General features: G+C 59.9%; 48 protein-coding genes, 1 other RNA gene and 1 pseudogene (1 of these 50 cut by a window edge). 28 read left to right on the forward strand and 22 right to left on the reverse strand.

Going from position 1 to position 57475, the window contains the following annotated elements; translation table 11 throughout:
• Positions 1-120 precede the first annotated feature (120 nt).
• Positions 121-1749, reverse strand: coding sequence for an SIR2 family protein (locus QLQ16_RS14705; RefSeq protein ID WP_283225425.1), 1629 nt, complete (start codon positions 1747-1749; stop codon positions 121-123).
• A gap of 244 nt (positions 1750-1993) precedes the next feature.
• Positions 1994-4753: a DNA methyltransferase gene (locus QLQ16_RS14710; RefSeq protein WP_283225426.1), complete on the reverse strand. Its 2760-nt coding sequence runs from the start codon at positions 4751-4753 to the stop codon at positions 1994-1996.
• 268 nt (positions 4754-5021) lie between these two features.
• Here QLQ16_RS14710 and QLQ16_RS14715 point away from each other — a divergent pair, with 268 nt between their 5' ends.
• The 3 genes from QLQ16_RS14715 to QLQ16_RS14725 all read left to right on the forward strand — a co-directional run bounded on the left by QLQ16_RS14715 (position 5022) and on the right by QLQ16_RS14725 (position 7896).
• Positions 5022-5828, forward strand: a complete 807-nt coding sequence (locus QLQ16_RS14715) for a molybdate ABC transporter substrate-binding protein (protein WP_283225427.1) — start codon at positions 5022-5024, stop codon at positions 5826-5828.
• A gap of 274 nt (positions 5829-6102) precedes the next feature.
• The gene (locus QLQ16_RS14720) at positions 6103-7008 is read left to right on the forward strand and encodes a dienelactone hydrolase family protein (protein ID WP_283225428.1); all 906 of its coding nucleotides are present in this window, start codon (positions 6103-6105) and stop codon (positions 7006-7008) included.
• 69 nt (positions 7009-7077) lie between these two features.
• Entirely contained in the window at positions 7078-7896 is an 819-nt protein-coding gene (locus tag QLQ16_RS14725; protein ID WP_283225429.1) for a ZIP family metal transporter, read from the forward strand.
• On the opposite strand, the gene QLQ16_RS14730 is transcribed toward QLQ16_RS14725, so the two are convergent.
• The 3 genes from QLQ16_RS14730 to QLQ16_RS14740 are packed head-to-tail and all read right to left on the reverse strand — an operon-like array spanning position 7897 to position 10796.
• On the reverse strand, positions 7897-8754 hold the full coding sequence (locus QLQ16_RS14730; RefSeq protein WP_283225430.1) for a sulfurtransferase: 858 nt from the start codon (positions 8752-8754) through the stop codon (positions 7897-7899).
• Between the two features lie 13 nt (positions 8755-8767).
• On the reverse strand, positions 8768-9655 hold the full coding sequence (locus tag QLQ16_RS14735; protein ID WP_283225431.1) for a DMT family transporter: 888 nt from the start codon (positions 9653-9655) through the stop codon (positions 8768-8770).
• 13 nt (positions 9656-9668) lie between these two features.
• On the reverse strand, positions 9669-10796 hold the full coding sequence (locus tag QLQ16_RS14740; RefSeq protein ID WP_283225432.1) for an aromatic ring-hydroxylating oxygenase subunit alpha: 1128 nt from the start codon (positions 10794-10796) through the stop codon (positions 9669-9671).
• A 244-nt stretch (positions 10797-11040) separates the two neighbouring features.
• Between QLQ16_RS14740 and QLQ16_RS14745 the strand changes: the two genes are divergently transcribed.
• From QLQ16_RS14745 to QLQ16_RS14770, 6 genes are all read left to right on the forward strand, one after another.
• On the forward strand, positions 11041-11292 hold the full coding sequence (locus tag QLQ16_RS14745; RefSeq protein ID WP_283225433.1) for an exodeoxyribonuclease VII small subunit: 252 nt from the start codon (positions 11041-11043) through the stop codon (positions 11290-11292).
• Complete coding sequence (locus QLQ16_RS14750; protein WP_283225434.1) at positions 11289-12191, forward strand: polyprenyl synthetase family protein; 903 nt, start codon at positions 11289-11291, stop codon at positions 12189-12191. The genes QLQ16_RS14745 and QLQ16_RS14750 overlap by 4 nt, the downstream gene beginning before the upstream one ends.
• Before the next feature lie 4 nt (positions 12192-12195).
• A complete protein-coding gene (gene dxs, locus QLQ16_RS14755; RefSeq protein WP_283225435.1) occupies positions 12196-14043 on the forward strand; it encodes a 1-deoxy-D-xylulose-5-phosphate synthase in 1848 nt (615 codons plus the stop codon).
• 185 nt (positions 14044-14228) lie between these two features.
• The gene (locus QLQ16_RS14760) at positions 14229-15311 is read left to right on the forward strand and encodes a TRAP transporter substrate-binding protein (protein WP_283225436.1); all 1083 of its coding nucleotides are present in this window, start codon (positions 14229-14231) and stop codon (positions 15309-15311) included.
• A gap of 196 nt (positions 15312-15507) precedes the next feature.
• On the forward strand, positions 15508-16104 hold the full coding sequence (locus tag QLQ16_RS14765; protein WP_283225437.1) for a TRAP transporter small permease subunit: 597 nt from the start codon (positions 15508-15510) through the stop codon (positions 16102-16104).
• Positions 16104-17903, forward strand: a complete 1800-nt coding sequence (locus tag QLQ16_RS14770; protein ID WP_283225438.1) for a TRAP transporter large permease — start codon at positions 16104-16106, stop codon at positions 17901-17903. The genes QLQ16_RS14765 and QLQ16_RS14770 overlap by 1 nt, the downstream gene beginning before the upstream one ends.
• A 67-nt stretch (positions 17904-17970) precedes the next feature.
• Here the strand turns inward: QLQ16_RS14770 and QLQ16_RS14775 are convergent, their stop codons facing one another.
• The gene (locus tag QLQ16_RS14775) at positions 17971-19083 is read right to left on the reverse strand and encodes a substrate-binding domain-containing protein (RefSeq protein WP_283225439.1); all 1113 of its coding nucleotides are present in this window, start codon (positions 19081-19083) and stop codon (positions 17971-17973) included.
• 136 nt (positions 19084-19219) lie between these two features.
• On the opposite strand from QLQ16_RS14775, the gene QLQ16_RS14780 reads away from it, so the two are divergent.
• The 3 genes from QLQ16_RS14780 to QLQ16_RS14790 are packed head-to-tail and all read left to right on the forward strand — an operon-like array spanning position 19220 to position 21482.
• A complete protein-coding gene (locus QLQ16_RS14780) occupies positions 19220-19957 on the forward strand; it encodes an ABC transporter permease (RefSeq protein ID WP_283225440.1) in 738 nt (245 codons plus the stop codon).
• Complete coding sequence (locus QLQ16_RS14785) at positions 19954-20673, forward strand: ATP-binding cassette domain-containing protein (RefSeq protein WP_283225441.1); 720 nt, start codon at positions 19954-19956, stop codon at positions 20671-20673. Before QLQ16_RS14780 ends, QLQ16_RS14785 begins: the two co-directional genes overlap by 4 nt.
• Positions 20670-21482 carry an ABC transporter substrate-binding protein gene (locus QLQ16_RS14790; protein WP_283225442.1) on the forward strand — a complete coding sequence of 271 codons (813 nt, stop codon included), beginning with the start codon at positions 20670-20672 and terminating at the stop codon, positions 21480-21482. Before QLQ16_RS14785 ends, QLQ16_RS14790 begins: the two co-directional genes overlap by 4 nt.
• 20 nt (positions 21483-21502) lie before the next feature.
• Here the strand turns inward: QLQ16_RS14790 and QLQ16_RS14795 are convergent, their stop codons facing one another.
• Entirely contained in the window at positions 21503-22615 is a 1113-nt protein-coding gene (locus QLQ16_RS14795) for a helix-turn-helix domain-containing protein (RefSeq protein ID WP_283225443.1), read from the reverse strand.
• 157 nt (positions 22616-22772) lie between these two features.
• Here QLQ16_RS14795 and QLQ16_RS14800 point away from each other — a divergent pair, with 157 nt between their 5' ends.
• The 5 genes from QLQ16_RS14800 to QLQ16_RS14820 all read left to right on the forward strand — a co-directional run bounded on the left by QLQ16_RS14800 (position 22773) and on the right by QLQ16_RS14820 (position 27167).
• A complete protein-coding gene (locus QLQ16_RS14800) occupies positions 22773-23249 on the forward strand; it encodes a 4Fe-4S dicluster domain-containing protein (protein WP_108311570.1) in 477 nt (158 codons plus the stop codon).
• A gap of 25 nt (positions 23250-23274) precedes the next feature.
• Positions 23275-25122 carry an aldehyde ferredoxin oxidoreductase family protein gene (locus tag QLQ16_RS14805; RefSeq protein WP_283225444.1) on the forward strand — a complete coding sequence of 616 codons (1848 nt, stop codon included), beginning with the start codon at positions 23275-23277 and terminating at the stop codon, positions 25120-25122.
• A gap of 113 nt (positions 25123-25235) precedes the next feature.
• Positions 25236-26576, forward strand: a complete 1341-nt coding sequence (locus QLQ16_RS14810; protein WP_283225445.1) for an NAD(P)/FAD-dependent oxidoreductase — start codon at positions 25236-25238, stop codon at positions 26574-26576.
• Positions 26577-26591: 15 nt separating this feature from the next.
• Positions 26592-26846, forward strand: a complete 255-nt coding sequence (gene thiS / locus QLQ16_RS14815) for a sulfur carrier protein ThiS (RefSeq protein ID WP_283225446.1) — start codon at positions 26592-26594, stop codon at positions 26844-26846.
• Positions 26847-26867: 21 nt separating this feature from the next.
• Positions 26868-27167 (forward strand): hypothetical protein, encoded by a 300-nt coding sequence (locus tag QLQ16_RS14820; RefSeq protein WP_283225447.1) that lies wholly within the window; start codon positions 26868-26870, stop codon positions 27165-27167.
• Between the two features lie 4 nt (positions 27168-27171).
• On the opposite strand, the gene crcB is transcribed toward QLQ16_RS14820, so the two are convergent.
• From crcB to QLQ16_RS14845, 5 genes are read right to left on the reverse strand one after another with little or no spacing between them, the layout of a single operon-like run.
• On the reverse strand, positions 27172-27561 hold the full coding sequence (gene crcB, locus QLQ16_RS14825) for a fluoride efflux transporter CrcB (RefSeq protein WP_283225448.1): 390 nt from the start codon (positions 27559-27561) through the stop codon (positions 27172-27174).
• Positions 27562-27579: 18 nt separating this feature from the next.
• Positions 27580-28557, reverse strand: coding sequence for a recombination-associated protein RdgC (locus tag QLQ16_RS14830; protein ID WP_283225449.1), 978 nt, complete (start codon positions 28555-28557; stop codon positions 27580-27582).
• A gap of 60 nt (positions 28558-28617) precedes the next feature.
• A complete protein-coding gene (locus QLQ16_RS14835) occupies positions 28618-29928 on the reverse strand; it encodes a TRAP transporter large permease (protein ID WP_283225450.1) in 1311 nt (436 codons plus the stop codon).
• Positions 29928-30494, reverse strand: coding sequence for a TRAP transporter small permease (locus QLQ16_RS14840; RefSeq protein WP_283225451.1), 567 nt, complete (start codon positions 30492-30494; stop codon positions 29928-29930). The genes QLQ16_RS14835 and QLQ16_RS14840 overlap by 1 nt, the downstream gene beginning before the upstream one ends.
• A 6-nt stretch (positions 30495-30500) precedes the next feature.
• The gene (locus QLQ16_RS14845) at positions 30501-31478 is read right to left on the reverse strand and encodes a TRAP transporter substrate-binding protein (protein WP_283225452.1); all 978 of its coding nucleotides are present in this window, start codon (positions 31476-31478) and stop codon (positions 30501-30503) included.
• A 209-nt stretch (positions 31479-31687) separates the two neighbouring features.
• Here QLQ16_RS14845 and QLQ16_RS14850 point away from each other — a divergent pair, with 209 nt between their 5' ends.
• Complete coding sequence (locus QLQ16_RS14850) at positions 31688-32221, forward strand: winged helix DNA-binding protein (RefSeq protein ID WP_283225453.1); 534 nt, start codon at positions 31688-31690, stop codon at positions 32219-32221.
• Positions 32222-32235: 14 nt separating this feature from the next.
• Positions 32236-35898 carry a hydantoinase B/oxoprolinase family protein gene (locus QLQ16_RS14855; protein ID WP_283225454.1) on the forward strand — a complete coding sequence of 1221 codons (3663 nt, stop codon included), beginning with the start codon at positions 32236-32238 and terminating at the stop codon, positions 35896-35898.
• A 17-nt stretch (positions 35899-35915) separates the two neighbouring features.
• Here the strand turns inward: QLQ16_RS14855 and QLQ16_RS14860 are convergent, their stop codons facing one another.
• The 10 genes from QLQ16_RS14860 to gyrA all read right to left on the reverse strand — a co-directional run bounded on the left by QLQ16_RS14860 (position 35916) and on the right by gyrA (position 47897).
• Complete coding sequence (locus tag QLQ16_RS14860) at positions 35916-36227, reverse strand: ComEA family DNA-binding protein (protein WP_283225455.1); 312 nt, start codon at positions 36225-36227, stop codon at positions 35916-35918.
• Between the two features lie 123 nt (positions 36228-36350).
• On the reverse strand, positions 36351-37505 hold the full coding sequence (gene lapB / locus QLQ16_RS14865; protein ID WP_283225456.1) for a lipopolysaccharide assembly protein LapB: 1155 nt from the start codon (positions 37503-37505) through the stop codon (positions 36351-36353).
• Positions 37495-37782, reverse strand: coding sequence for a lipopolysaccharide assembly protein LapA domain-containing protein (locus QLQ16_RS14870; protein ID WP_283225457.1), 288 nt, complete (start codon positions 37780-37782; stop codon positions 37495-37497). Before QLQ16_RS14870 ends, lapB begins: the two co-directional genes overlap by 11 nt.
• A 76-nt stretch (positions 37783-37858) precedes the next feature.
• Positions 37859-38164, reverse strand: coding sequence for an integration host factor subunit beta (locus QLQ16_RS14875; protein WP_283225458.1), 306 nt, complete (start codon positions 38162-38164; stop codon positions 37859-37861).
• Positions 38165-38270: 106 nt separating this feature from the next.
• Positions 38271-39950 (reverse strand): 30S ribosomal protein S1, encoded by a 1680-nt coding sequence (gene rpsA / locus QLQ16_RS14880; RefSeq protein ID WP_283225459.1) that lies wholly within the window; start codon positions 39948-39950, stop codon positions 38271-38273.
• Between the two features lie 198 nt (positions 39951-40148).
• The gene (locus QLQ16_RS14885; RefSeq protein WP_283225460.1) at positions 40149-42143 is read right to left on the reverse strand and encodes a bifunctional 3-phosphoshikimate 1-carboxyvinyltransferase/cytidylate kinase; all 1995 of its coding nucleotides are present in this window, start codon (positions 42141-42143) and stop codon (positions 40149-40151) included.
• 3 nt (positions 42144-42146) lie between these two features.
• Positions 42147-43043 carry a prephenate dehydrogenase gene (locus QLQ16_RS14890; protein WP_283225461.1) on the reverse strand — a complete coding sequence of 299 codons (897 nt, stop codon included), beginning with the start codon at positions 43041-43043 and terminating at the stop codon, positions 42147-42149.
• Complete coding sequence (gene pheA, locus QLQ16_RS14895; protein WP_283225462.1) at positions 43040-44140, reverse strand: prephenate dehydratase; 1101 nt, start codon at positions 44138-44140, stop codon at positions 43040-43042. The genes QLQ16_RS14890 and pheA overlap by 4 nt, the downstream gene beginning before the upstream one ends.
• A gap of 13 nt (positions 44141-44153) precedes the next feature.
• A complete protein-coding gene (gene serC, locus QLQ16_RS14900; RefSeq protein ID WP_283225463.1) occupies positions 44154-45245 on the reverse strand; it encodes a 3-phosphoserine/phosphohydroxythreonine transaminase in 1092 nt (363 codons plus the stop codon).
• Positions 45246-45248: 3 nt separating this feature from the next.
• Positions 45249-47897 (reverse strand): DNA gyrase subunit A, encoded by a 2649-nt coding sequence (gene gyrA / locus QLQ16_RS14905; protein ID WP_283225464.1) that lies wholly within the window; start codon positions 47895-47897, stop codon positions 45249-45251.
• Positions 47898-48132: 235 nt separating this feature from the next.
• Between gyrA and ompA the strand changes: the two genes are divergently transcribed.
• The 9 genes and pseudogenes from ompA to QLQ16_RS14950 form a co-directional block, all read left to right on the forward strand.
• A complete protein-coding gene (ompA, locus tag QLQ16_RS14910) occupies positions 48133-48777 on the forward strand; it encodes an outer membrane protein OmpA (protein ID WP_283225465.1) in 645 nt (214 codons plus the stop codon).
• Between the two features lie 94 nt (positions 48778-48871).
• A complete protein-coding gene (ubiG, locus tag QLQ16_RS14915) occupies positions 48872-49582 on the forward strand; it encodes a bifunctional 2-polyprenyl-6-hydroxyphenol methylase/3-demethylubiquinol 3-O-methyltransferase UbiG (protein ID WP_283225466.1) in 711 nt (236 codons plus the stop codon).
• A gap of 2 nt (positions 49583-49584) precedes the next feature.
• On the forward strand, positions 49585-50250 hold the full coding sequence (locus tag QLQ16_RS14920) for an HAD-IA family hydrolase (protein WP_283225467.1): 666 nt from the start codon (positions 49585-49587) through the stop codon (positions 50248-50250).
• A 13-nt stretch (positions 50251-50263) separates the two neighbouring features.
• Positions 50264-50638: a transfer-messenger RNA gene (gene ssrA, locus QLQ16_RS14925) on the forward strand.
• Positions 50639-51248: 610 nt separating this feature from the next.
• Positions 51249-51667, forward strand: a pseudogene (locus QLQ16_RS14930) (transposase); the annotation flags it as partial.
• Between the two features lie 147 nt (positions 51668-51814).
• Positions 51815-52168, forward strand: a complete 354-nt coding sequence (locus QLQ16_RS14935) for a hypothetical protein (RefSeq protein WP_283225468.1) — start codon at positions 51815-51817, stop codon at positions 52166-52168.
• A gap of 168 nt (positions 52169-52336) precedes the next feature.
• On the forward strand, positions 52337-53698 hold the full coding sequence (locus tag QLQ16_RS14940) for a TolC family protein (protein WP_283225469.1): 1362 nt from the start codon (positions 52337-52339) through the stop codon (positions 53696-53698).
• Between the two features lie 2 nt (positions 53699-53700).
• Positions 53701-55239, forward strand: a complete 1539-nt coding sequence (locus QLQ16_RS14945; RefSeq protein WP_283225470.1) for an efflux RND transporter periplasmic adaptor subunit — start codon at positions 53701-53703, stop codon at positions 55237-55239.
• Between the two features lie 16 nt (positions 55240-55255).
• Positions 55256-57475: the 5' portion of a CusA/CzcA family heavy metal efflux RND transporter gene (locus QLQ16_RS14950; protein ID WP_283225471.1), read on the forward strand. 975 nt of this gene lie beyond the right edge of the window; 2220 of the gene's 3195 nt are visible here — the first part of the coding sequence; the start codon lies at positions 55256-55258; its stop codon lies beyond the right edge, outside the window.

A 57475-nucleotide genomic window follows, 5' to 3' on the forward strand; every position in this document is an offset into this window, starting at 1 on the left:
CAGCTTGCTTGAGGAATCCGATGATCTGCTCGTCGGTAAATCGTGTGGTCTTCATATCCGCCATTCTCCAAAATTAGCGGACTCAGTTCCATCGGTTTGGTATGGCTCAGAGGGGGCAGGTCAAGGGTGTCCTTCAACAAACGCTGGCATTAAAAGGTTTGCGTCGAAGTAGAGCTTTTGGGGCAATGTTGCTTTGTGCAGCAAGGTCGTTCGCGGTGCTTGAAACGCTAGTTCAACCGCGAAGCTAATTCGCCCCAATTCGCCAAGCAAAGCCGCTTCTTGCACTGTAGGCCGTTGGAACAGGCTTTCGAGGGTACGTTCAACTCTTTCTCTGTCAAACGCCGTAAGCTTGCTGCCCACCTCCATAAGCACGGGACGGAAGGCTAAGTTATCAGGCGCTTTACCAGCGGCGAAGGCGGCACCTAGGTCCCATCCGCGTCGGTGAATCACCTCGCGAAGAAACATCCCGATTACATCGGCCACGTGCGCGGTAGGTTTCCAGCCCTCTTGCACGTGTGCGCGATTACAGACACTTGTCTTCAGCGTCTCGATTGCATCGTTTAGCGTCGAGGCAACCTCTGGCTCCCCAATCCAACCGAAGCGAGCACCCTTGACTTCTTGGTTTTTGTTCTTCCTGACCAGATCTGCGCTGATAAGCGCCTTCAGCGCTCTATCGACAAGCTGGTTGACTTCCTTTCCCCTAACACCGAGAGCTTTCCTGACTTGCTCGTGGAGGTCAGCTAGGCCAAGTGACTTCGGATGACTCTCTTGCAAGGAGGCGGAGAGCACCCCTTCTATGACAATCTCTCGAAGTGGCGTGTGCTCCGACGCCACGCTCACTCGCGCATAGCAGGCGGCCAGATACTGTTTCGTTGCTGCGTATGGATGCGCTGCTGCAACTACGGTTCTGGCGGGTGTCTTGGTTAGGGATTTCGCGTAGGTCGCAACTCCATCCCAGAGCGCACGATGGTTATCAGCAGTGTCGTATTTCACAACCGTGATGTTGAGGCGATGTGCTTTTTGAATTAGCTCGGACGCGTTTGTCTCGGGAAGGATGGCTAAATGTCGCCCGGGTGCACCTGGGCCGAATCGTTTATCAATTTGTTCAAGTACGTACTTAATCGCAGGGTCGTAAAAGGAAAACCCAAGAAAAAGAACTTGCTTATGAAGGAAGATTTGGGTTAACAGTTCAATGTATGGCGTGCTCTCGAGCAATTGGTTGAACTGGCTTTCTGAGAGCACCATCGACTTCGGGGCCTCAATGCAGCCGTGAATTCTCGCAACGTACAACTCAGTTTCCCAGACCGCAGCCGAAAAGGTCGTGTCACCAAGCTTGTAGTCTCTCGGTGGCTGCTTCTTCGCGTTCACGATGGCCTCGAGTATGGAGCGGTCAAAGTTGGTCGTGAGCGCGCCCTTGAACGGTAACGAAGCGAGCGGCACGAGCGGCTTGCTGTCGTAAGTGCCGAGCAACTTCTTGAGAGTTACATTCTTATTCCCCTCAAGCACTTCACCGGTCAGCCAAAAATAGTCTGCGGCTTTGGTTAGGTCGCCTTTGGCAATGTATTGCAGCATCTGGTTTGCTGTTAGTGCGTCAGTTGCTCGGATCGACTCAGCCATCTGCGATAGGAGCCCCTTCCAATCTGGTAGACCGGCGAGCATCGAAACCCCAGCGCCAGTGAACAGTATTGGCTCACTCGACGCCTCGAAAAATGCCTCTAGTGCATCCGCTATAGGTTCTAATGGTTTCATCATAGGTCTACGCATTTTTTTGACTTCGTGCTACCTGATGCATGCACTTTTTGCGCATTAACTTTGACCAGTCGGAACCAGGGCTTCTTAGGTCGGGAGCGGACTCTGAATCGATCTTTGCTTAACTGCAAAAAATGTTGTGAATACAGCATTCGATTACATGTCCTGATTTTTAGCGAAGGGGTAACTTCCGGTAAAAGGACATTTTGATGACGATACGGAATTAATTTGCTGGGCATCGCTGTCAACTTTCTGCAGATTTAGGTTTTTGTTTTTTCTTGGAGGCCAGCGCAGGCAGCAAGCTGGTGATGCGCTGGTACAGATCGAACAGGAAGGCCACGCGTTCGGCGTCGGAGGCGTAGTTCTTTTTGCCGCCGCTGGGTTGGTAGGCGGCGTCTACGGCGGTGTCTAGTTTTTGGTGGGCCTTGAGCAGGGCCGGAGGCATGGTCAGCGGGTCGTAGAGGTCGGCCAGTGACGAGCTTGCAAATTGGGCGCGGGCGTCGAGGACGCATTGGGCGGCTTGTTCGATGGCGGTGCGGTGTTTGTCGCTGAGTGGCTCGCCAGAGAAGCCGGGCCAGGGGTAGTTGTTGTAGACGATGGTATTGGAGTAGCGGTATCGACTTTCAAGGCGTCCGCATGTGAAACGCATGAAAGCGTTGTGCATGGCGCTGGTCATGACGCCAAAATGGAAAAGTCCCGCATTTGGAATCATTGCATTGGCATTGCCGCAAACAATTGAGGCATCACAAAATCCAATGGGTACGTATGTTCGAGCTTCAGAGCTATGAAGCGGGATCAACAAATAATTACCCTCCGCCGGTTGTCTAATTTCTCCAAAAATTGCAGGTGTTTCACTCAACTCGATGGTTGCCAATTTCGTGCTGGACTTCCGCATTGCTTTTACGGCTTGGATGCGTTTCATTACCTCTGGCATGCTGCGCAGTTCGTTGGGTGGGCAGTCCACTAGCCACAGGCACCAGCGTTGGATGTTGTTGATGAACTCGTCTGCACCCAAAAAAGGGCGAATCCATTTGTCGGCTTGAGGCTCCACCACCAACAGCTCTGTTTTTTCTGCATCTTCCAACAGCAAATTCCCGCCATCGGTGGGTTGGCTGCCTTTCGTCATTTGTGGAACATTGCAAATAGGTTCTCTGCGCTTGGGTAGAAAAACGGTGGGTGCGTCTATCAGGTACGGATTGATGTTTTTTACCGGGACGGCAAGCGGAAGTCCCTTGATGTCTTCGTATTCGTAAATGGTTTTGACGACTTGGTTTTCGTGACCGAAACCCACAATCACGCAATGCACAGCAGCGTTGCCTTTTGCCTCATTGCTCCACTGAAACGTGCGGTGGGCAAAGTGGATATGCATGCCCAGGCGTTGCATCTCGCCCCAAAGCACGGCCACGTGTTCGCCTTGAGTGATGCTGTTGGTCGAGACAAATGCAGCATGCGTTTGATTCCCTTGGCAATACCTTCCTGCCAAGATGTACCAGCCACATACAAAGTCCAAAACACCCGCGCCGTGGATGCCTTGCATCACGGCTGCGAGGTCTGCTTTTTGGTCTTTGCTTTGGTAGCTGTATCCCAAAAACGGCGGATTGCCCAACACATAACTGCACCGCTCCGCTGGCAGCACATCGTTCCAGTCCAGCTGCAGCGCGTTGGCGTGGCGTATTTGTGGTGTGCTTTTGAGCGGGATGCGGGCAAAGTACAGGCCAAACTCCACGCTCACGCGCAGGTTCATTTGGTGGTCCACCAGCCACAGGGCCACTTGGGCAATTTGTGCCGGAAACTCTTCGATCTCGATGCCAAAGAATTGGTCCACGTTCACGCCAATCAGGCCATGCACGTCCACCGTCAGCTGGCCTTTGTGGGCGCTCAGTTCGTGGTCGGCCCGCAGCACTTTCAGCTCCAGCTCGCGCAGTTCGCGGTAGCTGATCACCAAGAAGTTGCCGCACCCACAGGCTGGGTCAAAAAACGTCAGTTGTCGCAGCTTTTTGTGAAACTCAAACAGCTTGTTGCGGTGGCCCTTCACGCGTTCAAATTCGGCGTGCAGTTCGTCCAGAAACAGCGGCTTGATGAGCTTGAGGATGTTGGCCTCAGACGTGTAGTGCGCACCCAGGTTGCGGCGGGCCTTCTCGTCCATGATGCTTTGGAACAGGCTGCCAAAAATCGCCGGGCTGATGGCCGACCAGTCGAGCGCGCAGGCGTCCAGCAGGGCTTCGCGCATGGCGGTGCTGAAGTCGGCCATGGGCAGGGTTTCTTCAAACAGGCGGCCGTTGATGTACGCAAACTGGCCCAGCTGTTCGTCGATGTTTTTGCTGCGCTGGCTCTCGTGCGTGTTGAGCACCTGAAACAGTTGCCCCAGGCGCGGCCCCAGGTCCGAGCCGTCGGGCGCGGTGCGTTCTTCCACAAAGTCTCTGAACGATTGCGCGGGCTGAAAGATGCCGGTGTCGTCGGCAAACAAACAAAACAGCAGGCGCACCAGCAGCACCTCGAGCGCGTGGCCGCTGTAGCCACTGGCTTTCAGGGCGTCGTGCAGGCGGCCCATGCGTTCGGCGGCCTTGATGTTGACCGGGTCTTCCGAACGAATGTCTTGCACCTTGTAGCCCGCCAGCAGGCCAAAGAGCTTGACGTGTTTGTGCAGGTGCTTGAGTTCAAACTCCACCGTCTCGCCGGTGGCCAGGCGCCGCACCCGAAAGCGGGCAAAGTCGCACACCACCACCAGCTGGGGCAGGTCGCGCTCGGGCAGGTTGTGCAGGTAGCCAATGGCTTGGTCCACCGCGTCGTCCAGGCTTTTGCCGCGCGACTTGTGCTCCACCAACAGCACACCGGGCCAAAACAGGTCCACAAAGCCTTGCGCGCCGCCGAGCTTTTTGACGTTCAGCTCAAAGGTGGCGACGCGTTTGTTGGTGATGCCAAAGATTTCAAAGAAATCGATCCAAAAGGGCTTGGCTTGGCTGTCCTCGTTGCAGGCGTCGGCCCAGGTTTTGCTGAAAAGCAATGCCCTGGATTTGATTCCGTTCCAATTAAGACCCATTTGGTACTCACAAAATGAGCTGGGATCGTAACTGAAAGTATTCGGTTTTCTGGCGGGATGAGTGCTGGAGGTGTAACGGTATGGGGTGTGGCCTGGCTCATACAGGCCCCAAGGGTGCAGCAGCTGCCTCTATGCAAAGCATTTCCTACCGTGTCTTCACGTATGGCACAGGCCCCGGGGCTGGGTAGCATCGGTTTTATCCTTTTGACCTTTTTGAGCCTGCGAGATCACCATGCGATTGACCACCACTGCTTTGCTGACGACCAGTTTGCTCACCGCCTGCGCCATGCCCCAAACACCTTTGAGCCCCGAACCCATCGCCGTGGTGGCGGCGGGCAGCTTGCGCGAGGCGATGACTGAAATTGCCAGCGCGCACGAGGCCCGCACCGGGCAAAAACTGGCCTTGTCTTTTGCGGCCTCTGGCCTGCTGCGCGAGCGCATCGAAAAGGGCGAGGCGGCCCAAGTGTTCGCCTCGGCCGACATGGGGCATCCGCAAAAGCTGGCTGACGCCGGCAGCTGGAGCCCGCCCCGCGTGTTTGTGCGCAATCAGCTGTGCGCGCTCACCCAAGCCAACCTCAACTTGACGCCCGAGCGTTTGCTGGGCGCTTTGCTCGATCCGGCCGTGCGTGTGGGCGCCAGCACCCCCAAGGCCGACCCGGCCGGTGACTATGCTTGGGCGTTGTTTCGCCGGGCCGATGCATTGAGCGCGGGCGCTTACGCCGCGCTGGACCGCAAGGCATTGCAGTTGACCGGTGGCCCCACATCGCCCAAACCACCCGCTGGTCGCGGCACTTATGCGTGGGTCATGGACCAGGGGCAGGCCGATGTCTTTCTGACCTATTGCACCAATGCCGTGGCGGCACAACAAGAGGTGCCGCGCTTGAAGATCGTGTCGGTGCCAACCCATTTGCAGGTGTCTGCAGACTACGGCCTCACCGTGCGCCGTGGCGCCCACCCGGCGGCACAAGCCTTCGCCGACGCTTTGCTTGCGCCAAGCGCTCAGGCGGTGTTTGCACGGTATGGGTTTGGGAGTCCTTGAATTTGAGCCCTGATATGGTGGGTTGTGATCTGTTTGTAAGATCGATGAAATGCCATGTATAGAATTTGCACCAAGGCATAGCCTACGAGGTTACCCAATTTGGTAGCCGACAATAGCCCGCGAAAGCGGGCTTTTGCTTTTCTTGAACCTGGAGTTTTGCTTTCCCAGCAAGCCATTTCCCTAGGGCCGGCAGGCATCAAGCATCAGCGACTTGCACTTCAAGTGACCATTTGTGCAAAGATCGCCGTTTCAAAAACACCTCAAGGAGACCTTTGTGAACCACGATCTGATTGAAGATGCCCAGGCTTTGCTGGGCAAGAACGCGTTCGAGGGCAGCACGCGCCGTCAGGCTTTGCAGCTGGCGCTGGGGGCCGGAGTGGGTGTGGGTTACGCCGCTGCGGCGGGCACGGTGATGGCGCAAACCGCGATCAAGACGCCTTCGACCGGCCTGGTCTCGGGCGAGGTGACCATCGATGTGAATGGCTTCAAGATGCCCGCTTACCGCAGTGCGCCTGCGGGCAAGACCAACTTGCCGGTGGTGTTGGTGATCTCCGAAATCTTTGGCGTGCACGAGTACATCGCCGATGTCACGCGCCGCTTGGCGCAGGCCGGTTACATGGCCATTGCCCCCGAGCTGTTTGTGCGCCAGGGCGACCCGAGCGAATACGGCGAGATCGCCAAGTTGCAGTCCGAAATCATTGCCAAGGTGCCCGACGCGCAGGTGATGGGCGACCTGGACGCCACCGTGGCCTGGGCCGCTGCCAACGGTGGCAACACCGACAAGCTGGCGATCACCGGTTTTTGCTGGGGTGGCCGCATCACTTGGCTGTATGCCGCGCACCAGCCCAAGCTCAAGGCGGGCGTGGCCTGGTATGGCCGCTTGGTGGGCGCTGCCACACCCCAGACGCCACAGCACCCTGTGGCGCTGGCCGCGCAAATCAAGGCGCCGGTGCTGGGCCTGTATGGCGCGGCCGACACGGGCATCCCCCTTGACAGTGTTGATAAGATGAAAGCCGAACTGGCCAAGAGCTCAGCGGCTGGCAAGGCAAGCGAGTTTGTGGTTTATCCTGAGGCCCCGCACGCTTTTCATGCCGACTACCGGCCCAGCTTCCGCCAGGCGGCGGCCGAGGACGGTTGGCAGCGCTTGCTGGCCTGGCTCAAGCGTCAAGGCGTGGCCTGATGAACACATGAAAAACCGCCCTTCGGGGCGGTTTGTTTTGGCGGTGGTGCAAACACCGCGGATGGAAAAATGACTCTTTTGGCAATTTTGATCGGGACCCTGGTGGCGGGTATTGGCAGCGTCTGGCTGGCCGCGTGGCTGAGCTTTGGCGTGATCAGCCGCTACACCCAGCACATGCTCAGCCTGGCGGCGGGCGCTTTGCTGGCCACCGCGTTCTTGCATCTCTTGCCCGAGGCCTTCGAGGCGGGCGTGCCCCCACAGGCTTTGTTTTTGACTTTGCTTTTGGGCTTGGTTTTTTTCTTTTTGCTCGACAAGGCCGAGCTGTGGCACCACGGGCATGAGCATCACCATGGGCACCACGATCATGGCCATGCGGGTGCGGACCATGCAGGTCACGACCACCATGCGCACCATCACCACGCGCATGGCGAGCGCACCGCTGGGCATTGGGCGGTGTTGGCCGGTGACAGCGTGCATTGCTTTGGCGACGGCATCTTGATCGCCTCGGCCTTCATGGCCGACTTGCAGCTGGGCGTGATTGCCTCACTGGCCGTGCTGGCGCACGAGGTGCCGCACCACATGGGCGACTTGGTCGTCTTGCGTCAGGGCAGCAGCAACCGCCGCGCAGCGGTCGTCAAGGTGTCGATGGCGGGCGCCATCACGGCGCTGGGTGGCGCGGTGGGCTATGTGCTGGTCGACGCCTTGCACGGCGCCTTGCCCTACTTCTTGGTGGTGGCCAGCAGCAGCTTCATCTATGTGGCGCTGGCCGACTTGATCCCCCAACTCCAAAAACGCCTGAGCGCCCAAGAGACCGTGTCTCAAATCATCTGGCTCATCGGCGGCATGGCCATGGTCATGGCCGTGAGCCACCTGGCCCACACCGGTTGATCAGCCCTTGGCGCAGGGCAGGCCTGCGGTGCGGCTCCATTCGCTCCAGCTGCCGGCATACAGGGCTGTGGGGCCGTAGCCGGCCAGTTCCATGGCGATCAGGTTGGGCACGGCGCTGACGCCGCTGCCGCAGTGGTGCACCACGGTGCTGGCGCTGCGGCCTGCCAAGACTTGGTCCCACTCGGCCTTGAGGGCTTCGGGGCTTTTGAAGAAGCCTTCGGGGGTGAAGTTGTCGGTGAAGGGGCGGTTGAGTGCGCCGGGAATGTGGCCTGCAATCGGGTCCAAGGGCTCGACTTCGCCACGGTAGCGCGGTGCGCCTCGGGCATCGACCACGGTTTGCGCGGGGCGGCCCAAGTCGGCCACCACTTTGTCGGTGAAGACCAGTTCGCGCAGCGCGGGGCGCACTTCAAAGCTTGTTGCAGTGGGTTGGGCTGCGGCGCCTGACGCGACAGCGCCGCCAGCGGCTTTCCAGGCTTGCAGGCCGCCGTCGAGCACGGCCACGGCGTCGTGCCCCAGCCATTTGAGCATCCACCACAAACGGCCGCAGTAGTTGCCGGCTTGGCGGTCGTACACCACCACTTGGGTGGCGTTGCCCACGCCTTGGCTGCCCAGCCAGGCGGCCACTTTTTCGCGGGCGGGCAATGGGTGGCGGCCGCCATTGACGGCGTCTGCGTCGTGGTGGGCGCTGAGGTTGCGGTCCAGGTGCGCTTGCAGGGCGCCGGCCATGTGCTCTGTTTCAAACATGCTGTCGGCCATTTCGGGCTTCATAAGGTCCGAGCTGCAGTCGAAAACGACCACGTTTTGGCCAGACTGCTTCAAGGCTTGCAGTTGGGCGGCGGTGATGAGCAAGGGGTGCATGGTGGCTCCTGTGTCAGTGTTCTTCGGCGGGGGCTTGGGGCAGGGCGCGTTTGCGCAAGGCGGTGGCGGCGATGCCGCTGGCGATGATCAGGGCCATGCCGGCCCAGCCGATCAGCGGGATCACATCGCCAAACAAAAGCAGGCCATACAGCGCCGCAAACACGATGCCCGAGTATTGCAAATTGGCCACCAGCATGGTGGCGCCTCGGGTGTAGGCCTTGGTCATGCACAGCTGGCCCAGCGCGGCCAAGAGGCCAATGGGCAAGAGCCACAGCACTTGGGGCCAGACCCATTCGCTGGCGCCGGTGAACAGCATGGCCGTGCCACCCACAATGGTGGTGCCGATTGAGAAATAAAACACGGTGCGCGACTCGGGCTCGCCCATGCGGCCGAGGGCTGCCACTTGCATGTAGGCCAGCGCCGCGCCCAGGCCCGAGAGCAAGCCGATGACACCGGCAAACAGCTGGTTTTGCTCGATGGTGGGTCGCAAGATCATGATCACACCGGCAAAGCCCGAGAGCACCGTGAGCACCACAGGGCCTTGGCGGCTGGCGTCTTGCAAGCGGCCCATGACCAAGGTGCCGCCCACCAAAAAGGCCGCCACCCAAACGCCGCTCATGTAGTTGAGCGTCATGGCGGTGGCCAGGGGCAGGTGGGCGATGGCGTAGAACCAGGCCGACAAGGACATCACGCCAATGATGGAGCGCCAAACATGCATCAGCGGCACGGGCGTGCGGATGGACACGCCTTGTGCGCGGCACAGGCTGGCCATGATGACCATGCCGATCAGGCCCCGGTAAAAGACCAGCTCAAAGGTGTGGAAGTGGCCAGACGCGAATTTGATGCAGACACTCATGGTCGCAAAAAACAGCGACGCAAGGATCATCCAGGAAGCTTGCATCGTGGCCTTGCGCTCAGAGGGTGTTCATTTGACGGCGGTACCACTCGTGGAAGTGTTGCATGCCGTCTTCCATGGGGCTTTGGTAGGGACCCACTTCGTTGTCGCCCCGCGCCAGCAGGGCTTTGCGGCCCGCGTCCATGCGCTCGGCGATCTCGTCGTCCTCGATGCACGTTTCCATGTAGGCCGCTTGCTGGGCTTCGACGAACTCGCGCTCAAACGCGACGATTTCTTCGGGGTAGTAGAACTCGACCATGTTGAGGGTCTTGTTCGGGCTGATTGGGTGCAGGGTCGAGACCGTCAGCACATGCGGGTACCACTCGACCATGATGTGCGGGTAATAGGTCAGCCAAATCGCGCCCCGCTCGGGCAGTTGGCCGTTGCGGTATTTCAGCAGCACCTCGTGCCATGTTTTGTAGGTGTCGGAGCCGGGCTTGCCAAAGCCACCCGACACGCCCACGGTCTGCACCGAGTAGTGCTCTTTGAACTCCCAGCTCAGGTCGTCACACGTCACGAACTGGCCCAGCCCCGGGTGGAAAGGGCCGACGTGGTAGTCCTCCAGATAGACCTCGATGAAGGTCTTCCAGTTGTAGTTGCACTCGTGCAGCTCGACGCGGTCAAGCGCGTAGCCCGAAAAGTCCAGCTGGCTGCGCGGGCCCATACCGGCCAAATCGGCGGCGATGTCGCGGCCATTGTCTTCAAACAGCAGGCCGTTCCACTCTTGCAGCTTGTAGTTGTTGAGGTTCAGGCAGGGGTCGTGCGAGAAATGCGGTGCGCCCAGCAACTCGCCCTTGGGCGAGTAGGTCCAGCGGTGCAGGGGGCAGACGATGTTGCCACCGGCGCTGCCTTTTTGTTGGGTTTGCAAGTTGCCACGGCCATTGAGCATGACGGCTTGGCGGTGGCGGCAGACGTTGGAGACGAGCTCGACCCCGCCTTGGGCGTTGCGCACCAAGGCGCGGCCTTCGCCCTCGTGGGGCAGGGCGTAGTAGTCGCCCGGGTGGGGCACCGACAGCTGGTGGCCCACGTAGCGGGGGCCTTGCTGGAAGAGCGTTTTCAATTCGCGCTGGAACAGCGCCTCATCGAAATAAGTGGAAACTGGTAGTTGGCTTGCGGCCTGCTGCAGTTGAAGACTTAAATCAGACATGGGTGACCTGACCTAGAGACTCCCCCTATGAAGGGGCAGGGACAAAGCGCCAAATCCGAAGATCGGGGCGCAAAAAACGGCAGGAACAGGCCTGCCGGGGAACCGGCGATTGTACCCGCTGGGCCATGGCTTGCCCCGCAGCGGTGCATCAGCACATGCGGGGCTGATTTGTCCTTGATGCAGGCATGGCTGTCAGTTTGGCTCAGGGGAAGCGCCTAAAATCGGTCTTTTTTGCGGACACCCCATGCCCAAGGCTTCCAAACCCGAGACTTCTGACGCTGCCCAGGCCCTGCCGGCCACTTACGAGGCGGCATTGTCGGAGCTGGAGCAACTGGTGGCGCAGCTCGAGTCGGGCCAAATGCCCTTGGACCAGTTGCTCACGGGCTACCAGCGCGGGGCCAGCTTGCTGGGCTTTTGCCGCGACAAGCTGCAGGCGGTGGAAGACCAAATCAAGGTGCTGGACAACGGCCAACTCAAACCCTGGACTGGCGCATGAGCGGCTCATTTGACTTGAAAGCCTGGATGCAGCCGCATCTGGCGCGTGTGGAAGTGGCCCTGGCCGAGGGCATTGCCCAGCCTTCACCGGCCGATTTGGGCGAGGCCATGCGCTACGCCGTGCTGGACGGCGGCAAACGCCTGCGCCCCTTGCTGGTGCTGGCCACGGCCGAGGCGGTGGGCGGCGACATGGCCGCGGCCTTGCGCGCAGCCTGCGCCATCGAGCTGATCCATGCTTACTCATTGGTGCACGACGACATGCCCTGCATGGACAACGACGTGCTGCGCCGGGGCAAGCCCACGGTGCATGTGCAGTTTGGTGAGGCCCAGGCCTTGCTGGCGGGCGATGCTTTGCAGACCCTGGCGTTTGAACTTCTCACCCCACAAGACGGCAGCGTGAGCCCTCAGGTGCAAGCCGCCTGTGTGGGTTTGCTCGCCCGTGCTTCGGGCTACCAGGGCATGGCCGGCGGCCAGGCGATCGATCTGGCCAGCGTGGGCCACCGCTTGACCGAGGCGCAGCTGCGCCAGATGCACCGCCTCAAAACCGGGGCCTTGCTGCTGTGCAGCGTGCAGATGGGCGCGGCCTGCGGCGCGGCGGTGTTGGCCACGGCGCATGCAGCCTTGCAGCAGTTTGGCGAGGCCATGGGCCTGGCGTTTCAAGTGGTCGACGACATCTTGGACGTGACGGCCGACTCGGCCACCCTGGGCAAGACGGCGGGCAAAGACGCCGCTGCCGACAAACCCACTTATGTGGCGCTGATGGGCCTGGCGCCCGCACAGCGCCTGGCCGACGAGCTGGCGGCGCAAGCCGCGCAAGCTTTGCAAGACACCGATTTGCCCACTGAACGCCTGGCCGCTTTGCGCGCCCTGTGCGACATGGTGGTGCAACGCACCCATTGAAGCCATGAGCGAATTTCTCCACGCCATCCAGTCACCGGCCGATTTGCGCCAGATTCCGCGCAGCGATTTGCCCACCGTGGCCAACGAGCTGCGCGCATGCGTGCTCGACAACGTGTCCAAAACCGGCGGCCACCTGAGCTCGAACCTGGGCACGGTGGAGCTGACGCTGGCGCTGCATTACGTGTTCAACACGCCCGAAGACCGCATCGTGTGGGACGTGGGGCACCAGACCTATCCGCACAAAATTTTGACGGGCCGCCGCGAGCGCATGCCCACGCTGCGCCAGCTCAACGGTTTGTCGGGCTTTCCGCGCCGCGACGAGAGCGAATACGACACCTTTGGTGTGGGCCACTCGTCCACCAGCATTTCGGCGGCGCTGGGCATGGCGCTGGCTGCGCGGCAAAAGGGCGAGTCACGCCATTCGATCGCTGTGATTGGCGACGGCGCGATGACCGCCGGCATGGCTTTTGAAGCGCTCAACAACGCGGGCGTCGAAGAGTGCAAGCTGCTGGTGATCCTGAACGACAACGACATGTCGATCAGCCCGCCGGTGGGCGCTTTGAACCGCTACCTGGCGCAGCTGATGAGCGGCAAGTTTTATTCGGCCGCCAAAAATGTGGGCAAGAACGTGCTCAAGAACGCACCGCCCTTGTTCGAGCTGGCCAAGCGCCTCGAAGAACACGCCAAGGGCATGGTGGTGCCGGCCACCTTGTTTGAGAAATTTGGCTTCAACTACATCGGCCCCATCGATGGGCACGATCTGGAGTCGCTGATCCCGACGCTGGAAAACATCAAGCACCTGGACGGTCCGCAGTTCTTGCATGTGGTGACCAAAAAAGGCCAAGGCTACAAGCTGGCCGAGGCCGATCCGGTGGCCTACCACGGGCCCGGCAAGTTCGACCCTGCGGTGGGTCTGGTGCCATCGACCACCCCCGCCAAAACCACTTTCACGCAGGTGTTTGGCCAGTGGCTGTGCGACATGGCGCAGCAAGACCAGCGCTTGGTGGGCATCACGCCCGCCATGCGCGAGGGCTCGGGCATGGTGGAGTTCCACCGCCGCTTTCCCGATCGCTATTACGACGCGGGCATTGCCGAGCAGCATGCCGTCACGTTTGCGGCAGGCATGGCCTGCGAAGGCCTCAAGCCGGTGGTGGCGATTTACTCGACCTTCTTGCAGCGGGCCTATGACCAGCTGATCCACGATGTGGCTTTGCAAAACCTGCCGGTGGTGTTTGCCATCGACCGCGCAGGACTTGTGGGTGCCGATGGCGCCACACACGCAGGCGCCTACGACATCGCTTTCATTCGCTGCATCCCCAACATGAGCCTGGCTTGCCCCGCCGACGAGCGCGAGTGCCGCCAGCTGCTGAGCACGGCTTATGCGCAAAACCACCCGGTGGCGGTGCGTTACCCACGGGGTGCGGGCGTGGGCGCTGTGCCCGATGCCGACCTGAACCCTCTGCCTTTGGGCAAAGCCGAAATCCGCCGACAAGGCCAAGGCATCGCCATCTTGGCTTTTGGTTCTTTGCTGGCGCCTGCTTTGAAGGCCGCCGAGGCCCTGAACGCCACGGTGGTCAACATGCGTTGGGTCAAACCGCTGGACACCGAGCTGCTGGCGCAGGTGGCCCAAGACCACCCCCAACTGGTCACGCTCGAAGAAGGCAGCATCATGGGCGGCGCAGGCAGCGCCGTGACCGAGGCCTTGCAGCAGCTGGGCTTGGTGCGGCCGGTTTTGCAACTGGGCTTGCCCGATGTGTTCATCGAGCACGGCGACCACGCCCAACTGCTGGCCGCTCAGGGGCTGGACGCGGCGGGCATCGAAGCGTCCATCCGCCAGCGCTTTGCCTTGTGAAACGATTTCAAACCTTTTGAATTCGTTTCAGCTTGGGCTGCAAGCTCGCATTGATGGGGGTTTTGACAGATTCGAGAGGGTAATCCCCAACGGGTTGGCCTGTTTGGAGTTCCTACAATAGCCGCTGACTCGAAACCACCCGTGGTTTTCGGGGCTTGTTTGCAATCTTCAACAGGAGTTACTCCATGGATCGTCGTTCCATTATCAAAAACGCTGGCTTGGCCGGTGTGTTGGCTGCCGGTGCTGCACCTGCGCTTGTCCACGCTCAGGCCAACCTGCGTTGGCGCCTCACTTCTGCCTTCCCCAAGGCACTGGACACCATTTACGGTGCGGCCGAAACTTTCGCAAAGAAAGTCAAAGAACTGTCCGGTGGCAAGTTTGAAATTTCTGTGCACGCTGCAGGCGAATTGGTGCCAACACCCGGCTTGGTGGATGCTGTCAAGAACGGCACCGTGGAAATGGGCCACACAGCGCCTTACTACTACTTCGGCAAAGACGAAACTTTCGCCTTGGGTTGCGCCATTCCTTTTGGTCTGAACAGCCGCCAAATGTCTGCTTGGATGTATGACGGCAACGGCTTGAAGCTGATGCGTGAGTTCTACAAGCAGTACGACATCATGAGCTTCCCCATGGGCAACACAGGCGCCCAAATGGGTGGTTGGTTCCGCAAGGAAATCAAGACCGTCAACGATTACAAAGGCTTGAAATTCCGCGTGGGCGGTTTTGCTGGCAAAGTGATTGAGCGTTTGGGCGGTGTGCCCCAAAACATTCCTGGCGGCGAGATTTACCAAGCGCTGGAAAAAGGCACGATCGATGCCGCCGAGTGGGTGGGTCCATACGACGACCAGAAGCTGGGCTTCTTCAAAGTGGCGCCTTTCTACCACTACCCAGGCTGGTGGGAAGGTGGTCCTCAGCTGGACTTGTACATCAACCAAAAAGCTTATGACAGCCTGTCGCCCGAGTACAAAGCCATTGTGGAATGTGCAGCTGCCTACGCCCACACCGAAATGCAAGCCAAGTACGATGCCCGTAACCCTGGTGCTTTGAAGCAACTTGTGGCCAACAAAGCCAAACTGGTTGCCTTCCCCAAGCCTGTGATGGATGCGGCCTTCAAAGAGTCCATGGCGCTGTACAGCGAGTTGTCGGCCAAAAACCCCAACTGGAAAAAAGTCTACGAAGACTATTCCAAGTTCCGTGCCGAGTCCAACCTGTGGTTCCGCTTCACCGAAGCGCGTTTCGACAGCTTCATGCAAGGCGCTAAGCTGTAATCAACGACATAGGCACTGTCTTTGACAGTGCCCTCTCGATGAGACGAACCCCATCCTGTAAAAAGGTTGGGGTTTTTTGTTTTTTGAAATAGCTTCACCCCACTTGGGTAAATTTCAAGTCATCACGGTTTACCCCGCAGGGGAATTCACTTACAGCGACTTACAATCGCGCCTGATTCAAACAACGGAGATGCCAATGGGCTTCCTACAACAGTGTTCTCACTGGATTGACGCGCTCAATCTGAAGGTGGGCAAATTCACAGGCTGGCTGATCTTGGTGACCACGGCCATCAGCGCTGGCAATGCGATTGTTCGCAAAATTTTCGATACGAGTTCCAACGCCTTGTTGGAAATTCAGTGGTATTTGTTTGCGGGTGTGTTTTTGCTGGGCGCCGGTTACGGCTTGCTGCGCAATTCGCATGTGCGCATTGACTTCATTTCAAGCCGACTGACCGATCGCGCCCGCAATTGGATTGACTTTTGGGGCTTCGCCTTAGTGTTGACACCCTTTTGCTTGATCTCGATTTATCTGTCCTGGCCCTTGTTTGTTCAGGCCTTGGTGAGCGGCGAGATGTCTCAAAACGCGGGTGGCTTGGTTCGTTGGCCAGCGTACGCTTTGATTCCTCTGGGCTTTTTCCTGTTGCAGTTGCAAGGCCTGTCAGAGATGGTCAAGCGTTGGGCTTTCCTGCAGGGACAGGGCCCCGATGTGTTGTCCACAGAAGAAGCACTCTCGGACGACCAGAAGCGTGCCGCTGAACTCGAAAAAATGACCCAAGCACAGGGAGACCGTTGATGGAAGCCTCGTTCCTCGCACAACAATTTGTGCCGCTCATGTTTGTGGGCCTGTTCATTCTTTTGCTGACGGGCTTTCCCGTGGCATTTGCTTTGGCCGCTTGCGGCTTGGGTTTTGGTTTTATTGGTATGGAGGCTGGTTTGTTCCCCGCATCCATGTTCCAGGCTTTGCCCTTGCGGATCTTCGGGATCATGCAAAACGACACGCTTTTGGCGATCCCATTTTTTACCTTCATGGGCATCATTCTTGAACGCTCAGGCATGGCCGAAGATTTGCTGGAAACCGTCGGTCAGGTCTTTGGACCCGTTCGCGGTGGTGTGGCCATTGCGGTCATTTTGGTAGGTGCCTTGTTGGCAGCCACCACGGGTGTTGTCGCCGCAGCCGTCATTTCGATGGGCTTGATTTCCCTGCCCATCATGCTGCGATACGGCTACAGCCGCACCATTGCGACTGGCACCATCACGGCATCTGGCACTTTGGCGCAAGCCATTCCCCCATCTTTGGTGCTGATTGTGTTGGCTGACCAATTGGGTCGCTCGGTGGGTGACATGTATGCCGGCGCTTTGATCCCCGGTTTGTTGTTGGTTGGTTTGTACATTCTGTTCATTGTGGTGGTGGCGCTCGTCAAGCCTGACATGGTGCCGGCATTGCCACCCGAAGCACGCATTTACCGTGAAGACAATGGCGCCTCGGGTCACCGCTCCTTGCTGATCTTGTTGGCCTTGTGTGCTGTGATTGGTTATGGATGGGCTCAGGTCCACGACCAAATCATTGGTGGCATTACGGGGCGCACGCAGCCTGCTGCTGGAGATGAAATCATCATCATGTCGATGACGGTGGCCTCCTTGACGGGCTTGGCCCTGTCCATCGTCAACCGTGTCACCAAAATGGGTTTGCTTTCCAAGTTGGCAGAGCAAGTCACATTTGTGCTGATGCCTCCGCTGATCCTGATCTTCTTGGTCTTAGGAACCATTTTCTTGGGCGTGGCGACACCGACTGAAGGTGGTGCCATGGGGGCCTTGGGTGCCGTGGTGCTGGCCTTGGTCAAGCGCAAGTTTTCCATGGACCTGACGCGTCAAGCGCTCGACAGCACAGCCAAACTGGCTTCATTTGTGTTGTTCATTTTGATTGGTTCGACGGTGTTCAGTTTCACTTTCAATGCGGCCGATGGTCACATTTGGGTGGAGCACTTGTTCAAGGACATGCCTGGTGGCGCGATTGGCTTCTTGATCGTTGTCAACCTCTTGATCTTCATTTTGGGTTGCTTCATCGATTTCTTTGAAATTGCCTTCATCGTGATCCCCTTGTTGGCCCCAGTTGCTGAAAAGATTTTGCCCGGCATGGTGCCTGGCATGACACCTGATCAGGCCATGATTTGGTTTGGCGTGATCATTGCCATGAACTTGCAAACGTCCTTTTTGACGCCGCCATTTGGCTTTGCGCTGTTCTATTTGCGCAGTGTGGCGCCCAAGAACGATTACAAAGACCGCGTCACTGGGGCTTTGATTCCATCGGTCAAAACCACTGAAATCTACAAGGGCTCGATCGCTTTCATCGGTCTTCAGTTGATCATGGTGGCTGCCGTCATAATGTATCCCGGCTTGGTCACAGGCGGCATGGAAGAGGGTACCAAACTCGATGCCAGTGAGGTGATGCAGCAATTGGAAAGCTCTTCCAATGCGGGTGAGACAGGTGCCGGCGATGCGCTCAAACCCAATGATTCTGCAGAAGACGCCAACAGCCAGAAGTCGGATGACGATGCGCTCAAAGCGTTGATGGGCACAGAGCCTAAAAAGTAAGACACTTTTCTTTTCGCCACAAAAAACCGCGCCAAGGCGCGGTTTTTTGCATTTTGAACCCACTCCGTCATTCGCTGGATCGATGAGGCCACCAAGGTAGCCGCTGTTTGAGCGATTGGATGCGGCCGCAGTCGGCGGGCGTGGCGTAACCGGCCAATTGCGTGACCTGCTCTTGCCAACCTTGCGACTGCAAGATCTGGCGCAGCTGCAAGATGGCCGGGGTGTCCAGCGCACTTTTCAGGCAGACCAGCCAATAGTTTTCTGGCGCCAGGGGCACAAAGTCCAGGCCTTGGGCCTGCGCCGCCGAGGCGATGCCCAGCCCGACATCGGCCTGGCCGGCGGCAATGCTGGCGGCCACGGCAGCGTGCGAGCTTTCTTCCAGGTCGTAGCCTTGGATCGAGGCGCCAGACAGGCCCGCGCTTTGCAGCCATTGGTCCAGCAAGAGGCGGGTGCCGGTGCCCAGCGCCCGGTTGACCAAGCGCACACCGGGGCGGCTCAGGTCTTGCAAATGGAGCAAATTCAAGGGGTTGCCTGGGCGCACCATCAGGCCTTGTTCGCGGCGTGCAAAGCTGATCAGCTTGTGCTGTCCGCGTTTGAGCAGCGGTCGGTAGGTGCGGGCCACCAGCGAGTCGGCGTCGGGCTCGACCGGGGCGTGAAAGCCGGCCACCCGGCACCGGCCTTCGTTCAGGGCGCGGATCGCGTCCACGCTGCCGCAAAAGCGCATGTCCAGGTGCAGGGCTTGGCGGGCGCAGTGGTTTTGCAGTCGGACCAAAGCGTCGTCATGGCTGGCGTAGAGCGTCAGCAAATGGCTGTCCGGGTCAAAGGCCACCGCGAAGGTTTTTTCCAGCTCGGCTTGCAGGGCATTGATTTGCGGCGTCAGCCGCGCCTGGGCTTGCCGTTCGGCCCATAACAGCTTGTCGGCAAATTCGGTCAGTTGTGCGGCTTGGCCTTTTTCCCAAATGATCAAGGGCTGGCGCAGCGTTTCTTCCCAGCGCTTGAGTTCACCCCACACATGGCGATACGACAGGCCCAAGGCCTTGGCGGCAGCCGAGATCGAGCCCGCGCTGCGCACGGCTTGCAGCAGATCCATCAAGGGGTTGCGCAGCGGCGAGGTCGAATCGCTGGCTTTGGCTTGAAGGGACTCGGGGCTCCAGTGGTAGGAAAGGTCAATGTGTCGCACGGCCCTAGTGTGCATCAAGAAATGATGACCCTTGTGCATGGGTTGATCTGCGTGGCTGCGCCCTATGCACGGCGTTTCATAGCGGAGAACACGGAGGGTCAGCGGCCCTTGGCTCGGGTAGCATCCATCGCTTGTCATGAACACCCTCTACGACAGCGCCGCCACGGCGCTGAACCTCATCTTTCAAATGGACCCGGCCTTGTGGGCTGTGGTGTCACGGTCTTTGGCCGTGAGCGCCACCGCCTGCCTGCTGGCCTATGGCCTGGGCGTGGTGCTGGGGGCTTGGTTGGCGGTGGCCCGGTTTGCCGGACGGGGCGCTGTGCTGGTGGTCCTGAACACCTCGCTGGCTTTGCCTTCGGTGGTGGTGGGTTTGCTGGTGTATCTGCTGCTCTCGCGCACCGGGCCTTTGGGGTTTTTGGGTTGGCTGTTCAGCTTCAAGGCGATGGTCATCGCGCAAGTGATTTTGGTGGTGCCGGTGGTCACGGCCCTCACGCGGCAAGTGGTCGAAGATGTGGAAGTGCAGCACGGCGAGCAATGGGCCTCGCTGGGCGCGGGGCCGGTTTTGCGCGGTCTGCTCTTGGCTTGGGACGAGCGCTACGCCTTGCTCACCATTGGGGTGGCGGCTTTTGGTCGCGCCATCTCCGAGGTGGGCGCGGTGATGATCGTGGGCGGCAACATCGATGGCTTCACCCGCGTGATGACCACCGCGATTGCCTTGGAGACCAGCAAGGGCGATTTGCCTTTGGCGCTGGGCTTGGGCTTGGTGCTGTTGGCCGTGGTGCTCTTGTTGAATTTGCTGGCGGCGGTGCTGCGCTATTGGGGGCAACGCCAAACCGGGCAAGCCGTGGCCGCCACCAAAGGGTGGGTCGCATGAACAGCCGCGCTGTGGTTCAGTTGCAAAACGCTGGCGTGAAGCTGGGGTCCGCCACGGTGCTGACGGGCATCGATCTGCGCATTGCGCCGGGTGAACGGGTGGCCCTGTTGGGCTCCAACGGTTCGGGCAAGAGCACCTTGCTGCGGCTCTTGCAGGGGCTGTTGCCGCTGGCTTCTGGCCAAGTGCACAGAGACCCGAACAGCCGTTTGGCCATGCTGTTTCAAAGGCCCCATTTGTTGCGCATCTCGGCCCTCAACAATGTGACTTTGGGCATCTGGCTCGACCGCAGTTTGGGCTTGAGCTGGCGTCAAGCCCGCGAGCGCGCGGTACAGGCTTTGCAGCGCGTGGGCCTGACGGCCGTGGCTCAGCAAGGCGGCCGTCAACTCTCGGGCGGACAGCAGCAACGTTTGGCCTTGGCCAGGGCCTGGGCGCGTCAGCCCGATGTGCTCTTGCTCGACGAGCCCACCGCCAGCTTGGACCCCTATGCCAAGCGCGAGGTGGAAAACCTGATTGCTGAATTTGCGCAAGGTGAGGCATTGACCCTGATCTGGGCCAGCCACAACCTGGGCCAAGTCAAACGCTTGGCCTCTCGCGTGATTTACCTCGAGGCCGGTCGTGTCTTGGCCGACTTGCCGGTGGATGTTTTTTTCAATGCTTCGGCGTTGGCTGAGCACAGCCCCCAAGCCCATGCTTTTGTTCAAGGAGAAATCTCATGAAGATTCGTTCTGTTTTTCGCAGCGCTGTGTTGCTGGCGGCTTTGTCCTCGGTGGCCGCCTTGTCGCAGGCCCAGTCGATCGTGATGTCGTCCACCACATCGACCGAACAATCCGGTCTGTTTGCGCATCTGCTGCCCGCCTTCAAAAAGGCCAGCGGCATCGACATCAAAGTCGTGGCGTTGGGCACAGGGCAGGCGCTGGACATGGCACGTCGGGGTGACGCCGATGTGGTGTTTGTGCACGACCAGGTGGCCGAAGAAAAATTTGTGGCCGACGGCTTTGGCCTCAAGCGCCAGGCGGTCATGTACAACGACTTTGTGCTGATTGGCCCCAAGGCCGATCCGGCCGGCACCAAGGGCAAGGACATCGTGTCGGCTTTGGGCAAAGTGTCTGCCAGCAACGCGGCCTTTGTCTCGCGGGGCGACAAGAGCGGCACCCACGCGGCCGAGTTGCGTTATTGGAAACTGGCCAATCTGGACGCGGCCAAAGGCAGCGGCTACCGTGAATGCGGCTGCGGCATGGGGCCTGCGCTCAACATCGCGGCCTCACAAGGCGCGTATGTGTTGGCCGATCGCGGCACCTGGTTGAACTTCAAAAACCGCGCCGATCTGGCGGTCTTGGTGGAGGGCGATCAGCGCTTGTTCAACCAGTACGGTGTGATGGTGGTCAACCCCGCCAAGCATGCCCACGTCAAGCAAGCCGATGCGCAAAAATTTGTGGATTGGGTGACCTCGCCTGCAGGCCAAGCCAATATCGCCGACTACAAGATCGGTGGCGAGCAGCTGTTCTTCCCGAACGCTGGCAAATAAGCCCTCAAAGAGAGGGCGAGTCACTCGCCCTTGGGGTTGCCCAGTTTGCGGTAAACCGTGGCGCGGCTGATGCCCAAGACCCGGGCTGCCTCGGCCACATTGCCACGCGCTTGGGTGACGGCTTCTCGGATCATGTCGGTCTGCACATCCTTGAGCGCTTTCCCATGGCCTGGCATGGCTGTGCTGTGCGCAGCGAGGGCTTGCTTGCCGGGTCGAAAGGCCTGGGTTTGCAAGCGCAGGCCTGACCACAGCGGTAATTCTTGGGGGCTGTCTTGGCGGCTGGCGGCATCAAACAAGCCTTGCCAAGCGGTGGCAAATACATCGCTGGCGTGCAGCGCCTGACCGGCCGTCTCGGAGGGCAAAGACAGCATTTGCCGCGCCGTGGGGTTGGCGCCCAGGATGCGGCCGTCGGGGTCCAGGGTCAGCAGGCCGTCGCTGTCGTCACCGGGCTGATTGCCCGGCCAGTTCAGACGCAAGACCAGGGCGTGTGAGGAGGCCAAAAGCCAGCTGTTTTCGATGCTGCGGGCCGAGCGGCGCACCAGGTGTTTGAGCGCTGGGCGCTCCACGGTTTCGACGCCGGTCAAGTCGAGCATGCCTGCGCAAACCCCATCGGGCCCGAACACCGGCGCACCCGCGCAGCTGTAGACGCTGGTGTCTTTGAAGAAATGCTCACCCCGGTGCAGCCACACCGGCTGCAACTGCGACAGCGCCGCGCTGATGGACGTGGTGCCCACCGATTTTTCAGACAGGTCCACCCCCACACGGGCGATCACATCGGCACGGCGGTCTTGCCGGTCCACGGGGCCGTGCACATCGACCACCACGCCCTCGGCGTTGGTCAAGATCGCAAAGTAACGGATATCGGCAATGGCCCGGGCCAGTTCGGCCAGCACCGGCTGCGCAGCCTGCACCAAGGGCCAGCTGGCTTCTTGCACGCGGCGCATCTGCTGGGCCGACACCGCATCGAAACCCACCTTGTGCTCAGGCGCCAAGCCCATCGTCAGGCAGCGTTGCCAAGACTGCGTGACCCACTGAGCGACCCCAGTGCCTTGTGCGGCTTGACCATGAAACACCAGGTCCCGCGCTTGGTCGATGCGCGAGAGGCGGTCGTTGGCAGGGTGGGTCAGTGACATGTCAGGGTGTGTATCAAGTTGAGAATTGTTGATGCAGACCCTTCAGAAGCTAGGGTTTCTACCCAAGGTGTCGCGCAGAAGTCACATCAACAATGGCTATGCATTCTGATTCATAAGTGCGGCTTTGAAAAGGCTGCAACACCACCAGGAGATCCACATGCAGAAAGTCCTGCACATCAATCCGGACAAATGCACCGGCTGCTTGCAGTGCGAAATGGCCTGTTCTTTCGAGAACTACGGGACATACGCCACCTCCAAGTCGCGCATCAAGGTGTTTGATTTCCATCACACCGGCAAAAAAGTGCCCTACACCTGCACCCAGTGCGACGAAGCCTGGTGCCTGCACGCCTGCCCAGTGGAAGCCATCACCGTGGACAAGGCCACAGGCGCCAAGGTGGTCAACGAGTCCACCTGCGTGGGTTGCAAGGTTTGCACCATCGCTTGCCCGTTCGGCACCATCAACTATGTGCAGGAAACCGGCAAGGTGCAAAAGTGCGACCTGTGCGGTGGCGACCCGGCCTGTGCCGACGCCTGCCCGACCGGCGCCATCACCTTCGTCGATGCCAACTGGACAGGCATCGACAAAATGAAACAGTGGGCCGACAAGCTGGGCAATCAGCCCACAGCCGGTTAATCCCCCACCCACAAGGAGCATCAACATGTCTTGGGCTGGAAAAATCCTCCGCGTCAACCTCACGGCTGGCACCGTCACATCCGAACCGCTGAACATGGAGTGGGCCAAGGCCTACCTGGGCTCGCGCGGTCTGGGCAGCAAATACCTGATCAGCGAGATCGACCCCAAAGTCGAGGCGCTGTCGGCCGACAACAAAATCATCTGGGCCACCGGCCCACTGACCGGCACCATGGCCTCCACCGGCGGCCGTTACACCGTCATCACCAAAAGCCCTCTGACCGGCACCATCGCTTGCTCCAACTCGGGCGGCTATTGGGGCGCTGAGCTCAAGATGGCCGGCTGGGACATGGTCATTTTTGAAGGTGCATCGGCCACGCCGGTTTACCTCTACATCAACGACGATGTGGCCGAGCTGCGCGATGCTTCGCACCTGTGGGGCCAAAGCGTCTGGAAGACCGAAGAAGCCCTCAAGACCAGTTTGCAAGACCCATTGCTGCGCGTCTCGAGCATCGGCAAAGCCGGTGAAAACGGCGTGCTGTATGCCGCCGTGGTGAACGACCTGCACCGTGCGGCGGGCCGCTCGGGTGTGGGCACCGTCATGGGCAGCAAGAACCTCAAGGCCATCGCGGTGCGCGGCACCAAGGGCGTGGGCAATGTGCAAAATCCCAAGGCTTTCATGGCTGCCGCCAAGGCCGCCAAAAAGGTGCTGGCCGACAACGCCGTCACTGGCCAGGGCTTGCCCACTTACGGCACCCAGGTGCTGATGAACGTGATCAACGAGATCGGCGGCTTGCCCACACGCAACCACCGCGATGTGCAGTTTGAAAACGCCAAGGACATCTCGGCCGAAGCCATGGTCACCCCTCGCGAAACCGATGGAAAAAAGCACCTGGTGACCAACCAAGCTTGCTTTGGTTGCACCATCGCCTGCGGCCGCATCAGCAAGATCGACGAAGGGCACTTCTCGGTCAAGAACAAGCCTGAATACTGGGGTGCCAACGGTGGCCTCGAATACGAAGCCGCCTGGGCTTTGGGCGCGGCCAACGGTGTGAGCGATCTGGAAGCGCTGCAATACGCCAACCTGATTTGCAACGAAGAAGGCTTTGACCCCATCAGCTTTGGTGCCACCATCGGCGCCGTGATGGAGCTGTACGAAATGGGCGTGCTGACCAAAGAGCAGCTGGGCATTGAAGCGCCTTTCGGCTCGGCACAAGCGCTGTGCGAGTTTGCCGACATGACCGCCAAGGGCATCGGCTTTGGCAAGGAAATCGGCCAGGGCTCCAAGCGCTTGACCGCCAAGTACGGTCACCCCGACCTGTCCATGAGCGTCAAGGGCCAGGAATTCCCCGCCTACGACGGCCGTGTGATCCAGGGCATTGGCTTGGCTTACGCCACCTCCAACCGCGGTGCTTGCCACCTGCGCGGCTACACCATCGCCTCCGAAGTGTTGGGCATCCCGGTCAAGACCGAGCCCACCGAGCACGAAGGCAAGCCCGAGTTGGTCAAGGCCTTCCAAGACGCGACCGCTGCGTTTGACTCGGCCGGTATTTGCATCTTCACCAGCTTCGCCTGGACCTTGGCTGACGTGGCTCCTCAAGTGCAAGCCGCTTGCGGTGACGAGTTCTCGATGGAGCACTTGGCCCACATCGGCGAGCGCATCTGGAACATGGAGCGCGAGTTCAACAACGCCGCAGGCTTCACCAAAGCCGACGACAACCTGCCCAAGCGCCTGATGACCGAAGCCGCCAAAACCGGCCCCGGCAAAGGCATGGTCAGCAAGTTGAACGAGATGCTGCCCAAGTACTACGACGCACGCGGCTGGGACGGCGAAGGCCGCCCCACATCGGCCACCAAGGAACGCTTGGGCCTGTGACCTTGCCCCTGTAGGAGCGAGCCCCTGCTCGCGAAGCCTTCGCAGCAGGCGTGCGCTTCTACAGGAACCACAGCGGCCCCCAGGGGCCGCTGTCTGTTTCTGGAGAACACACCATGACCCACCACGTGATTTTGGGCGCAGGCCCTGCCGGCGTGATCGCCGCCGAAACCATCCGCAAGCACGCACCCGCCGACACCATCACCTTGATCGGCGACGAGCCCGATGCGCCTTATTCGCGCATGGCCATTCCCTACCTCTTGATTGGCAACATTGACGAGCGCGGCACCTATTTGCGCAAAAGCCCGAGCCACTTTGACGATTTGCGCATCACGCAAATCAAGGCCAAGGTCAGCCGGGTGGACAGCCGTGGCCGCACGGTGCAGCTGGACAACGGCCAATCGATCGCGTTTGACAAACTTTTGATCGCCACCGGCTCACACCCGGTGCGCCCACCGATTGCCGGCATGGATTCGCCCGGCGTGCACCCCTGCTGGACGCTGGAAGACGCACGCGCCATCCAAGCCTTGGCCAAGCCCGGCGCACGGGTCTTGCAGATGGGTGCAGGCTTCATCGGTTGCATCATCATGGAAGCGCTGGCATCCCGCGGTGTGAAGCTCAGCGTGGTGGAAATGGGCGACCGCATGGTGCCCCGCATGATGGGCCCCGTGGCCGGCGGCATGATCCGCGACTGGTGCGAGGCCAAAGGCGTGCAGGTGTTCACCGGCACCAAGGTCGAGGCGATCGAGAGCGGCTCGGGCAGCACCGGCTTGCTGGGCAAACTGGCCTCGGCCATCGGCATGTCTTCGGGCGATGAAGGTGGTTTGAAAGTCCGCTTGTCCAACGGCCAAACCATCGAGGCCGACTTGGTCATCAGCGCCACCGGTGTGCGCCCAGCGATTGGCTTTTTGAAGGACAGCGGCATCAGCTGCTTGCAAGGCGTGCTGACCGATGCCCACATGCAAACCAGCGTGCCCGGCATTTACGCTGCTGGCGACTGCGCAGAAGCCTTTGACAAAGTCAGCGGCAAAACCATTGTGAGCGCCATCCAGCCCAATGCGGCCGAGCAAGCCCGCGTGGCCGCGCTCAACATGGTCGGTCAAAACGCAAACCTCAAAGGCGTCACACAGATCAACGTGCTCGACACATTGGGTTTGATCTCCACCAGCTTTGGCAACTGGGAAGGCTTGCCCGGCGGCGAACAAGCGGTCTTGACCGACAAGGCCGCAGGCCGCCACCTGAGCCTGCAGTTCAAAGACGATGTGCTGGTCGGCTGCAACAGCGTGGGCTGGACCGAGCACGTGGGCGTGATGCGCGGCCTGGTCGAAGGCCAGGTGCGTTTGGGCGAGTGGAAAGACCGCTTGCTGCACGACCCCACCAAGCTGATGGATGCCTATCTGGCCTGTGCGCAAGGCCAAGGCGACTGGAGCGGTGCGCAAGACGCACGCCGCCGCTGAAGCGACAATCGCCGCATGCAGATCACATTCAAACTGTTCGCGACCCTGACCGATTACCTGCCGGTGGAAGTGCGCCGCAGCAACCAGATGCCGCTGGAGGTGGACCCACAGGCCAGCATCAGCCAAATCATCGAACCCTTTGGCATGCCGCCCAAGCTGGTGCATCTGGTCTTGGTCAACGGCAAGTACATCGCCCCCGAAGTGCGCGGCACCACCACCTTGGTGGAGGGCGATGTGCTCGCCATCTGGCCCCCTGTGGCCGGTGGGTGAGCACGCGCCGCGACCGTACCCATGCAAGCTTATTACCCCGAGCGCTTTGAGCGCGACATGGGCACGAGCGAAACCGAATGGTTGACCGCCTTGCCCCGCGCGTTGGGCGAGCACGCCTTTGAGCTGGGCACCGGCCAAGCCCGCGTGCACATCGGTGACGGCCATCTGCTACTGCAATGGCACAAACTGCCCCCACGCGTCATCGCGCTGCTGCGCCTGCAACGGCTGGCGGTGTCTTTTGTGTTTGAGGGCGTGGAAGAGGATGCTCGTCAGCGCTTCATGAAGCGCTTTGATTTGACGATGCAGCGGGGTGGGGGGTGAAGAATCACCGCCCCCAGAACATCGCCACCGTCTTGAGCCCCAGCACAGTCAGCGCCAGCGAGCCGAACAGGTGAACGCAGGCGGTGCCTGCCGCAAAGGCGTAGCGGCCTTGTTGCAGCATGGCGACCACTTCGGCCGAGAAGCTGGAGAAGGTGGTCAGTGCGCCTAAAAAGCCGGTGACCAAGGCCAGTCGCCAGACGGGGTCCAGGTCGGGCAGTTGCTGGAACACGCCCACACACACGCCCACCAGATAACCGCCGATCAGGTTGGCGGCCAAGGTGCCCCAGGGCATGAGCCCCGCTGTGCTGCTGCTGGGGTTGAGCCACAGGCCCAGCTGCCAGCGTGACAAAGCGCCGATGCAGGCGCCCAGACAAATCGCGATCACAGAGGGCATGTTCATTCCTCAGGGTGCTTAAAAAGGTGGGTCGTCGTCAGCCGCTTCGGTCACGGCGGTGGGCTGGGTTTGGGTCGGGGCTGCTTCTGCGCCCAGTTCCATCTCGCCGCCCAGCGCTTCGATCAGGCTGTCCAGCAAGGGGCCCAGCAGGCCGGTGGACAGGGCCACATCGCCGTCGAAGCGGTCTTCGTTTTTGTCGGTGCCCGATTCGTCCATGACGCCGTCGAGGAACTGCACTTTTTTCAGTTGCAGGGTGTCCGTCAAGACAAAGGCCACGCGGCCGTCCCAGCTGAGCGCCAGCTGGGTCGGCAGTTTGCCTTCCATCACGTGCTTGCGCACATCGTCGTTGGCCAGGTGGTGGCGGGTAAAGCGCACGCTGGCGGCGTCTTCGCCGGTGGACTTGAGCACGGTTTCGCGCTCCACCGTCAGGTCGACGGGCCATTCGTCTTCGGTCGGGGCCAAAAGCCATTGGGTCATGGCGGCTTGGGGCGAGGTCACGGTTTGGATCAAGGACACCGACAGGCCGCCCAAAACGTTCATGAGCGCAGAGACCACTTCATCGGCCTTGCCTTGGCTGCCTGCGTTGAGCACCAAGCGGCGGTTTTCCAAGTCCATCCAGACCACCACGGTCGATTGCCGTGCAAAAGCCTGGGGCAGCAGCGACAGCAGGACGTCGTCCATCAGGTCGCGCTTTTCTTTCTTGCCGGGTTTGCGGCCGGTGGCCGCTTCGATCTCGGCGATGCGCTCATCGGCTTTGCGGCGCACCACATTGCCCGGCACGGCCTTGGACTCGATCATGAGTTTGAGAATCCATTGACCCCCGACCGATTCGATCAGCGGGCCGTAGGCTTCACCACGCGGTGGAATCCAGCCCACGGATTTTTCTTGACTTGCGCCGCACTCGACAAATTGGGCGGGCTCCAGCGCCGCTTGCACGTCCGCCAGCGTGGGGGCAAAGCCCTCGCCGATGCGGTAAACCATCACATTTTTGAACATCCGTCACTCTTTCATGCCACTCAAGGCCAGCGCGGCATCTTACCGGAGTGGGGGGCTGTTTTACTTGGCTACACCCATCAGCCAATCGGGCACGCTGGTGACGATGGACGGGAACACCGTGATCAGGCCAATGCCCACGATCATGCAAACGAAAAAGGGCGTGGTCACGCGGGCGATGCGGTTGCTGTCGATGCCGGTCATGTTCTGCAGCACAAACAGGTTGAAGCCCACGGGCGGCGTGATTTCGGCGATCTCGACCAGCATGATGATGAAGATGCCAAACCACACCAGATCAAATCCGGCTTTCTGGATCATGGGCAAGACCACCGCGCTGGTCAGCACGATCATCGAGATGCCATCCAGCGCCGTGCCCAAAATCAAATACACCACCACCAGCACGCCAATCAGGCCAAAGGGCGAGAGGTTCATGCTGTGCACAAACTCGGCCAGCTCGCGCGGGATGCCGGTAAACGCCATGGTCTTGGTCAAGAAGGCCGCGCCCGCCAAGATGAACATGATCATGCAGCTCACCCGCGTGGCGCCCACCAGGCCTTGCCAGAAGTTCTGCCAGGTCAGGCTGCGGCCTGCGGCGGCAATGGCCAGCGAGCCCAGCACGCCATAGGCCGCGCATTCGGTGGCGGTGGCGATGCCGGCCACCAGCACCCAGACGATGAACACGATCAGCAAGCTGCATGGGATCAAACTGCCCGAGCGCCGCATTTTTTCCATGAAGGTGGTCGGTGCTTCGGGGGGCGGGACTTTGTCGGGGTTGCGCAGGCTCCACCAGATGATGTAGCCCGAGAACAGGCCCATGAGCAAAAAGCCGGGCAAAAAGCCAGCCAGAAACAGACGGATCACGCTGGCGTCTGCCGCCACGGCGTACACCACCATGGTGATGGACGGCGGAATCAAAATGCCCAGGCCCCCGGCGGCGGCCAAAGAGCCCAGCGCGATGTTGCGGTCGTAGCCGCGCTTTTCGAGTTCGGGCAGGGCCACTTTGGCAATCGTGGCGCAGGTGGCTGCCGAAGAGCCCGACACCGAGCCGAAAATGCCGCAACCCAAAATGGTGGTGTGCATCAGGCGGCCCGGCACTTTGGACAGCCATGGCGAGAGGCCGTCGAACATCTGCTCTGACAGCTTGGTGCGGTACAAAATTTCGCCCATCCAGATGAACATGGGCAGGGCCGCGAGTTCCCAGCTGGCCGAGGTTTCCCAAAAAGACGAAAACAGGTTTTTGCCGGGCAAGGTGTTGGTGAAAAAGGCTTGACCGACCCAGCCCACAATCGCCAGCGTCATGGCGATCCACACGCCGCCGCTGAGCATCAGCAACATCAAAAAGAGGAGCAGGCCTCCGATTTCCAGCAGGCCCATCACATTTCCTCAGAAAAATCACCACGGGCGTGCCGCTCTTCGACACGTGCCACATAACTGGGCTTGCCGCCCCGGAACACACACACGCATTCGTCGAGCACGGCGATCACCAAAATGGACGAGCCGATCACAAAGCTCATTTGCGGAATCCAGATCGGGATCGCCACCATATTGCCTGCGATGTCGTTGAACTCGTAGCTCTCCCAAGTAAAGCGTGCGGCCCAATAGCCCAAATAGCCAATGGCCACCGCAGCCACCGCCAACGAGACCAACTCCAACCAGCGGCGCATGGGCGCCGACACCGACTCGAGCACCAAGGTCACCCGAACAAAGTCGCCGTTGCGAAAGCTGTAGGCCATGCCCAAAAAGGCCGCGGCCGCGCACAGCCAGGCCACGATGTCGTTGACCCAAGAGACGCGCCACTCGAACACGCGCCCCACCGAAGCGCCGATCATCAAGACCAAAATGGCCAGCACGCACAGGGCGGCCAGGTTGCCCCCCAACAGGTACAAACCGTCCAAAAAGCGCCGGCCGAAGCTGGCGCTGCCTGTGCTGCTGGCGTTCATGCGGGCTTATTTCTTGTTGTAGGCATCGACCAGGGCTTTGCCCTCGGCGCCGGATTTCTCCAGCCATTCCTTGAGCATGGTGTCACCCACCTTGGCCATGTCGGCTTTGAGTTGCGCCGAGGGGGCGGTGACGGTCATGCCGTTGGCCTTGAGGGTAGCCAAAGTGGTGTCGTTGACTTTGCGCGATTCGCTCCAGCCACGGCTCTCGGCGTCGGCAGCGGCTTTCATCACGGCGTCTTGTGTGGGCTTGTCGAGCGCGTCAAAGGCCTTCTTGTTGGCGATCACCGCGTTCTTGGGCAACCAGGCCTGCACGTCGTAGTAGTACTTGAGGTGTTCGTAGAGCTTGCTGTCCACGCCGGTGGCGCCCGATGTCATGGTCGACTCGACCACACCGGTGGCCAGGGCTTGGGTGAATTCAGCGGCCTGCACCGTGACGGGCTGCGCGCCCACCAGCTCGGCAATTCGGGCGGTCGATGGGCTGTATGAGCGCCACTTGATGCCCTTGAGGTCGGCCGCGCTGTTGAGGGGTTTTTTGCTGTAAATGCCTTGGGGTGGCCAGGCCACCGAGTACAGCAGCACCATGCCTTGCTCGGCCAGTTTCTTTTCCATCAAGGGCTTTTGGGCCTTGTAGAGCTTCATGCCTTCGTCGTAGCTGTCGGCCAAGAAGGGCAGGCCGTCGGCGGCGTAAATCGGCCACTCGTTGCTGAAGTTGGCCAACAAGATTTCACCGGCTTGGGCTTGACCACCTTGCACGGCGCGCTTGATCTCGGGCGCTTTGAACAGGGACGCGTTGGCGTGCACCGTGATCTTGAGCTTGCCACCAGACGCCTTGTCCACATCGGTGGCGAACTGGGCCAGGTTCAGCGAATGGAAGTTGGTGGCCGGGTAGGCGGCGGGCAGGTCCCATTTGGTTTGGGCCGAGACAAAACCGGAGACAGCGAGCAAGCCAGCCAGCAGGCTGAGGTGGAGGGCGCGACGTTTCATGAAAACTCCTGAGTGGGTGGGACCAAGCCATGCAGCACAGCAAAAGCTGTGCCTGTGAAGTGCACGCGGGTGGTGCATCGGGCTGCTGTTCACTGTAGGCAAGTTGCCGGTGCTTGGGATCGGGGCTTTCCCTTAATGTCAACAAATTGTTGGCAAATTGTCATGATGGCGACTAGACTTTCTCTCCATTGACCCCAACGCGTGCGCCCATGCCCAGCAAACACTCAGCCCCCAACAAAGCCGCCAGCCCCATCGTGTCTTCGGCCCATTTGGTCTCGCCCGACAGCGCCCAGATGAGCGAGTTCGAGTTCGGCTTGATCGTGGCGGGCAACGCGTTTCACCGTTGGATCGTGCACTGCATGAGCGCGGCGGGCCTCAAAGACCTGACGCCGCTGGATGTGCTGGTGCTGCACCACGTGACGCACCGCGCCCGCGACAAACGGCTGGCCGACATCTGTTTCATCATGAACATCGAAGACACCCATTTGGTGAATTACGCCCTCAAAAAACTGCAAGGTCTGGGCGTGGTGGCTTCGCAAAAGAACGGCAAGGAAGTGACCTATGCCGCCACCGACGAGGGACGTCAATTTGTGCAGCGCTACCGCGAAATCCGCGAGAGCTGCTTGATCGACGCGCTCAAGGCCGACGATGGTCTGAACCGTGACATTGGCGAGTTGGCCCGATTGCTGCGTGTGCTGTCGGGCATGTACGACCAGGCGGCGCGTGCTGCCGCATCTTTGTAAAACAGAGGCAAGCGATGAGCGAAGCAAGCAACCCCACCCCAGGCAAAAACCGCTGGCAATTTTGGATCGATCGGGGCGGCACCTTCACCGATGTGGTGGGCAAGCGGCCCGACGGCACCTTGGTCACACACAAGCTGCTCTCTGAAAATCCTGAGCAGTACCGCGATGCGGCGGTGGCGGGCATCCGCCATTTGCTGGGCCTGAAAGCCGGTGAACCGGTCACCCCTGAGCAGGTCGAGTGCGTCAAGATGGGCACCACGGTGGCGACCAATGCGCTGCTGGAGCGCAAGGGCGAGGCCACCTTGCTGGTGAGCACGCAAGGTTTTGGCGACGCGCTGCGCATCGCCTACCAAAACCGCCCGCGTTTGTTTGATCGGCAGATCGTGCTGCCCGAGTTGCTCTACAGCGCGGTGGTCGAGGCGCAAGAACGCGTGGCGGTGGATGGCGAGGTCTTGCAGCCTCTGGATGAAGCGCATTTGCGTGCCCAATTGGCCCATTGGCACGCCCAAGGTTTGCGATCGGTGGCCGTGGTCTTCATGCACGGCTGGCGGCACACGGCGCACGAGCAGGCCGCAGCGCGCCTGGCGCGTGAGGTGGGCTTTACGCAGGTCAGCACCTCGCACCAGACCAGCCCGATGATGAAGCTGGTCAGCCGGGGTGACACCACGGTGGTCGATGCCTACCTGTCGCCGATTTTGGGGCGCTATGTGAACCAGGTCGCATCCGAGATGCCGGGCGTGAAACTGATGTTCATGCAGTCCTCGGGCGGCTTGACTGACGCGCAGGTGTTCGCGGGCAAAGACGCCATCTTGAGCGGCCCGGCGGGCGGTATCGTGGGCATGGCCCGCACGGCGCAGTTGGCGGGGCACGACAAGGTGATTGGCTTTGACATGGGCGGCACGTCCACCGATGTGTCGCACTTTGCAGGGCAGTTCGAGCGCGAGTTTGAAACCCAAGTGGCGGGGGTGCGCATGCGTGCCCCCATGATGAGCATCCACACCGTGGCTGCGGGCGGTGGCTCGCTGCTGGCCTATGACGGGGCGCGGTTTCGAGTGGGCCCGCAAAGCGCAGGTGCCAACCCCGGCCCGGCCAGCTACCGCCGAGGCGGACCGCTGGCCGTGACCGATGCGAACGTGATGGTGGGCAAGGTGCAGCCGAAGTTTTTCCCTTCGGTGTTTGGGCCCGATGCCAACCAGCCATTGGATGCTGAAGTGGTGCGCGGGCATTTTGCAAAACTGGCCGCACAAACCGGCCGCGCCGCCGAGGACGTGGCGCATGGCTTCATCCAGATCGCGGTGCAGCAGATGGCCAATGCCATCAAGAAAATTTCGGTGGCACGCGGCTACGACGTGACGCGTTACACCTTGCAGTGCTTTGGCGGTGCGGGCGGGCAACACGCCTGCTTGGTGGCCGATGCCTTGGGCATGCAGCAGGTGCTGGTGCACCCGCTGGCAGGTGTGCTGTCGGCCTATGGCATGGGCCTGGCCGACCAGAACGTGATGCGCGAGGAATCCATCGAGCGCCGTCTGGAGGCGGCGGCCATGCCCTGGATGGCCGAGCGCTTGCAGGCCTTGGGCGAGACCACGCGCCAAGCCTTGCTGGCGCAAATGGGTGCAGAGGCCTCAAGTGTCGACCGCATTGAGCTGCGCCAACGCGTGCATTTGCGCTACGAAGGCACCGACTCGGCGCTGGTCGTACCTTGGGGCGACCAGACCCAATTGGTGGCGGGTTTTGAAGCGGCTTATCGCCAGCGCTTTGCCTTCTTGATGCAGGGCAAGGCTTTGGTGGTCGAAGCGGTGTCGGTCGAGGCGGTGCTGCCTGGCGATGCGCCCGAAGAGGCTGTGCATGCGCTGAACGCTGAGCGCGAGGTGCCGCGCCGCGACACGGTGCAGGTGTACGCAGCCAACGCACAAGGCGTGGCCCAGTGGCAAAGCGCCGCCTTGGTGGTGCGCGAAGACATGCGCCCCGGCGATGTGATCGACGGCCCGGCCATCATTGCCGAGAAAAACGCCACCACCGTGGTGGAAGCTGGCTGGCAGGCGCGATTGACGGCTTTGGACCATTTGCTGTTGGTGCGCGTGCAGGCGCGGGCGGTGCAGCACGCCGCAGGCACGCAGGCCGACCCGGTGCTGCTGGAGGTGTTCAACAACCTGTTCATGAACATCGCCGAGCAAATGGGGCTGCAGCTGCAAAACACGGCCTACTCGGTCAACATCAAAGAGCGGCTGGACTTCTCTTGCGCTTTGTTCAGCGCCGAAGGCCATTTGATTGCCAATGCACCGCACATGCCGGTGCACCTGGGCTCGATGGGCGAGAGCATCCAAACCGTGATCCAAGAGAACAAAGGCCGCATGCAGCCGGGCGATGTGTTCGTGCTGAACGACCCGTACCACGGTGGCACGCATTTGCCCGACATCACCGTCATCACGCCCGTTTATCTGGACGGCCACACAGACCCCGTGTTTTATGTCGGTTCACGCGGCCACCATGCCGATGTGGGCGGCTTGACGCCAGGCTCCATGCCGCCGTTTTCGACGCGCATCGAAGAAGAAGGCGTGCAGATCGACAACTTCAAGCTGGTCGATGCTGGCCACTTGCGCGAGGCCGAGATGGTGGCGCTGCTGCAAAGCGGTGAATACCCCTCGCGCAACCCGCAGCAGAACATGGCCGACCTCAAGGCCCAGATCGCAGCCAACGAAAAAGGTGTGCAGGAATTACGCCGCATGGTGGAGCAGTTTGGCCTGGACGTGGTGCAGGCTTACATGCGCCATGTGCAGGACAACGCCGAAGAATCCGTGCGCCGCGTGATCACGCGCCTGAAAGACGGTGCCTTCACCTTGCCGCTGGACAACGGCGCGCAGATCCAGGTGGCGGTGCGCGTCAATGCGCAAGAGCGCACGGCCGAGATCGACTTCACCGGCACCAGTGCGCAGCTGGCCAACAACTTCAACGCCCCACGGGCGGTGTGCATGGCGGCGGTGCTGTACGTGTTCCGCAGCTTGGTGAATGACGACATTCCTCTGAATGCTGGGTGTTTGAAGCCACTGAAAGTCATCGTGCCCGCAGGCTCCATGCTCAACCCCAACCCGCCGGCGTCGGTGGTGGCGGGCAATGTGGAAACTTCGACCTGCATCACCAACGCCTTGTTTGGCGCATTGGGTGTGATGGCGGGCAGCCAGCCGACCATGAACAACTTCACCTTCGGCAACGCCCGCGTGCAGTATTACGAAACCATTTCGGGCGGCAGCGGTGCGGGCGGACGTTACGACGCGCAAGGTGCGCTGGTGGGCGGTTTTGCGGGCACCTCGGTGGTGCAAACCCACATGACCAATTCACGCTTGACCGACCCCGAGGTGCTGGAGTTCCGCTTCCCGGTGCGCTTGGAAAGCTACGCCATCCGCCAGGGCTCGGGCGGTAAGGGGCGCTGGCGCGGCGGTGACGGCGGTGTGCGCCGGGTGCGCTTTCTGGAGCCGATGACGGCGGGCATTTTGTCCAATGGCAGGATCTATCCGGCTTATGGCATGGCCGGTGGCCAGCCGGGCTTGCCGGGCATCAACCAGGTGGTGCGCAGCGATGGCAGCGTCCAGGTGCATGGCCACATTGGGCAGGTCGAAATGCAAGTGGGCGATGTGTTTGAAATCCACACCCCAGGCGGTGGGGGCTTTGGCTCGCCATAAGGCAAGCGGGCGACCAATCACTTTCGTGGCTGCTTGCCGGATTCAGGGATTGTGCTGACTGGCGCAAACGGCTCGCCTTGCACGCGCAAGCCTTGATCGGACAATTGGGCGGCCTTATGGGCACCTAAGCCCCGGATGCGCGCAAGAACATCGGACCAGTCTTTGAAGGGGGTTTTCTGGCGCTCGGCCAGCACTTGGCGTGTGGTGGCGGGGCCGATGCCTTTGAGGCCGTCAAGCTCGATTTCGGTGGCTTGGTTCAGCTCGATTTGCGCAAAGCAAAGTCCGGCAAACAAACCGGTCACCAGCACAGCTGTTGTTTTTGGGATCATGTGAAGCCCCTCCCTGGTACCGATGAACCGGTTGTCTGCAAGACACAGCGATTGTCTGAGCGGGCGTCTTGTCGGTAAAGGGTAGATCAGGGCTTTCTTGAAACCATTTGTTTCAAAATGGCATCAAAGTTCTTCGACGCGGCGCGGGGGGTAGCTGTCCCAGGCTTGGCAGCCGGGGCAGTGCCAGAAGTGCTCTTTGGCTTCAAAGCCGCAAGCTGCGCAGCGGTAACGTGCCAAGGGGCGGGTGGCGTTTTCCAGCGCCTTTTGCACAGGCGCGGGCAAGGGTGCCCGATCGGTCTGCCCATTGAGCCAACGCGAGGCCGCCATGAGGGAAGGCTGTTTTTGCAGATGGTCCAGGTAGCGCTGGTGAGAGGCGGCCTGCTCGGCGGGCTCGTTCGGGGCCAAGGTGGTCATGGCTTCGAGCACATCGATGCAAGGCTGCTGGGCATAAAAAGCCTGCAAGGCGCTGAGCGCTTGCGCCGACTGGCCGGCCGCTTGGGCGGCTTTGACCAAGCTGGCGGCAGCCAAGGGCGCCGCCGCGTCTTGGCGTGCAAACAAATCACGCAAGGTGTCAAAGGCGGCTTGGGCCTGGCCTTGGGCCAATTGCAACTGGCCGAGCAAGATGCGGGGCCGGGGTGCCTCGGGGGCGTTTTGGGTTGCTTGGGCCAGCAGCTGCAAAGCCTTGGCCGCATCGCCTTGTTGCACGGCTTCACGCGCTTGCTCGCACAGGTAATGGGCCATGCGCACGCTGAAGTTGGCTTCGCCGGAGTTCTCCAGCAAGTGGGCCACGCGTGCGGCTTCGGGCCACTCACGCGAGCGCTCATAGATGGCCAATCGGGCCAGGCGTGCCTGGCCTTCGTAAGGGGTGCCTTCGAGCTTGCGCAAGGCTTCCTCGGCACGGTCGAGCAGCCCGGCTTTGAGGTAGTCCAGGGCCAGGCCATGCTGTGCACGCTGGCGGTCGGCCTGGCTCAGGTCGGCGCGAGACAGCAGGTGCTCGTGCACGCGCACGGCGCGGTCGTATTCACCACGGCGGCGAAACAGGTTGCCCAGCGCGAAGTGCAGCTCGGAGGTGTCGGGGTCGTTTTGGACGGCTTCGATGAACGCGTCGATGGCCTGGTCTTGCTGTTCGTTGAGCAGGTAGTTCAGGCCTTTGAAATAGGCACGCGGTGCTTGGCGGTTGGCGATGCGCAGCTGGCGCAGGTCCAGGCGAGAAGCCAGCCAGCCCAAGCCAAAAGCCATGGGCAAGCCCAGCAATATCCAGGTCAGATCAAGTTCCATGCGGTGTCTCGGGCGTGGGGCTCACCTCGGGGGAGGGCTTGGCGTTGATTTTGGCCGCTTGGCGATGTCGCCACCAGCGCGGCACCATGCCCAGCACGCCAACCACCACGCCCAGCGTGAAGGCCGACAACACCACCAACACGGTGGGCGCTGCCCAGTAGGTGCCAAAAAAGAAATTGACGCGCGTTTCTTGCTGGTTGTTCAGCGCGAAAGCGAAGAGTGTGAAAAAAACCGCCGCTTTCAGTAGCCACTGAAGCAGCCGAAGCAGACGTTTCATGAGGAACCTCGGGAAGCTGCAAACATTCTAACGGGGGGCTTTCCCGCGAGGGTGCGGGTGCGAACGGCGCAGCCGTTCAGGCCTTGTCTTTGGCGCTGGCCGTGCCGGCGTCGACGGCCTCGCGCAAAGCTTTGCCGGGTTTGAAATGGGGGACCCGTTTTTCGGGGATGTGCACGCTTTCGCCCGAGCGCGGATTGCGGCCGATGCGAGGGGGGCGGCGGTTGATCGAGAAGCTGCCAAATCCACGGATCTCGATGCGGTGTCCACGCACCAGGGCATCGCTCATCGCGTCCAGCACCGTTTTGACGGCCAGTTCGGCGTCACGGTGGGTCAACTGCGCAAAGCGCGCGGCCAATTCTTCAACCAGATCGGAGCGTGTCATGGGGGTCTTCTTGTATACAAGTCATCTGCAGAGCTCTGAAAAAAGCCTGCCCCCATCACAGGGGCAGGCTTTCACAGACAGCAGCTGTCTATCGGTCCAACAACGATCAGTTGTTGTCCAACTTGGCGCGCAACAAAGCGCCCAGGCTGGTGGTGCCGGCGTTTTCGCGGGCAGACTGTTGGCTCAGCGAAGCCATGGCTTCTTGCTGGTCGGCAGCGTCTTTGGCTTTGATCGACAACTGGATGTTGCGGGTCTTGCGATCCACGTTCACCACCACAGCGGTCACTTCGTCGCCGACTTTGAGCACTTGGCTGGCATCTTCCACGCGGTCGCGGGAGATTTCGGACACGCGCAGGTAACCCACGATGTCTTCGCCCAGGTCGATTTCAGCGCCCTTGGCATCCACAGTCTTGACCTTGCCGGTCACGATCTGGCCCTTGTCGTTGACAGAGGTGAAGGTCGTGAATGGATCGGAGTCCAGTTGCTTGATGCCCAAGGAGATGCGCTCGCGGTCCACGTCCACAGCCAAGACCAAAGCCTCGACTTCTTGACCCTTCTTGAATTCGCGCACGGCGTTTTCGCCGGACTCGTTCCAAGACAGGTCGGACAGGTGCACCAGGCCGTCGATGCCGGCAGCCAAGCCCACGAACACGCCGAAGTCGGTGATCGACTTGATCGGGCCCTTCACGCGGTCGCCGCGCTTGGTGTTCTGAGCAAACTCTTGCCATGGGTTGGCACGACACTGCTTCATGCCCAAGCTGATGCGGCGCTTGTCTTCGTCGATCTCGAGGACCATGACTTCGACTTCGTCGCCCAGAGCCACGATCTTGGAAGGGGCCACGTTCTTGTTGGTCCAGTCCATTTCAGACACGTGCACCAAGCCTTCGATGCCGGGTTCGAGTTCCACAAACGCGCCGTAGTCGGCGATGTTGGTGATCTTGCCGAACATGCGGGTGCCTTGTGGGTAGCGGCGGTTCACGCCCATCCATGGGTCGTCGCCCATTTGCTTCAGACCCAAGGACACGCGGTTTTTCTCGGTGTCGAACTTCAGGATCTTGGCGGTGATTTCTTGACCCGCTGTCACCACTTCGGATGGGTGACGAACACGGCGCCATGCCATGTCGGTGATGTGCAGCAAACCGTCGATGCCGCCCAGGTCCACGAACGCACCGTATTCGGTGATGTTCTTGACCACGCCATTGACGATGGAGCCTTCGCGCAGGGTTTCCATCAGTTTGGCGCGCTCTTCGCCCATGGACGCTTCCACCACGGCACGGCGTGACAACACGACGTTGTTGCGCTTGCGGTCGAGCTTGATGACCTTGAATTCCAGGGTCTTGTTCTCATAGGGAGACAGGTCTTTGGTAGGACGTGTGTCGACCAAAGAACCGGGCAAGAAAGCGCGGATGCCGTTGACCAAAACGGTCAGGCCACCCTTGACTTTGCCGCTGGTGGTGCCGGTGACGAATTCGCCGGATTCCAGCGCTTTTTCCAGAGACATCCACGAAGCCAAACGCTTGGCAGTGTCGCGGCTCAGGATGGTGTCGCCGTAGCCGTTTTCGATGGAGCCGATGGCCACCGAGACAAAGTCGCCGACCTGGACTTCGACTTCACCCTGGTCGTTCTTGAACTCTTCGAGGGGCACGTAGGACTCGGACTTGAGACCGGCGTTGACCACGACGAAGTTGTGTTCAATGCGCACCACTTCAGCGGTGATGACTTCACCAGGGCGCATTTCGGTACGTTGCAGGGATTCCTCAAAGAGGGCGGCAAAAGATTCAGACATGTGATTTCCTCATCCACAAACAGGACTGACGAACGCGGAATGCGTCGTTTCCAGGAGCTGACTGTGGCGATTGGTTTGCGGTGTGAACCGCGGTTGGTTAGCAAAATCCACGAAGCCGGTGTGCATGCTGCACGAGGGGAGCGACGTGGAACCCTTCAAATCAGCCCGCATGAGCGGGCTGCTGCAAGACGATGGCGCTCAAGCGCCAAAAACTTGCCTGCCTTGCCACCAGTTCAGGACCTGATCCACCGAGGCTTCGATGGACAAGGACGAGTTGTCCAGTTGCAAGGCATCTTGCGCAGGCTGCAAGGGCGCCACGCTGCGGGACATGTCCCGGGCGTCGCGCGCTTCCAAGTCAGCGCGAAGACTGTCGATATTAGCCGAAAAACCCTTAGAAATCAATTGCTTATGGCGTCTTTCGGCCCTTTGGGCCGCGCTGGCGGTCAAAAAAACCTTCAAAGGGGCGTTCGGGAAGATGACGGTGCCCATGTCGCGGCCGTCGGCCAAGAGGCCCGGCAGGCGCTGAAAGCTGTGCTGCAGATCGACCAGCGCATCGCGCACGGCGGGCAAGACCGAAACTTTGGAAGCGTTCATACCGCCTTGTTCGCTGCGGATCGCATCGGTCACGTCCACGTTGCTGAGCAGCACCTGTTCGCCCTCAAAGCGCACGGGCAGGTGGCGGGCCAGTTCTGCAATGGCGGCTTCGTCGGCCGCCTCCAGCGTGAGGCCCGCTTGCAGTGCGGCGTGGGCGGTCACGCGGTAGAGCGCGCCCGAGTCCAGGTAGTGATAGCCGAGCTGCGCAGCCACGCGGCTGGCCAATGTGCCCTTGCCCGAGGCGGTGGGGCCGTCGATGCAGATCACCGGGATGTTTTGTGCGGTTGTGTGCGCTACCGAGAACAGGGCCTCGAAATAATCGGGGAAAGTCTTGGCCACGCATTTGGGGTCTTCGATGCGCACCGGGACTTGGTCGGTGTTGAAAGCTGCCAGCGAGAAGCACATGGCCACGCGGTGGTCGTCGTAGGTGTGGATGCTGGCGCGTTGCCATTTTTGAGCAGGCAGGGGGTGGATGGTGATCCAGTCCGGGCCTTCTTCGACGGTGGCGCCGAGCTTGCGGCTTTCGGCGGCCATGGCCACGATGCGGTCGGTTTCCTTGACGCGCCAGCTGGCGATGTTGCGCAGCGTGGTGGGGCCGTCGGCGTACAGCGCCATCACCGCCAATGTCATGGCGGCGTCGGGGATGTGGTTGCAGTCGAGCGTGATGCCTTTCAAGGGCCAAGCACCGCGCTGGATTGCGAGCCAGTTGGGACCGCTGGTGATTTTGGCGCCCATTTGGGCGGCGGCGTCCATGAAGCGGATGTCGCCCTGGATGGAGTCGGCGCCTACGCCCTGGATGCGGATGCCGTTGCCCTTGGCAATTGCGCCCAATGCGATGAAGTAGCTGGCCGAAGACGCATCGGCTTCGACGTGGATCGTGCCGGGCGACTGGTAGCGGCTGCCCGCAGGGATGACAAAGCGTTCCCAGCCTTGGCGCTCGACCTGGATGCCGTAGCGGGCGAGCAGGTTGAGGGTGATCTCGATGTAGGGCTTGCTGATGAGTTCGCCCACCACTTCGATGGTGATGGCGCGGTCTTGTGACGCCAAGGGCAGGGCCATCAACAGCGCTGTGAGGAACTGGCTGGACACATCGCCGCGCACGGGAATGGGTTTGTCAAGCTGCAACGCTGGCTGTCGCACTCGCAGGGGCGGGTAGCCCTCGTTGCCCAGGTAATCGATGGCGCAGCCCAGCTCGCGCAGGGCGTCCACCAGGTCGCCAATCGGGCGCTCGTGCATGCGTGGCACGCCCTTGAGGGTGAAGTCGCCGCCTTGCACGGCCAGTGCAGCGGTGAGCGGGCGCATGGCGGTGCCTGCGTTGCCCATGAAAAATTCAATCGCTTCGGTGGGCCAAGCACGTCCGCCCAAGCCGGTGATGGTCACCGTGGTGCCTTGCACCTCGACACCGCAGCCCAGTTGGCGCAGCGCGGCCAGCATCACGCGGGTGTCGTCCGAGTCCAGCAGGTCATGGACCACGGTGGTGCCTTGGCACAGCGCCGAGAGCAGCAGCACGCGGTTGGAGATGCTTTTGGAGCCGGGCAGGGTGACGGTGCCAGACGCGCCTTGCAGCGCAGGAAGGTCAAGGAAGGCGGTGGAGAACATGGGTCAGTCTTCTGAGGCTTTGTTGCAAGCGTTGCCTGCCTGCAAGGTCCAGGCCGAGCGCACATCGCTGGCTTGTTGAATCAGCTGCTGCAGTGCAGCGTTGTCGCCTTGCTTCAAGGCGTTTTCAAATTGGTCGAGGGCTGTGCGAAAGTGCGCCACTTGGGCCAGCACTTCGACGTGGTTGGCGCTCAAAATGTCGCGCCACACCGAAGCATCTGAGGCAGCGATGCGCGAAAAATCTCGAAAGCCCGGGCCAGCCATTTCCAGAAAGGCTGCGCCTTGTGGTTGCGCTGTCAAAGCATTCACAGCGGCAAAGGCCAGCATATGGGGGAGGTGGCTCACGGCTGCAAAGGTGGCGTCGTGCGCTTCGGGTGTCATGGTGCTCACATGGCTGCCCATGGCGGCCCACACATCGTGCGCGGCTTGCATGCGGTGGATGCTGGTTTTGGGCAACGGCGTGAGGATGGTGCGGCGTTCTTTGTAGAGTGAGGCCTCGGCGTGTTCGATGCCCGCGACCTCTTTGCCTGCAATCGGGTGCGCCGGCACAAAGCAACTCAGGCGCTCGCCCAAAGCGGCTTGGGCAGCGGCGATCACATCGCATTTGGTCGAGCCCACATCCATCAGCAAAGCGTTGGCAGGCAGCACATCGCGCATGGCGGCAAAGCTGGCCTGCATGGCGCCCACGGGCACGGCCAGCAGCACCAGGTCGGCGCCTTGTACGGCCTCGGCCACGCTGTTGCAGGCCTGGTCGATGACCTTCAATTCAAGGGCGCGTTGGCGGGTTTTTTCGGAGGCGCTGAAGCCTGCGATGGTTTGCACCAAACCGGCTTCGCGCAGGGCGAGCGCAAACGAGCCGCCCATCAGGCCGCAGCCAATCAGGGCCAGGCGTTGGAAATTCATTCTGAGACGGGGTAAGAACCCAGCACCTTGTAAAACGCGCACAGGCCTTGCAGCTCTTGCAGGGCTGCGGCCACATGGGGTTCGCTGATGTGGCCTTGCAGGTCGATGTAGAAGTAGTACTCCCACTGGCCCGATTTGGCCGGGCGCGACTCGAATCGGGTCATGGACACGCCGTTGTTTTTGAGCGGGACCAGCAAGTCGTGCACCGCACCCGGGCGGTTGGGCACCGACACCACCAAGCTGGTGCAGTCCTTGCCCGAAGCGGGGGGGGTGGCCAGGGTTTGGGGCAGCGAAATGACGGCGAAGCGGGTGCGGTTGAAAGCCTCGTCTTGGATGGCGTGGTGCACGATGTGCAAGCCAAACTGGCTGGCGGCACGTTCGCTGGCCAAAGCGGCCCAAGCGGGGTTGGAGGCCGCCAAGCGGGCGCCTTCGGCATTGCTCGACACGGCACGTCGCTCCACGTGCGGCAGGTGCTTGGACAGCCAGCCTTGGCACTGGGCCAAAGCCTGGGGGTGGGCCATCACGACCTCGATGCCGGCGTCCGAATTGAGTTGGCGCAGCAAATTGAAGCGCACTTGCAAGCTGACTTCGCCCACCACATGCACGGGCGAGCGCAGGAACAAATCGAGCGAGCGGGCGACCACGCCTTCGGTGGAGTTTTCCATGCCGACCACGCCGTATTGGGCCGTGCCCGCAGCGGTGGCGTGGAAGACTTCATCGAAGTTGGCGCAGTAAATCAGGTTGGCGGCGCTGCCAAAAAATTCAATCGCAGCCTGCTCGCAAAACGTGCCTTGGGGGCCCAACACGGCCACGCGCTGTGGCGCTTCGAGGGCCAGGCAGGCCGACATGATTTCGCGCCAAATCGAGGCGATGTGTTCGTTTTTCAGCGGGCCGGGGTTGGCTTGGGTGATTTTGTCGATGACCTGGGCCACCCGGTCCGGGCGAAAGAAGGGCGAGCCTTCGGCGCGTTTGATTTCACCGACCTGCTCGGCCACTTTGGCGCGGTCGTTCAGCAGTTGCAGCAATTGCTTGTCCAGCGAGTCGATTTGCACACGCAAAGCGCCCAGCGCTTCGGACTGGATAGGTTGTTGGCTCATGGTCCTTGGGGCGTTAAGCCTGTGTTTTTTCAAATTCGCGCAGGTAGTCCACCAGCGCTTGCACGCCCGCCAAAGGCATGGCGTTGTAGATGCTGGCGCGCATGCCGCCGACCGACTTGTGGCCCTTGAGCTGCAACAAACCGCGTGCTTTGGCGCCGGCCAAAAACGCGTCGTTGCGCGATTCGTCAAGCAAGAAGAAGGGCACGTTCATGCGCGAGCGGCAGGCCTTGTCCACTTTGTTGACGTACAGCGCTGAGTTGTCCAGACAGTCGTAGAGCAGCTGGGCTTTGGCGATGTTGCGCTGCTCCATGGCCGCGATGCCGCCATGCTTTTTGAGCCACTGGAACACCAGGCCCGCGATGTAAATGCTGTAGGTGGGCGGGGTGTTGTACATCGACTGGTTGTCGTTCACCAGCTTGTAGTCAAAGGCGCTGGGGCAATGCGGCATGGCGCGGCCGATCAGGTCTTCGCGCACGATGACCAAGGTCAGGCCAGCGGGGCCCAGGTTCTTTTGCGCACCCCCAAAAGCCAGGCCCACACGGGACCAGTCGACCGGGCGCGAGGCCACGTGCGAAGAAAAGTCCACCACCAAGGGCGCATCGCAACCCAAGGCCTTCAGGTCGGGCAGCTCGTGGAACTCCACGCCGTGGATGGTTTCGTTGCTGCAGATGTGCACATAACGGCTGTCTGCGCCGATGTGCCAGCTGGCAGGCGAGGGCAGGGATGTGAAGCCGTCGGCTTGCGCAGAAGCCGCGACACGCGAAGTCGCGTATTTGCCCGCTTCTTTTTGCGACTTCTGGCTCCAGCTACCGGTCAAGACGAAATCGACCGCGCCGCCTTGCGACAGGTTCATCGGCACGATGGCGTTTTCGGCCAAGCCACCGCCTTGCATGAACAAGATCTTGAAGTTCGCAGGCACGGCCAGCAATTCGCGCAGGTCGGATTCGGCCTGCTCGTAAATGCTGATGAACTCCTTGCCGCGGTGGCTCATTTCCATCACGCTCATGCCCGAGCCATGCCAGTCCAGCATTTCGGCTGCGGCTTGCTGCAAGACCTCTTCGGGCATGACGGCCGGGCCGGCCGAGAAATTGAAAGCTCGGCTCATGCCTTATTCCGCTGCGGGGGTGTTGTCGTCTGTGCTGCCTTCGGCATCGGCTTCGCTGTCGTTCGCGTTGGCATCGTTTTCCACAATGCGTTGCAGGCCCGACAGTTTGGCGCCTTCGTCCAAGTTGATCAGGGTCACGCCTTGCGTGGCGCGGCCCAGTTCGCGGATCTCGGCGACCCGGGTGCGCACCAAAACGCCGGTGTCGGTGATCAGCATGATTTCATCGTCGGCATGCACCAAGGTGGCGGCCACGACTTTGCCGTTGCGCTCGGATTGCTGGATGGCAATCATGCCCTTGGTGCCACGGCCGTGGCGGGTGTATTCGACGATGCTGGTGCGTTTGCCGTAGCCGTTTTCGGTGGCGGTGAGCACGCTTTGCGTTTCGTCTTCGGCCACCAGCATGGCAATCACGCTTTGGCCTTCTTCGATCATCATGCCGCGCACACCGCGGGCACTGCGGCCCAAGGGGCGCACATCGTTTTCGTCAAAGCGCACGGCTTTGCCGCCGTCGCTGAACAGCATCACGTCGTGTTGGCCGTCGGTCAGCGCCGCGCCAATCAAATAGTCGCCTTCGTCCAGGTTGACGGCGATGATGCCGCCCTTGCGGGGGTTGCTGAATTCGTCCAGCGATGTCTTTTTGACCGTGCCCATGGAGGTGGCCATGAACACGTACTGGTTCTCGGGGAAGGTGCGCGCTTCGCCGGTCAGGGCCAGCACCACGTTGATCTTCTCGCCTTCTTGCAGCGGGAACATGTTGACGATCGGGCGGCCGCGCGAGCCACGCGAGCCGGCAGGCACTTCCCAGACCTTGAGCCAATACAGGCGGCCACGGTTGGAGAAGCACAGCAGGTAGTCGTGTGTGTTGGCAATGAAGAGCTGGTCGATCCAGTCGTCTTCTTTGGTGGCTGCAGCTTGCTTGCCGCGACCACCACGCTTTTGGGCACGGTATTCGGACAGGGGTTGGCTCTTGATGTAGCCGCTGTGAGAGAGCGTGACCACCATGTCGGTGGGGGTGATCAGGTCTTCGGTGGCCAGGTCTTGCGCGTTGTGCTCGATCTGGCTGCGGCGTGCGCCGATTTTGGTTTGGCCAAATTCTTGGCGCACGGTGCCCAGCTCGTCACCAATGATGGTCGACACGCGTTCGGGCTTGGCCAAGATGTCCAGCAGGTCTTCGATGACCGACATCACTTCCTTGTACTCGGCCACGATCTTGTCTTGTTCCAGACCGGTCAGGCGTTGCAGACGCATCTGCAAAATTTCTTGCGCTTGTGTGTCCGACAGGCGGTACAGGCCATCTTGGCCCAGGCCGTATTCGCGCTCCAGGCCTTCTGGGCGGTAGTCATCGGCGTTGATGGTCGAGCCATCATCGCGGGCGCGGGTCAGCATGGTGCGCACCATCTGGCTGTCCCAGGCGCGGGTCATCAGCTCGGCCTTGGCCACGGGGGGCGTGGGCGCATTGCGGATGATGGCGATGAAGTCGTCGATGTTGGCCAAGGCCACGGCCAAACCTTCGAGCACGTGGCCGCGATCGCGGGCTTTGCGCAACTCAAACACCGTGCGGCGTGTGACCACTTCGCGGCGGTGCTCCAGGAAGACTTGAATCAAGTCTTTCAGGTTGCACAGCTTGGGTTGCCCGTCGATCAGGGCCACCATGTTCATGCCGAAGGTGTCTTGCAGCTGGGTTTGCTTGTAGAGGTTGTTGAGCACCACTTCGGGGACTTCACCCCGTTTGAGCTCGATCACCACGCGCATGCCGGACTTGTCGGACTCGTCCTGGATATGGCTGATGCCTTCGATCTTCTTTTCGTGCACCAACTCGGCAATGCGCTCGAGCAAGGTCTTTTTGTTGACCTGGTAGGGCAGCTCGTCCACGATGATGGATTGGCGTTGGCCCTTGTCGATGTCTTCAAAGTGGCATTTGGCGCGCATGACCACGCGGCCACGGCCGGTACGGTAACCGTCTTTGACGCCGCTGATGCCGTAAATGATGCCGGCGGTTGGGAAGTCAGGCGCGGGGATGATTTCCATCAACTCATCGACCGAGGCCTCTGGGTTGCGCAGCAAATGCAAGCAAGCGTCCACCACCTCGTTGAGGTTGTGTGGCGGGATGTTGGTGGCCATGCCCACAGCGATACCGCCGGAGCCGTTGATCAACAGGTTGGGCAGTCGCGAGGGCAGGACCAAGGGCTCTTGTTCCGAGCCGTCGTAGTTGGGGCCGAAGTCGACGGTTTCCTTGTCGATGTCACCCAGCATCTCGTGGGCAATTTTGGCCAGGCGGATTTCGGTGTAACGCATGGCAGCAGCGTTGTCGCCGTCCACCGAGCCGAAGTTGCCTTGACCGTCCACCAACATGTGGCGCATGGAAAAGTCTTGCGCCATGCGCACGATGGTGTCGTACACCGACTGGTCACCGTGGGGGTGGTATTTACCGATCACGTCACCCACGATACGGGCCGACTTTTTGTAGGGTCGGTTCCAGTCGTTGTTCAGCTCGTGCATCGCAAACAGCGCACGGCGGTGCACTGGCTTCAAGCCGTCACGGGCATCGGGCAGGGCACGACCGACGATCACGCTCATGGCGTAATCGAGGTAGCTGCGCCGCATTTCCTCTTCCAGACTGATGGGCAGTGTTTCTTTGGCGAACTGGGTCATATATAGAGGGGTAATGGGTGACGCGATGGGAATCTCTCATTTTAGGTGCATTAGGGTGTCGCAAGAATGCAACAACTTTGTTTCCAAATTTGTAATTGGTTGTCAGTGCTGTGGGCCAATTCACAGCCCCATTCAAGGTCTATGGCACAATAAATGTCAGCGTTGCAAGTGACGGTCATTTGTAACGTTCATTTTTCGCAGCGAGTCTGCGGCTTAATCCCTTAAGAGGAAGACCATGAAGAAACTCAACAAAGTGGCAATGATGTTTGCAGCCGCAGCTCTCGCAACGGCCGCTGGCGCGCAATCCGTGGACAACTGGCGCAATGGCTCCGGCGACCTGATCTGGAAAAACAGCAACCAAGAACTGTGCTGGCGCGATGCCAACTGGACACCTGCAACAGCAGCTGCCGGCTGCGACGGCGCCATCGTGGCTCCTAAAGCGGCTCCAGCCCCAGCACCTGTGGCTGCCCCAGCTCCTAAAGCTGCTCCAGCTCCAAAGCCAGCCCCAGCACCTGCTGCAGCGACCAAAGTCACTTACGCTGCTGACGCATTTTTCGACTTCGACAAAGCTGTTTTGAAGAAAGAAGGCAAAGCCAAGTTGGACGATTTGGTTGGCAAAGTTAAAGGCATCAACTTGGAAGTCATCATCGCTGTGGGTCACACCGACTCCGTGGGCACCGATGGCTACAACCAGAAGCTGTCTGTCAAGCGCGCTGACGCTGTGAAGGCTTACTTGGTGTCCAAGGGCATCGAGAAAAACCGCGTTTACACCGAAGGCAAAGGCGAGAAGCAACCCGTTGCTGACAACAAGACTTCTGCTGGCCGCGCTAAAAACCGCCGCGTTGAAATCGAAGTGGTCGGTACACGCGCCAACAAATAATCCTTTCCAAGGATGACCCAAAAGCCCCAGCGATGGGGCTTTTTTTATGGGCCCAGGCTAACCGTTTGGGTCGATTGCTTCACAATCGCTCCCCATGAACACTGCTGCAAACAACGTTGACCCCGCCGAACTGGCCAAGTTTTCCGATCTGGCCCACCGTTGGTGGGATCCTGAGAGTGAATTTCGCCCCTTGCACCAGATCAACCCCCTGCGCCTGGAGTGGATCAACGCTCAAGTGCCTTTGTCGGGTTTGAATGTGGTCGATGTGGGTTGTGGCGGCGGCATTCTGGCCGATGCCATGGCGCGCAAAGGCGCTCAGGTCACCGGGATTGACCTCGCCACCAAGTCACTCAAGGTGGCGCAATTGCATGCCTTGGAGGCCGGCACCACCGGTGTTCAGTACCGTGAAATCAGTGCAGAAGCTTTGGCGGAAGAAAAGCCTGGGCAGTTTGATGTGGTCACCTGCATGGAAATGCTCGAGCACGTGCCCGATCCCGCTTCGGTGGTCAAAGCCTGTGTGCAAATGGTCAAACCGGGCGGTTGGGTGTTCTTTTCGACGCTCAACCGCAACCCCAAGTCTTTTTTGTTTGCCATTGTGGGCGCCGAGTACATCCTCAAACTTTTGCCCAAAGGCACCCACGAGTTTGCTCGCATGATCAAACCGAGCGAATTGTCCACCTGGGCCCGTGATGCGGGTCTTGATGTGCGGGGCTTCAAGGGCATGGAATACAACCCTTTCACACGACGCTATTGGCTCTCCAGTGACACCAGCGTCAACTACCTGATGGCCTGTCGCAAGGGGTGAACATGTTCCACAACGTACAAGCCGTTTTGTTCGATCTTGATGGCACGCTGATCGACAGCGCGCCCGATTTGGGCGCTGCAGCCGACCAAATGCGCGTGGCCCGTGGCTTGCCTTCCTTCCCACTTGAGCATTACCGGCCCATGGCTGGCGCGGGGGCTCGCGGCATGATTGGCCTGGCCTTTGGCATGACGCCAGAGCACCCCGATTTCGAGGCGATGAAAGAAGAGTTTTTCGTCAACTACGAAAACTGCATGACCGAGCGCACCCGCATTTTTGACGGCGTGGTGGACATGGTCAATGCGCTGGTGGCCCAGGGCCTGGCTTGGGGGGTGGTGACCAACAAGTCCAGCCGCTTCACCGACCCGCTGACGGCGGCCATGCCTTTGTTTGCTTCGGCGCGGGCGATTGTGAGCGGCAACACCACGCCACATGCCAAACCGCATCCAGAGCCCTTGTTCGAGGCGGCCAGGCGTTTGTCGGTGGATCCTGCTCGCTGCGTGTATGTGGGCGATGATGAACGCGACATCGTGGCCGGCTTGGCCGCGGGCATGGGCACGGTGGCGGCGACCTACGGATATTTGGGCGCACAGGCGGATATTTCGCGTTGGAATGCCCATTTGCACATTGATTCTCCGCTGGACCTCTTGAAATCGCTCAACCCGGCCTAAAATAGACAACTCAGGGGCTGCACTGGTTTCGACATGGGTTCGGACGCGTGGCAGGGCATGTCGAGGTTCTGTTACCTCGTAAAACCGCAGAAAAAAACTAACTGCAAACGACGAACGTTTCGCACTCGCCGCTTAATCCGGTGAGCCTTGCAACAGTTGGCCGATAGGCTGGGTTAGGGGGTCGCAAGACTTCCTAACTGCAAGGGAAAACATATGGGCTGGCATCACCTCGGGTACCTTGGTGTGGTGTGAGAAAAAAGGGTGCTGGCTGGGTGCGTAGCGTGTCGCTGCGCGACGCACACGGCGAGATCCAAATCAGACGACTACACATGTAGAACTGTACGAAAAAGGCTTGTGGACGGGGGTTCAAATCCCCCCAGCTCCACCATATGCAGGGGGACAGATTTTCTCTGTCCCCCTTTTCATGCTCGGAAAGCCCAGTATTTGCGGGCTCCCGCGTTTTCCCTTGTGGACGCGGCAGGGCACATTTCTCCGATTTTTGACCTCAAAGTCCGAATTTCTCTCTTTTTTCTCTGATGGCTTATGGACGCGTCCATGAGCCGAGCCCAGTATTCATGCGGTTTCCCGCGATCGGGTTGGACCTTGCCACTGCCTGAGCATGAGGGATTGGAACTGGCCTCAAGCAGACGTTAGGCATGATTTGCTCAGGTGTTTCCGGCTGATCGATAGGCAGCTCTCGGCGGCGTGAGCTGCCATTCACGAATGACCGTTCTCCAAAAATAAATTTATACGTACCAGGCTGCATCGGTAGCCTAAATCGCCGTGGCCGAAGACACGTACCTTGCGCAGTTGCGCCACTTGCTGCGCCTGATCCAACGACTAGAGTGATCAAGCGCGAATAATGCCTCCGCAGGGATCATCCGCTACAGCAACTGCCTTTGCCTCGCACATGGATGGGCGGGCACGGTACCGTGCCGTAGGAACAGAATGACCCCATATTTTGAGGAGGCTCCACACTTTGAAAAGATGGAGCCAAGATCAAGAAATCAAACCGTTTTTTACCCGAAGTGCGCGAACGCGCTGTCCGTATGGTGCTTGAACACCGAGGCGAGTACCTCTCCCTGTGGGCCACCATTGAGTCCATCGCCCCCAAGATCGGGTGTGTGCCGCAAACCCTCAACGACTGGGTTCGCCAGCACGAAGTTGATGCAGGCATGCGCAATGGCGTCAGATCTGACGAGCGCGCCCGCATCAAAGACCTCGAGCGGGAAGTCAAGGCACAGAGGTAGCCCGCTGCACAGTCGATCGGCTGATGAAGGGTCTGGGATTGCACGGTGTTCGCCGGGGCAAGGTCATCCGTACGACAGTCCAAGACAAGGTTGCGGCTTGCCCGCTGTATCGGGTCAACCGTCAATTCAAAGTAGATAGGCCCAACCAACTGTGGGTGTCGGACTTCAACTAACTGACCCCCTAGGAGTTGGACAAACTTAAAGGGGTTTCATGAGGAAGTATCAAACCCGGGGCGATTCAGGCTGCTTGGAGGGGAACGGAGCAAATAGAAAAGATGCACATGAAAGTCTATAGCTGCTAAACTGTTCACCATATGCGTAAATGGTTGGCAATCCTTTTGTTGGTGTTCATGCCGCTACAGCTTAGCTGGGCGGCTGTAGCCAGCTATTGCCAACACGAAACCGGTGCCGCAGCCAAGCACTTTGGTCACCATGACCATCAGCACAAGACTGCGGATGGCAAAGACGCATCTTCCGATCCAGCCAAGACCATCGGTGGCGATCCCGATTGCGCGTCCTGTCACGCGGGATGTTTGTCGGCCTTGCCTGGGGCAGTCACGATTGCATCGCTGGCCGACTCGTCTCTGGATACAGCAGATTACGGGGCTTGTCTCACGTCGCCCCCTTTTGAACGCCTCGAACGCCCTAAGTGGCGTGTCCTCGCCTGATCGGCGGGGAGCGCGTTCCTTTCCCTTCGTCATCACCCATCCACGGATACGCCTAGCGCGTGCCTGGGTCAAGCCGACCTCGCTCGGTTGACGTGATGACGAGCAGGCGATCATTTGGATCGCTCACCGCCGATTCCCTCTTGTATTTGAATATCAATGGAGAATCGGATGTTGAAGAGTCATCACAATTACAAACGACGGTATTTAGTCTCCGTCCTTCGCACCTCAAAAGTTGCGGCTGCAACGAGCTTGCTCCTTGCGCTCACTGCGGGCGCAGTATTCGCTCAAGCGCTACCAGCGGCAAAAGATAGTCATCTAGCAGTTGTCAAAAGCGGCTCACAAACCGAAACAGCAACGATCCTGACGCTACAAAAGGCCATTGATTTGGCGTTGGATAGCAATCTAGATCTGGCTGTCGCAAAGCGGGAAATCGAGGCAACGCAAGGTCAGGTGATCCAGGCACAAGCTCGTCCCAATCCTGAACTAGCGTATTCGCAGGAAGACAAGCGGGCATCGACCGGTACACAAAGCGTGCAGATCAATGTGCCCGTAGAAATTGGAGGCAAGCGCGCTGCCCGTATCACGGCGGCTGAGCGAGGGCGTGACATTGCGTCCGAGGAGCTAAATGTGCGCCGTGTTGAAATTCGCGCCACCGTCATCGCAGCCTTCTTCGAAGCTTTGGCAGCTCAGGAACGCGTAGCATTGGCCGGGGCTAGTGTCGATCTAGCAGGACGCGCTACTGATGCAGTTGTCAAACGTGTGGCAGCGGGCAAGGTTTCTCCAGTCGAAGAAACAAAGGCACGGGTAGCCGAATCAGGTGTGCGAGTCGAACTGGCACAGGCCCAGAGCGAGCAACGCAATGCTCGGGCACGTTTGGTCAGTTTGCTCGGGGCCAACCCACCGCGATTTACTACCGTGGCTGGCAGTGTTGATGAACTTCCGGCCGTTCTATCGTTTGAGAACGTACAGCAGCGCCTGTCTGCTTCGCCAACGCTGCGCCGAGCGCAGATGGAGGTTGAGCGTCGCAGGTCGTTGGTCGATGTAGAGCGCAGCAAGCGCGTCCCCAATGTCACTGTCAGTATGGGGGTGAAACGCCCCAACGAACTGCAGCGCGATCAACTGCTGTTCGGGGTTTCTGTGCCCTTGCCGCTGTTTGATCGCAATCAGGGCAACTTGTTGGAAGCGCTGAAGCGCGAAGACAAGGCGCAGGACGAACTTCAAGCACTGAACGTTCGTGTAAGCACGGAAGTATTCCAAGCCCGCGAACGGCTGGAATACATTCTTAGCGAAGTCGACGTCCTGCAAAGGGATGTTTTGCCTGGAGCCAAGAGCGCCTACGATGCCGCCACCATCGGGTTTGAATACGGCAAGTTCAACTTCTTGGAAGTGCTGGACGCACAGCGCACCTACTTTGCCGCTAAATCTCAATACCTCAAAGCATTAGCTGAGGCGCATCGCGCAGCAGCGGAAATCGACCGTGTGCTCGGGGAATCCGGTTCAACTGCTAATCAGCCAGCGAATAAGGAATAAACATGAAAATCAATACAAAAAAATTAAATATCAGCAAAAAACATCTGATCGCGATTGCCGTAATAGTTCTGACAGGCATTTTATTGGGCAGCGCAATACTCGGCGGCAAAGCAACCAAGACAGCCGAAAATGATGGCGACGGTCACGGCAGCCACGCTGAAGCTAAGGCAACCGGTGATGGTGAAAATCACGAGGCCCCAACCAAGGGGCCACATGGCGGCAAGTTGTTCAAGGAGGGGGACTTCGGGCTGGAAGCGTTGCTCGCTGAGGAAGGCGGTGAGCCTCGATTGCGAATTTGGTTGTATGAAAAAAGCAATCCTCTTCCGACCAACGCGGCAAAGGTCGGCGCGACCATCTCACGATTGACCGGAGAGAAACAGACACTGAATTTCACGTCTGACAAGGACAGCCTATTGAGTCGCGAGGTGGTGCCAGAACCGCACGCGTTCGAGATCAGCATCGCTGCACAGACCGCCAACAAGCCCTTCATATTCGTTCTCAACCAAGAAGAGGGAAAGGTCGAACTCAGTGATGCGCAAATTAAAGCTGCATCCATTGGCATCGACACGGCAGGGGCTGCACTAATTAAGTCAGCATTACTATTACCCGGGGAAATTCGCTTGAACGAAGACCGGACGTCGCACGTTGTGCCACGCATTTCAGGGGCCGTAGAAAGCGTGCAGGCCAGCCTGGGGCAAGCTGTCAAGAAGGGGCAGGTTCTCGCCGTCATTGCCAGCCCGGCTGCGTCTGAACAGCGTAGCGAGTTGCAAACAGCGCAAAAGCGTCTGACCCTGGCCAAGACCACGTTCGAGCGCGAAAAGCGGCTCTGGGAGCAGAAGATTTCTGCAGAGCAGGACTACCTGCAAGCAGGGCAAGCGCTGCACGAGGCTGAAGTCGCTGTTACCAATGCTCAACAGAAGCTGTCCGCCTTGGGGCTTTCATCAAGCTCTCAGGGAGGCCTCAATCGTTTCGAATTGCGTGCGCCATTCGACGGCTTGGTGATTGAAAAACATCTCAGCCTCGGTGAAGCCGTCAAGGAAGACGCAGCCGTGTTCACCGTGTCAGATTTGGGACAGGTTTGGGCCGAGATCAACGTACCTGCCAAAGACTTGCCGCTTGTCAAGGTTGGTGAAAAGGTTGCCATCAAGGCAACTGCATTCGATGCCAGCGCGCTAGGCACCATCACCTTTGTGGGCTCGCTGATCGGAGAACAAACCCGCATGGCCAAGGCCCGTGTGGTTTTGGCCAACCCCAAGGGTGCTTGGCGTCCTGGACTGTTCGTCAATGTGGAAGTGACATCCTCTGAGGCTGAAGTACCCGTGACAGTGGCGAGTGATGCCATTCAGACTGTGGGCGACAAGTCAGTCGTGTTCCTGAAGGTAGATGGCGGGTTCGTTGCACAGCCTGTGCAGTTGGGCCGCAGTGATGGCAAGCGCGTCGAAGTAGTGCAAGGCATCAGGTCTGGGGCACCGTATGCGTCGACAGGCAGTTTTGTCGTGAAGTCAGAACTTGGCAAAGCCTCTGCCGAACACGCCCATTGATGCAGGAGAGACATATATGTTTGAAAAACTAATTCGCGCAGCCATTGAGCACCGATGGATGGTGTTGCTAGCGGTCATCGGTATGGCTGCCATAGGCGTGTTCAACTATCAAAAGCTCCCCATCGATGCCGTACCAGACATCACCAACGTCCAGGTTCAGATTAATACCCAAGCACCGGGATATTCCCCGCTAGAGTCCGAGCAACGGGTGACTTACCCGATTGAAACCGTGATGGCGGGTCTTCCTAACCTGGAGCAAACCCGCTCCCTGTCTCGCTATGGGCTGTCGCAAGTGACCGTGATCTTTAAGGACGGCACTGATATTTACTTCGCTCGCCAACTGGTCAATGAGCGCATTCAGGGAGCGCGAGACAAACTGCCCTCTGGCATCACACCTGCGCTGGGGCCAATCTCCACCGGCCTGGGCGAAATTTACCTGTGGACGGTGGAGGCCAAAGATGGTGCAAAGAAGCCCGATGGCACGCCCTATACGGCCACCGATTTACGCGAGATCCAGGACTGGATCATCAAACCGCAGTTGCGCAATGTGCCCGGCGTGACGGAAATCAACTCGATTGGTGGCTATGCCAAGGAATACCAGATAGCGCCGATACCAGAGCGCCTGGCATCGTTGGGTGTCACCCTGCAAGACATCGTGACGGCGCTGGATCGCAACAACGGCAACGTGGGCGCAGGCTACATCGAAAGGCGTGGCGAGCAGTACCTTATCCGAGCACCTGGACAGGTCAAGACGCTGGAGGACATTGGAAACGTCATTCTCAGCAGCTCGGGTGGCGTCCCGATCCGGGTGCGTGACGTGGCTGACGTTGGACTGGGGCGCGAATTGCGTACTGGCGCTGCCACGGACAATGGGCGTGAAGTGGTGCTGGGCACGGTCTTCATGCTCATCGGCCAGAACAGCCGAACGGTGTCGCAAGCCGTTGACAAGAAAATGTTGGAGATCAACCGCAGCCTGCCAGAAGGCGTTCACGCGGTGACGGTCTACGACCGTACCGTGTTGGTAGACAAAGCCATCAGCACGGTGAAGAAGAACCTGCTGGAAGGCGCGATCCTCGTGATCGTGATCCTGTTCCTGTTTCTGGGCAACATCCGTGCGGCCATCATTACGGCAACGGTGATTCCACTGTCCATGCTGTTCACCTTCACGGGCATGGTGCAATACAAGGTCAGCGCCAATTTGATGAGCCTCGGGGCACTGGACTTTGGCATCATCATCGATGGCGCGGTGGTGATCGTCGAGAACTGCGTCCGACGTCTTGCCCATGCGCAAGCTCAATACGGCAGGCCGCTGACTCGCTCAGAACGCTTTCACGAGGTGTTCCTAGCATCCAAGGAATCACGTCGCCCGCTCCTGTTTGGTCAGCTGATCATCATGGTGGTGTACCTGCCCATCTTCGCTCTTACTGGCGTCGAAGGGAAGATGTTTCATCCGATGGCGTTCACGGTGGTGGCGGCGCTCGTGGGAGCCATGATTTTGTCGGTGACCTTCATTCCGGCTGCAGTCGCGTTGTTCATTGGCAGCCGTGTCAGCGAGAAGGAAAACTTCTTGATGGTGCAAGCCAAGCGCTGGTACGGCCCGTTGCTGGATCGCGTGATGGAGGCCAAGGCTGTTGTGTTGGCTACCGCAGCTGTGGCAGTGGTATTGTGCGGTTTGATTGCAACACGCATGGGCAGTGAGTTCGTACCCAGCTTGAACGAAGGAGACTTCGCCATTCAGGCCCTTCGCATTCCTGGCACAAGTTTGTCGCAATCTGTAGGGATGCAGCAGCAACTTGAAGCAACGCTGAAATCTAAGTTTCCCGAGATTGAACGTGTCTTTGCGCGCACTGGAACAGCGGAAATTGCCTCCGATCCTATGCCGCCAAACATTTCTGACGGCTACATCATGCTAAAGCCCATTTCCGAGTGGCCTGAGCCGCGCAAGTCACGCGACGAGTTGCTGGCCGCCGTGCAGGAAGTTGTAGGCAAGATACCAGGCAACAACTACGAATTTTCCCAGCCAATCCAACTTCGATTCAACGAACTCATATCGGGGGTGCGCAGCGATGTGGCAGTAAAGATTTTCGGGGACGACATGGACGTTTTGAACAAGACAGCCGAAGAAGTCTCGTCCAAGTTGCAAAAAATCCCTGGTGCCTCAGAAGTAAAGGTGGAGCAAACCACAGGACTGCCGATGCTTACAGTCAACATCGATCGCCAAAAGTCTGCGCGCTAC

The sequence above is a fragment of the Limnohabitans lacus genome, from assembly GCF_030053395.1.
In the GTDB taxonomy this organism is placed as follows: domain Bacteria; phylum Pseudomonadota; class Gammaproteobacteria; order Burkholderiales; family Burkholderiaceae_C; genus Limnohabitans_A; species Limnohabitans_A lacus.

What these genes read in the sequence shown, in the direction of transcription:
- QLQ16_RS14745 (WP_283225433.1), top strand. Translation starts at nt 11,041, where the DNA reads ATGCCCAAGGCTTCCAAACCCGAGACTTCTGACGCTGCCCAGGCCCTG.
- QLQ16_RS14835 (WP_283225450.1), bottom strand. Translation starts at nt 29,928, where the DNA reads ATGGGCCTGCTGGAAATCGGAGGCCTGCTCCTCTTTTTGATGTTGCTG.
- QLQ16_RS14705 (WP_283225425.1), bottom strand. Translation starts at nt 1,749, where the DNA reads ATGAAACCATTAGAACCTATAGCGGATGCACTAGAGGCATTTTTCGAG.
- QLQ16_RS14715 (WP_283225427.1), top strand. Translation starts at nt 5,022, where the DNA reads ATGCGATTGACCACCACTGCTTTGCTGACGACCAGTTTGCTCACCGCC.
- QLQ16_RS14735 (WP_283225431.1), bottom strand. Translation starts at nt 9,655, where the DNA reads ATGCAAGCTTCCTGGATGATCCTTGCGTCGCTGTTTTTTGCGACCATG.
- dxs (WP_283225435.1), top strand. Translation starts at nt 12,196, where the DNA reads ATGAGCGAATTTCTCCACGCCATCCAGTCACCGGCCGATTTGCGCCAG.
- QLQ16_RS14770 (WP_283225438.1), top strand. Translation starts at nt 16,104, where the DNA reads ATGGAAGCCTCGTTCCTCGCACAACAATTTGTGCCGCTCATGTTTGTG.
- serC (WP_283225463.1), bottom strand. Translation starts at nt 45,245, where the DNA reads ATGAGCCGAGCTTTCAATTTCTCGGCCGGCCCGGCCGTCATGCCCGAA.
- QLQ16_RS14860 (WP_283225455.1), bottom strand. Translation starts at nt 36,227, where the DNA reads ATGATCCCAAAAACAACAGCTGTGCTGGTGACCGGTTTGTTTGCCGGA.
- QLQ16_RS14740 (WP_283225432.1), bottom strand. Translation starts at nt 10,796, where the DNA reads ATGTCTGATTTAAGTCTTCAACTGCAGCAGGCCGCAAGCCAACTACCA.
- QLQ16_RS14890 (WP_283225461.1), bottom strand. Translation starts at nt 43,043, where the DNA reads ATGAATTTCCAACGCCTGGCCCTGATTGGCTGCGGCCTGATGGGCGGC.
- pheA (WP_283225462.1), bottom strand. Translation starts at nt 44,140, where the DNA reads ATGAGCCAACAACCTATCCAGTCCGAAGCGCTGGGCGCTTTGCGTGTG.
- QLQ16_RS14920 (WP_283225467.1), top strand. Translation starts at nt 49,585, where the DNA reads ATGTTCCACAACGTACAAGCCGTTTTGTTCGATCTTGATGGCACGCTG.
- QLQ16_RS14945 (WP_283225470.1), top strand. Translation starts at nt 53,701, where the DNA reads ATGAAAATCAATACAAAAAAATTAAATATCAGCAAAAAACATCTGATC.
- QLQ16_RS14935 (WP_283225468.1), top strand. Translation starts at nt 51,815, where the DNA reads ATGCGTAAATGGTTGGCAATCCTTTTGTTGGTGTTCATGCCGCTACAG.
- ubiG (WP_283225466.1), top strand. Translation starts at nt 48,872, where the DNA reads ATGAACACTGCTGCAAACAACGTTGACCCCGCCGAACTGGCCAAGTTT.
- QLQ16_RS14800 (WP_108311570.1), top strand. Translation starts at nt 22,773, where the DNA reads ATGCAGAAAGTCCTGCACATCAATCCGGACAAATGCACCGGCTGCTTG.
- crcB (WP_283225448.1), bottom strand. Translation starts at nt 27,561, where the DNA reads ATGCCCTCTGTGATCGCGATTTGTCTGGGCGCCTGCATCGGCGCTTTG.
- QLQ16_RS14805 (WP_283225444.1), top strand. Translation starts at nt 23,275, where the DNA reads ATGTCTTGGGCTGGAAAAATCCTCCGCGTCAACCTCACGGCTGGCACC.
- QLQ16_RS14795 (WP_283225443.1), bottom strand. Translation starts at nt 22,615, where the DNA reads ATGTCACTGACCCACCCTGCCAACGACCGCCTCTCGCGCATCGACCAA.
- lapB (WP_283225456.1), bottom strand. Translation starts at nt 37,505, where the DNA reads ATGGAACTTGATCTGACCTGGATATTGCTGGGCTTGCCCATGGCTTTT.
- QLQ16_RS14820 (WP_283225447.1), top strand. Translation starts at nt 26,868, where the DNA reads ATGCAAGCTTATTACCCCGAGCGCTTTGAGCGCGACATGGGCACGAGC.
- QLQ16_RS14840 (WP_283225451.1), bottom strand. Translation starts at nt 30,494, where the DNA reads ATGAACGCCAGCAGCACAGGCAGCGCCAGCTTCGGCCGGCGCTTTTTG.
- QLQ16_RS14760 (WP_283225436.1), top strand. Translation starts at nt 14,229, where the DNA reads ATGGATCGTCGTTCCATTATCAAAAACGCTGGCTTGGCCGGTGTGTTG.
- QLQ16_RS14785 (WP_283225441.1), top strand. Translation starts at nt 19,954, where the DNA reads ATGAACAGCCGCGCTGTGGTTCAGTTGCAAAACGCTGGCGTGAAGCTG.
- QLQ16_RS14940 (WP_283225469.1), top strand. Translation starts at nt 52,337, where the DNA reads ATGTTGAAGAGTCATCACAATTACAAACGACGGTATTTAGTCTCCGTC.
- QLQ16_RS14765 (WP_283225437.1), top strand. Translation starts at nt 15,508, where the DNA reads ATGGGCTTCCTACAACAGTGTTCTCACTGGATTGACGCGCTCAATCTG.
- QLQ16_RS14725 (WP_283225429.1), top strand. Translation starts at nt 7,078, where the DNA reads ATGACTCTTTTGGCAATTTTGATCGGGACCCTGGTGGCGGGTATTGGC.
- QLQ16_RS14870 (WP_283225457.1), bottom strand. Translation starts at nt 37,782, where the DNA reads ATGAAACGTCTGCTTCGGCTGCTTCAGTGGCTACTGAAAGCGGCGGTT.
- QLQ16_RS14830 (WP_283225449.1), bottom strand. Translation starts at nt 28,557, where the DNA reads ATGTTCAAAAATGTGATGGTTTACCGCATCGGCGAGGGCTTTGCCCCC.
- QLQ16_RS14845 (WP_283225452.1), bottom strand. Translation starts at nt 31,478, where the DNA reads ATGAAACGTCGCGCCCTCCACCTCAGCCTGCTGGCTGGCTTGCTCGCT.
- QLQ16_RS14780 (WP_283225440.1), top strand. Translation starts at nt 19,220, where the DNA reads ATGAACACCCTCTACGACAGCGCCGCCACGGCGCTGAACCTCATCTTT.
- QLQ16_RS14875 (WP_283225458.1), bottom strand. Translation starts at nt 38,164, where the DNA reads ATGACACGCTCCGATCTGGTTGAAGAATTGGCCGCGCGCTTTGCGCAG.
- ompA (WP_283225465.1), top strand. Translation starts at nt 48,133, where the DNA reads ATGAAGAAACTCAACAAAGTGGCAATGATGTTTGCAGCCGCAGCTCTC.
- QLQ16_RS14750 (WP_283225434.1), top strand. Translation starts at nt 11,289, where the DNA reads ATGAGCGGCTCATTTGACTTGAAAGCCTGGATGCAGCCGCATCTGGCG.
- rpsA (WP_283225459.1), bottom strand. Translation starts at nt 39,950, where the DNA reads ATGTCTGAATCTTTTGCCGCCCTCTTTGAGGAATCCCTGCAACGTACC.
- QLQ16_RS14730 (WP_283225430.1), bottom strand. Translation starts at nt 8,754, where the DNA reads ATGCACCCCTTGCTCATCACCGCCGCCCAACTGCAAGCCTTGAAGCAG.
- thiS (WP_283225446.1), top strand. Translation starts at nt 26,592, where the DNA reads ATGCAGATCACATTCAAACTGTTCGCGACCCTGACCGATTACCTGCCG.
- QLQ16_RS14885 (WP_283225460.1), bottom strand. Translation starts at nt 42,143, where the DNA reads ATGTTCTCCACCGCCTTCCTTGACCTTCCTGCGCTGCAAGGCGCGTCT.
- QLQ16_RS14855 (WP_283225454.1), top strand. Translation starts at nt 32,236, where the DNA reads ATGAGCGAAGCAAGCAACCCCACCCCAGGCAAAAACCGCTGGCAATTT.
- gyrA (WP_283225464.1), bottom strand. Translation starts at nt 47,897, where the DNA reads ATGACCCAGTTCGCCAAAGAAACACTGCCCATCAGTCTGGAAGAGGAA.
- QLQ16_RS14810 (WP_283225445.1), top strand. Translation starts at nt 25,236, where the DNA reads ATGACCCACCACGTGATTTTGGGCGCAGGCCCTGCCGGCGTGATCGCC.
- QLQ16_RS14850 (WP_283225453.1), top strand. Translation starts at nt 31,688, where the DNA reads ATGCCCAGCAAACACTCAGCCCCCAACAAAGCCGCCAGCCCCATCGTG.
- QLQ16_RS14790 (WP_283225442.1), top strand. Translation starts at nt 20,670, where the DNA reads ATGAAGATTCGTTCTGTTTTTCGCAGCGCTGTGTTGCTGGCGGCTTTG.